The organism is Thioclava sp. (genome assembly GCF_048263065.1).
GTDB lineage: Bacteria > Pseudomonadota > Alphaproteobacteria > Rhodobacterales > Rhodobacteraceae > Thioclava.
Genome location: NZ_JBLXEM010000007.1, coordinates 147,709 through 188,709, shown reverse-complemented (window position 1 = coordinate 188,709; position 41,001 = coordinate 147,709). Strand labels below are relative to the sequence as shown.

Genomic DNA, 41,001 nt, shown 5'->3' with positions numbered 1-41,001 from the left:
TATCCCAACACCATGGCGATGCAGGCGTTGGATAAGCCAAGCTGCGACGAGGTTGTCGCGCTATTCCCCGAGCTGCATCCTTTGCACCATGAGGCGCCGGTTGCCGCCCGCAAGATCTTGCGCAAGCACGAGGCGCAACTGATTGCCCGCAAGCTTTCGCGCTCATCTTCAAGGTCATAATATCCAGAGGGGGTCCGACAAAACTGAACAGTTGAGTTAGGTCGATTTTCCACTCGGTTACGCCGCAACTATTTGGTGGAGTGCCCCCATCGGGTGGTCCAGTTTGAATGTTCGTGCATGATGGGCCTTTGGTCTATCGGAATTATGCTTTCTGGCGCCGGTGGACGCTAGCAACAAGAATGCGTCATGCGCCACGTCGGCTGACGAATTGAAGCTCCTCTCCGCGGCACAGGGCGAAGTTGCTGCGCGGCCACGAAGAAGCGGGGATCGTCGGAGGTGGCGCTTGTAGGGATTTCCGCAAGGAACGCATTCGCGCGTCATATTCGTGCGGCTGATCTTCCAGGCTCGCAAATCGCAAAGCGAGTTCGCGCTCGACGCTTTCACACGACAGATGGCCATAAGTTCTGCTCACCGTGTCGGTGCTCGAGTGGCCGAGTTGGCGTGCAACCATGGCTAGCGGCGCGCCGGCCTGCACGAGCTGACTTGCATATGTGTGCCTTAACCCGTGAAACACGAATTCACGCGGCAGGTGGGCTTTTTCAACAGCTGCTTTGAATAGATGCCGATGCCGCGTGCGCCAAATCTGGCCTGCGTCGGTGCGAAATAAAATGTCGTCTTCCGACTTCCCGGCGCACATCCCCAAGAAAAACCGCATCCCTTCCTCAGGCAAATACACATAACGTGGTCGCCAGCCCTTCGGAGATGAGACATAAATTCCAAAGATATCCTTGCCGATATCGCGAACGTGAAGCGACGATAATTCGGATACCCGGCATCCACTGTAAAGCGCTGCGCGAACCAAGTCAGCCAGATCGGGACGGCATGCGGCGATAAGGTCGCGACACTGTGCCCGTGTGAGGAAGATCTGGCGAGGGACTTCAAGATTTGGGACACGGTGGATGCAGCGCCAAGACCTTTCAGAGGCGGAGTGACCATTCTCCCACGCCATCTGCAGCGCTATTCTTAAAATCCCCAGAAGCGTATTCAGGGTCCCTTTCCTGCGGCGCAATGCATCGGAATCGAGGCTTTCAATCTTCACCTTTTCCCCAAGCGTTTGGTTCCCGCGCTTGGGAGGCGTCTCAAGGACGGCGCGGCAGAAATTGGTGATCGTGACTCCCTTGAGGTCGTCAAGCTGAACGGATCCGAGGCGCGGCAAGATGTGAAAGTTGATCAGTGCGACAAGTGTTTCGAAAGTGGTCTTTGTCGCTGCGATCCGTTTCCATTCCACATAGTCGATCAAGGCATCTCCGACAGTGAACCCGGTGATGCTCTTTGTATATTTAAGATGCTGTGTGGTTCCCACAGGATAGCTAGTAGAGGCAACGCCTTTGCGTTCCTCCTCTGCAAACCAGACGCGAGCGAGCTTGATCGCCGCTTCATAGGTGAAATCGTCTGAACTCATCGAGACTGTCAGTCCCAGTCGGCTCTGCTTGTATCGACCGTCTTTCTTGCGGATCCTTGCAACCCATTGAGGAAACTTATTCGATTTTTTCTCAACCCCGATGTGGCGACAATATTCCAGAATGTTCCAATATGGCGCCGCTCTTTCAGGAAGAGCTTGGATTGTTTCAAGGTTGTCGAGCTTCGATGCGTGCATGAGGTTCTTCCTCCTTACCAAGGATAAGGAAGTATCTTCGTGCCCTATCCGTTAAGCCATATCGCTCGATATAATCGAGCAAAACAACTTCTGCCCTGTCAGCTTTGGTCGGCTCTTTCATGTCCTTCTCCTCCCATGTGCGATCAAAGCTACCTTGCCACGCCAAAGGTAAACAGATCGTTAAGACGACGAAAAGCTGAGCCCTCCAGATTATTTGCCGTCATGATCCAGATGACCCGCGACATGTCGACAGGAATGCGCAGATAGACGTAGGTTTCGCAAAATCAGGTTCTCGAGGCGTGGAGAGTCGGCGCAACCGGGCATGACTTGCCTACCGATGAGGCATAAGCTTGCAAAAAATCGGAATTTCGTGCGAAACCTCTGTCAAGAGTTGTTTTGCTTCACGGGCAAAATTACGTTAACTCTTTAATAAGGCGGTGGATTCTTGGGGGGTGCGGATAAAGCATAAGCGTGCGCACCTAGCGATTAGCTCGACCACGAACCACCGGAAATACTTGGAAGGAACTCCGACCTCGCGTTGCGTCGATAGCATATGGGCGCTGGCCAATTGGATGGTGCTCCAGCCTCGCTCTCCGTCGGGGATCGGGCCGCCTTTCCCGCGGAGCGCGGTGATTTTCTCCCACCGGAATAAAGATAGGCCCTGCGAGATATTCATGCAGGTCGCTGCCGCAGATTGGAGACCTTCGAGATGGCAGACCTCCATGTCGCTGTCAAAAATGCGCTGCGCATGGGCGCAATCCGTTGGCCGATAGGCGATTGCTCGCAATCGCCGTAAGGCGGGTTTGACGCCGTCAAACACCTCGTCCTGTGTCAGGTCGAGAAGCGGCCTCCCAAGCTGGATCTAGACGTCTATCCCTATCTACCAAAGGCCAATGTCGGCACGACAACTGCGGTCAGCTACATGTCCCTGAGGGCTTTTTGTTGAGTGTTGTTGGATTGCGGTTGATTGAAGCCCCTCGGGAAATCACACCAAACGCATTGGCTTATCTCTAATTGGTTTCGGAGGAGGCTAAGGATTGAAATCTCAAGGATGAGAAGAGGTTTAAAGTGCTCCAGTCCATTCGGGCATCAGACCAAAGCGCCTGCAAAAACATCGAACTGCCTAAAACTCGCAGGAATTCAAGTCTGGGCAGGCGCGACGATAATCTCGGTGCTCCATTCGGCGCAGCGTTTCGCAAGCGCTTCCGGTAGCGGCCTGTCGATGAAGATTGGGGCGCAACGGCGGCGCGTGGAGCGCTTGCTAATCGGGTAGGCCCCGCACATCCGTCACTGCAAATCCTGCTTGATCGGATCGCCGCCGGAGTGCTGACCCCGCGCGAAACCGAGGTTATCGCCATGGTGCAGCGCGGCTATTCCACCACGGCGATCGGCGCGCATCTCTCGATCAGCGACGAGACCGTGAAGGTGCATCGCAAGAACGCCTATCGCAAATTGTCGATACCGTCTTAGACCCGACTTTTTTCGCTCTTTTTACGGGCCCTAGAACCATCTTGATGATTTAGCTGCCATGCCATCGGAATGTAGCCCTGGCGGTTCTTGGAAGTGAGGTGTTCCTAGATTTGTAGACGCTTTGCTTGGTAAATTTAGAACCAAGGAGAGACGGATTACAGATGAGTTCAAGCAGGACGCTGTAGCGCAGGTTTTAGAGCGTGGATACGCTGTCAGCGAGGTGGCTGAGCGGTTGGAGATCAGATCACTGCCCCATAGGTATCACGCCACCTTGTCAGTTTCGATTCCCGAGATTGCGGCTACGAGGTTGTCTTCGGTCACTTCATCGGTCGTGAACGTGCGCATTATCCGGCCATGAAACATTGCCGCAATCCGATCAGAAACATGCATCACCTCGGGCATTTCCGAGGAAATTACGATCACCGCATAACCTTCGCTTGCAAGTTTTCGGATCAGATCGTGGATTTCGGATTTCGAACCTACATCAATGCCGCGCGTCGGTTCGTCCACGATCAGAATGCGCGGATGCATCGCCAGCCATTTTCCGATAACGATTTTTTGCTGGTTGCCGCCTGACAGGTTACCCACCGCCTGACGCCAGCTTGGCGTCTTGATCTTGAGCGCATCATAGTAATGATCGAAAATCGCAATCTCCGCGCCGTCCGACACAAACGGCCCTGTGGTCAGATCCCCCACCTGCGGCAACGTGATGTTGTCACGACAATTCATACCCAGCACGAGGCCCTGTTCCTTGCGGCTTTCGGGCACCAGTGAGATGCCTTTCGTGATGGCATCGGCAGGTGATGAAATTTCGACCTCGGTGCCATCTATCAAAATGCGCCCTGCCGAGGGTTTGCGCAGACCAAACAGCGTTTCGGCGATCTCGGTGCGCCCGGCCCCTACCAGCCCATAAAAGCCCAGAACCTCGCCCTCGCGCAGCTCAAAGCTGACATCCTGAAATAGTTTTCCGCAACTAAGCCCCTCGACCTGTAGCGCCACCTCACCGATCTTTGCCGCCGCCACTGTTCGCCGCGTCAGATCAAGCGCGCGCCCGATCATCAGCTGGATCACCTCGTCCTCATTGGTCTCGAATTTGATCAACGTGCCTCGATAGCCGCCATCGCGCAGCACCGAAATCCGATCGGCCAGCGTAAAAATCTCGTCCATTCGGTGCGAGATATAGACGATCCCTGCCCCACGCGTTTTGAGATCATTGATGATATCGAACAGCACGACTTTTTCAGCATCTGTCAGCGAGGCTGTGGGCTCGTCAAACACAACCACCTTGGCATCGACCGTCAGGGCGCGCGCGATCTCGACCATCTGCTGATTGGCAATCGAGAGCGTGCCCACCTGCGTCTTGGAATCAAAGCTACACTTGAGGCGGTCGAGGATTGCTTGCGCATTGGTGTGAAGCGTTTTCCAATCGACCCGGCCCAAGGATTTGCGCGGCAGCTCGCCCAGATAGATATTCTCGGCAACCGACATTTCTTCGGCCAGGCTCAGCTCTTGGTGGATCAACACGACGCCGCGCGCTTTGGCCTCCAGCGGGCTGCGCATGGTGACTGCCTCGCCCTCGATATAGATGCTCCCCTCATCGGGTTGATACATACCCGCTAGCACCTTCATCAGGGTCGATTTGCCCGCACCGTTCTCGCCCAGCAACGCATGGACCTCGCCCGCGCGCACGTCGAAGCTGACGTCATCGAGCGCGCGCACGCCGGGAAAGGTTTTCACGATGCCCTCAAGGCGCAGCGCGGGGGTATCGGTTTGGGGGGTGTGCGATCCGCTCATAGCCGAAGCTCCTCTTTACCCTTGCGATTAAGCTGTTTGTCCAACAACAGCACGGCGATCAGGATCGAGCCCAAAATCACCAGCACGTAGAAGGCTGGCACCTGCATCAGGTTCATACCGTTGCGCAAAATACCGATCGCCAGAACCCCGCCCAGCGTGCCCATGATCGTGCCGGCACCACCCTGAAGTTTGGTGCCCCCAAGCACGACCGAGGTAATCACCCACAGCTCGTAATTGGTGCCAAGGTTGGGCGTGGCTGCCCCCATCTGGCTTGACAGCGTGACGCCCGCCAATGCGGCCAGAAAGCCCACGATCATGAAGTTGATCATCATATGCGGCCCGACGCGTATGCCCGCATTCACGGCTGCTGACCGATTACCGCCCACCGCATAGGTGTTGCGTCCATGCACGGTGCGCGAAAGCACGAAATGCACGATGGCAGTGCTAATCAGAAACAGCGCGGCCAAGGTCGGGATCGGGCCGATGCTGCTGGATCCGAAATCCGAAAACGAGAAGTTCGCCGCAAAAAAGGACTGCTCTTTGGTATAAACAAAGACCAACCCGCGCACGCCCAACATCGCGCCCAGCGTGACGATGAACGCATCCACCCCGGTTTTCCACACGATCAGCCCGTTTAGCGCGCCCAAGGCGGTGCCCGCCACAAGGGCGGCGACCACACCGGGCAATATCGCCCAGTTGCCCCAATCGGCAAACAGGCTCCAACCCTGAATATCGACACACAGACTGGCAGCCAGGGCGACAACGGCCCCGACGCTCAGATCGATATTGCCGTTGATCATCACCAACGTCATCCCCAGTGCGATCACCCCGATGGTCGAGGTCTGCACAAGGATATTCTGGAAATTTTGCAGAGCGAAGAAATACGGGTTGGCAAAGCTGAAGAAGATGAAGATCAGCGCGATGAAGCCCCAGATCGGGTTGCTAGCCAGCCAGCCCAGCGGAGATTTGAGAACCGATTGTGACATGATCCCCTCCTTATGCGATGGGCGAGAGCAGACGGCCGCGCTTGGCTGCGATATCGAGCCAGACGGCGAGGATGATGACGACCCATGTCACCAGCCACTGCACATAATATTCAAAGCCAAGCAGCAAGAGACCGTTCTGGATGAAGCCCAGGATCAGCACCCCGATCACCGATTTCCAGATCGTGCCCGAGCCACCCAAAAGCGAGGTGCCCCCTAAGATCACGCCCGCCAGAACTTGCAGTTCATAGCCTTGGCCGACATTGTTTTGCGACCCCATCACCCGGCTGCCCAGAATAATAGCCGCAATCGCCACCGTCAGCGCCGAGATCAGGTAGGTCAGAAACACCACGCGGCTGCGCCGGATGCCCGAAAACACTGCCGCCGTCGCATTGCCGCCCGTGGCGTAGATCCGGCGTCCGAACGGTGTGTAGGCCATCATTACATGCAGCACGATGGCGCAAACTGCGAAGATCACGATCGGGGTCGGGATATCGGCAATGTAGCCGCGCCCGAACACCTTAAACCAGGTGGCGTCTTGATGGACGATATCGACGTTCTTGCCACCGCTATAGATCAGGGTCAGGCCCTGAATGGCCGACAGCATCCCAAGTGTGACGATCAGCGAATTGAGCCGCGCGACCCCCACCAAAAGTCCGTTGATCGCGCCAAGACACAATGTGGCTGCTACCATCACAACAATCGCCGGACCCGGCCCGATCTTATCGTGAAGATCAACCACAAGAACCGTCGAGAATGACAGCATCGAGCCCACTGACAGATCCAGATTGCCGCCAATCACCACGACGGTGACGCCAAGCGCCATCACCCCGATGATCGCCGAGGACCGCACCACCGAAAAGATGTTTTCCGCCGATAAGAACCGATCGGAAAACACCGAAAATGCGATTAGAAACAACACGAAGGCTACAAGAATTCCCTGTCGTGCCATAAGTCCCGCAAAGGACTTCAACCCTGAATGGGCCATGCCTCCTCCGTTGTGTTTTCCGCCCGTATTTGGGCTGCTGTGACCTGCCCTTTTGGCGGGTGTCTCAAGGCGCGTATCCGCCATGTGCTCCTCCTTGATCTGGTGCCTGCATGCCTCCCGCATGCAAGCGCGCCAAAAGAGTTCAGACCAACGTCATACCGCCGTCGATCATGACAATCTGTCCCGTCATGTAATCGCTGTCGGGGGACGCCAGAAACGTCGTGGTTCCGATAATATCTGCGGGGCGCGCGACGCGCCCGCGCAAGATACCGGACGAAAACTCTTCCATTGCCTGGCCGGGCTTTTCAGCCGCGCCAATCTCCATCAGGTCGCGATCGACCTCATCCCACATCTCGGTAGCGACGACACCGGGCGCAAAGCCCGTGACGGTAATATTATGCTTAGCCAGATCGCGCGCGCCCGATTGCGTTAACGAGACCACGGCCCATTTTGACGCGCAATAGGGCGCGACATTGTCAAAGCCCTGCCGACTTGCGACTGAGGCGGTGTTGACGATCTTGCCGCCCCCGCCTTGCGCGATCATCTGCTTGGCCGCTTCTTGCATCCCAATCATTGTGCCTAGACCGTTAATATCCATAATGAAATGCCAGTTATCTTCGGTGACATCGAGAAAGTTCATGGGCCGATTGACGCCCGCATTGTTGAACATTACGTCGATCCGCCCGAATTGGGCCACAACCGCCGCGATCATTGCCCGCATCTCGTTGCGTTCGGTCACATTGACCTTTGCCGACATGACCCGACCTCCAGTGGCTGCGGCCCGTGCCTCATTGGCCTTGGCCACGTTTGCGGCTTGTGCGCCGTTGAGATCAGCGAAACACACATCCGCTCCTTCCTCTAACAACGCTTCGCCCATAGCGCGGCCAATGCCACGCGCAGCCCCGGTTATAAGACAAACTCGTCCCGATACGCGTCCCATGAACGCCTCCTATGCCGAAAAGAAAAGACGACATGGGCAGTCTCGAAAGACCACCCATGCCACCGGGGAGGAAGCCTCAGAACACCGGCTTTGAGAACTGCTTCATGTTCTCTTGCGTAATTTCAGGTGTTTTAAAGTAGTTCATTTTCGGAACTTCTTTACCTTGGATCACGTCGATCGCCGTTTTCAATGCGTTTTCCGCATCATCGACGGGCGACTGATAGACCGAGCCGTAATACTCGCCCTTCGCCATCGCCTCATAGCCCACGGCAAAGTTGGTGGCGCCGACGAACTTGATGTCCTTAGCGCGCCCTGCGGCTTTGGCGGCATTCAGTGCGCCAACACCCATGTTGTCATCAGCGGCATAGACTCCGTCAATCTTGGGATATTTAACCAGGAAATCTTCCATCACGCGCTGGGATTTCTCGCGGTTCCAGTCACCGGGCTGAGTGTCCATGATCTTGACCTCTGGGCAGACCTTGGCAAGTTGATCCTCAAAGCCCTTTTCACGCTCGATCGCGGTGGTGTAGCCCGGCTTGCCCGCAATCTGCACAATATCGCCCTTGTTGTTGAGCGCCTTGCACATCATGTCGGCAGCTTCTTGGCCCTGCTCGATATTGTTCGGACCAGAGAAGGCAGCGATATAGGGCATGCCCTCTTCTGCGATATTCGAGTTGGTGATGACAACCGGAATACCCGCGTCATGTGCCTTGCGCACAGCCGGAACCACGGCCTTACCATTAGTTGGCCAGATGATGATCGCCTGCACTTTTTGCTGCGTCAGATCCTGGATCTGAGCGATCTGACGGGCCACGTCCCCACCGGCATCCAGAACAACGACTTCGACATTTGGATCGGCCGCGGCTGCTGCTTTGAACGCCTTTTCATAGGTCGTCTGGTAGCTGTCGACGCCAACGTTGTTCTGCGTGATGCCGATCTTGATCTTTTCGGCCGAAGCCGCACCGGCAAACGCGATAGCCGCAGCTGCGGTCGTGCCCGTGATCAGCGCCTTCATAGTCGTTTTCATGTATCTTCCTCCCTTAGTCATTTTTGACAGCTCGTTACGAAAGACGCTCCTCCTGAACGTCAGATTCAAACCGAATCCGTCAGCGATACGCTAAGAGCATTCCCTCAGAGCGCACCGGATACCGCGTAAGTTTTATCCACAATGGATGTTTCCGTGTCCATTTTGGATATAATCGCACCAGCCACTCATTATCAATTCGGACATCTTGCAGGAGGCAACGCAATGCCACACCCGAAACTCACCCACGGATATACTGACATGCACATGCCAAATCCGAAAGATATCCAGACCGGACAATTTGGTATGCAACCGAATGCACGACCCAACACCCTGCGTGGTGACAGTGCGACGGCCATCATCGATTTCATGGACGCATTTGCAAGTGAGGTCGAGGAAACTCTGCCGCTTTCCGCGCCCAACCCTTACTTTACAATGGCCTCACATCTGGTGCGCAAGCATCTTGAGGGTAAGATCGTCACGCCATCCTCGCTCGTGGCAGCGTCGGGTGTGCCTTATGCGACAGCCATGCGCAAGCTGGCCGAAATGACGGAAGCGGGCATGATCGAGCAACGCCCGCGCACCAAATCAGGAAAGACCGTCTCACTGCATGCCAGTGCGCAGCTATTGGAAAGCTGGGGGCAGTTATCAGACCGTGTGCTGCGTCTTGCCAGTGCGCATTTGGGGGCAGCAAACGGGGCAGAGCGCGATTACTACTTTGGCGGGTCCTATCTGGCAGGCCACAGCATCAAGCCGCCCGCCGTTCTGCCCGAGCCGCTGGCCCTGTCCGGCGGCGTGCGCGTTCTGGTGCATGGCGATCCGACCTTCATGGTGATGGAAACACTCAAGCGTCAGTTCGAACAGATGATTGGCACGTCGATTTCGCAGCGGGCATTTTCGATCGACAGGCTGCACGAAGAGGTTTTGCGCAACGCGACCCATAGTGCCAGCCGTTACGACATCATCGCGATCGATCTTCCCTGGATTGGAGAGTTCGTCAGCAAGGGTGTGTTGCTACCCCTTGATGAGGTAATGGATATCGAGCGGCTCGATCCGAGCGATTTTCACACCGCAGGCTGGCGCGCAGCCCATTGGGCCGGCCGGCCTTACGGTGTGCCCAGTCAAACGACGCCTGAGTTATTCTTTTATCGCAAAGACTTGTTTGCCCAAGCCGGATTAGAGCCACCTGCGACCACCGACGATGTGCTAAAGGTCGCAGAGCACTTCCACGATCCCGTGCATGGGCGCTACGGCATTGCGTGGAATGCGGCGCGCGGCACCGCGCTTGGCCACACGTTTATGACGGCTTGCGCCGATTTCGGTCATCCAGTGCTGAATCTAGCGCCCATCGCAGGCGGGTTTGATGCCGATCATCTGGATCGCGACGATCTTCTGGCGCAGTTTGACAGCCCCGCCGCCGAGGCTGCGGCCGAATACCTACTGCAACTGTTGAAATTCTCGCCCCCCGATATCTTGTCGATGTCGTGGTATGAGCGGGTGCGTCCCTATGCGTCGGGTCGGGTCGCGATGGCCTATGGCTATACTTTGCTGGCCCCGTATTTTGAGTTGGATGCCGACTCGCCCGCACATGACACCACGGGTTATTTGCCCCATCCCGCCGGGCCAGGTGGTGCGCCTGTGGCCCCCGTGGGCGGCTATGTGCTGGGCATTCCCGCAAACCTCCCCCCAGAGCGGCGTGCTGATGCCGCTGAGGCGCTGATCGCGTTCACATCGCCTGCAGCGCAAAAGCTGTATGTGCTCAATGGCAGCCGCACCGCGCCGCGTTATTCGGTTGGGGCAGACCCCGAGGTGCAGCGCATCTCGACCATCTTTTCGGCGGTCGACGCGATGTCTTGGCGCGACGAATTACAATTCTGGCCGCGCCCTCCGGTGCCCCAGATCTGCAATCTGATCGAAATTTGCGGTCAGGAAATTCACGACATGCTGCGCGGCGTCACGACCCCGCGCGGGGCGCTGCAAGCGGTCCAACAAAGGGCCGAGGCCGCGTTGAGAACCAGACCAAGTTAGGGAGGAAAGAATGGATCCGAATAGACTCAAAGGGAAGAATGTGCTGATCACTGGCGGCGCGCAAGGAATGGGGGCGTGCAACGCCGAGCATTTCGCCGAACAAGGCGCGAATGTCTGCCTTGGCGACATCGATCTGGCGGCCGCGCAAGCGATGGCCGACAAGATCAACGCGCGCGGCAATGGCAAGGCAATTGCGGTGCGCATGGATGTGACCAAGCGCGAAGACAATGCCGCCGCCATCGCCGCCACCGTCGCGGCCTTTGGCAACATCAATGTCGGCGTCTTCAACGCAGGCCTCAACAAACCCCGGTTCTTCATGGATATCGATGAGGACAACTGGGATCACATCATGTCGGTGAACACCAAGGGCATGTGGCTGGGCATGCAGGAAACCGCAAAACAAATGATTGAGCAGGGCCCGCAAGAGCATGTCTATAAGCTGATCAATGTAGGCTCCGTCGCCTCGCGCAAGCCCCTTATCGACGTCACCGTCTATTGCACCTCGAAATATGGCTGCCTTGCGCTGACCCATTGCGGTGCGATCGCGCTTGCCAAACACAATATCACCGTCAATGGCTATGCACCGGGCGTGGTAAAAACACCGCTTTGGGAGCAACTCGACAAGGATCTGGTCGAGATCGGCTTCAAGGATCACGAAGGGCAGGCCTTTGACGATCTGGCCCAGATCCTCGCGCTTAAGAAGGTGTCCTATCCCGATGATATCAAGGGCACGGCGGCATTTCTTGTCAGCCATGACAGCGACTACATGACCGGCCAAATGATTCACATCGACGGCGGCTGGGTCATTCAGTGACGCACGGGGGCCCGAGCGCCCCTTCCCCCAAAAAGACACACACACGCCCGCGATGGGCGTCAGGAGATTTGCCATGAACACGAACGCCCTCAACCCGCGCATCCTGCAACCCGGTGACATTGACCCAAACTGGCGCTGGGACAAGCACATCCCCGCCTTTGGCCACACGGCCGTTGATTTTGAGCGTCGCGTCGATCACGACCGCCTACGCCGCTACCGGCTCAGCCGCACAAAGGACGCGCTGAAGAAATCCAATTGCGGCTCGCTGCTGACCTTTGATGTGAACAACATTCGCTACATTTCGGGGACCAAGATCGGCGAGTGGGAGCGTGACAAGATGTGTCGCTTTGCGCTGCTGTGTGGCGATGACGAACCCTATGTCTGGGATTTCGGCTCGGCCGCCGTTCACCACCGCGACTATTGCGACTGGCTCGACCCCGAGCGGATGCGCGCAGGCGTGGTCGGCATGCGCGGCACAATCCCGCCGAGCTTTGGCCTGATGAAACGCTACGCCGAGGAAATCGCCGCGCTAATCAAGAAGGCGGGGATGGCAGGCATGCCCGTTGGCGTCGATTACGCCGAAACGGCGATGTTCTTTGCGCTGCAAGAGGCAGGGCTCAACGTGGTTGACGGTCAGCAAATCATGCTGAGCGCGCGTGAGATCAAGAATATCGACGAAATCCAGCTGCTTAACCAAGCCGCAAGCATGGTGGATGGTGTCTATGACATGATCTGGCACGAGCTGCGCCCCGGCATCCGCGAAAACGATATCGTCGCGATGTCGAACAAGCTGCTCTACGAAATGGGTTCGGATGATGTCGAAGCGATCAACGCCATTTCGGGCGAGCGTTGCAACCCGCACCCGCATAACTTCACCGACCGGTTGTTCCGCCCCGGTGATCAGGCGTTCTTCGACATCCTACAAAGTTATCAGGGCTATCGGACCTGCTACTATCGCACCTTCAATATCGGGCGCGCGACGCCGTCGCAGAACGATGCCTATATCCGGTGCCGCGAATGGCTCGACAATGCCATCGCGCTGATCAAGCCGGGGGTGACGACCGACGTGGTCGCCAAAGCCTTCCCGAAATGTGAGGAATTCGGATTCCCCGACGAACTATCGGCCTTCGGTCTGCAATTTGGCCACGGGCTGGGGCTGGCGCTGCACGAACGCCCGATCATCAGCCGCGCGGTCAGTCTGGAAAACCCGATGGAGATTCAGACCGGCATGGTCTTTGCGCTGGAAACCTATTGCCCGGCCTCGGATGGCTACTCGGCCGCCCGGATCGAGGAAGAGGTCGTGGTGACCGATACCGGCTGCAAGGTGATCAGCCTGTTCCCCGCCGAAGAACTGCCGATCGCTAACCGCTACTGAGACACGCCCCCGCGCGGCTGCGCAAACCCGCCGCGCGGGGGGAACCGATCTCATGCCAGAACCAAGACAGGGAGCGCGTCATGGCCACCGCCAAAAACAAGCGCAAGACAAATACCGAGGACTATCTGCGCATGTATCGCCAGATGGTCCGCATCCGTAGTTTCGAAGACAATGCCAATCAGCTGTATCTGTCCGCCAAGATGCCGGGCCTGACCCATATGTATTCCGGTGAAGAAGCCGTGGCTGTGGGTATCTGCGAAGCGCTGACTGACGACGACAAGATCACCTCAACCCATCGTGGTCACGGTCATTGCGTAGCCAAGGGTGCTGAGTTCAAACAGATGTTTTGCGAATTGCTGGGCAAGGCCGAGGGCTATTGCCGGGGCAAGGGTGGTTCAATGCATATCGCCGATCAAAGCCACGGCAATCTAGGCGCCAACGCCATTGTCGGCGGCTCGATGGGGATCGCGACGGGCGCGGCCCTATCGGCCAAGTTGCAGGGGCGCGATGATGTGACCGTGTGCTTCTTTGGCGACGGCGCAACCGCTCAGGGCCTATGGTATGAGGTGATGAACATGGCGGCGCTGTGGAAGCTTCCCGTCATTTATGCCTGCGAAAACAATGGCTATTCCGAATACACAAAGACCGCAGAGATTGCTGCCGGCTCACTGACAGCGCGCGCCGAAGCCTTCGGAATTGAGGCGTTCCAAGTCGATGGACAAGACGTTCTGGCGGTCAACGAGTTGGCACAAACGCTGGTCGCACGGGCACGCAAGGGCGAGGGCCCGTTCTTTATTGAACTCAAGACCTATCGCTATCACGGCCACCATGTCGGCGACATCAATCGCGATTATTACCGCTCAAAGGAAGAGGAGACGATCTGGAAGGAACAACGCGACCCGATCATCAATTTTGGCAAATGGCTGACCAAGGAGGGCATCGTGAACGAAGACGAGCTGCAAGAGTTGCGCGATGCGGTCAAGGCTGATGCCGAAGCCGCCGTGACCTATGCGCTCGCCGCCGCCTATCCCGATATCAGCGAAGTCGACATGCACGTCTTTGCCCCCAATGACGCCGCCTGAGGAGGAAATCATGCGCGAGATTACCCTATCCAAGGCCGTCAATGAGGCCATCGCCGAAGAAATGCGCCGCGATCCCAGCATCTTCCTGATGGGCGAGGACGTGGCCGAAGCCGGAACGCCCTTCAAGGTTCTGTCCGGTCTGGTCGAGGAATTCGGCACCGAGAGGATCATCGACACCCCGATCTCTGAGCCCGGTTTTATGGGGCTTGCCGTGGGCGCTGCGATGACCGGATCACGTCCGATCGTGGACCTAATGTTTGGCGACTTCCTGTTTCTGGTGATGGACCAGCTGTGCAATCAGGCCGCAAAGACGTATTACATGTCGGGCGGCAAGCTGAGCGTGCCTTTGGTGTTGCGCACCAATATGGGCGCAACGCGGCGCTCTGCCGCGCAACACAGCCAGTCGCTGCACGCGCTGGTTGCCCATATTCCGGGGTTGAAAGTGGCGATGCCGTCTTCGGCATATGAGGCCAAGGGCCTGATGAAGACCGCGATCCGCGACAACAGCCCGGTCGTGATCTTCGAAGACAAGCTGATGTATAACGACAAGGCCCCCGTCCCCGAAGAAGAATACCTGATCCCCTTTGGGCAGGCCGCCGTGCTGCGCGAGGGCAGCGACATCACGCTGGTAGGCACGTCGTCCATGGTGCAGATCGCGCTGGCAGCGGCGGAAACGCTGGCCGCCGAGGGTATCTCAGCCGAGGTCATCGACCCGCGCACCATCGTGCCGCTCGACGAGGAAACAATCGTGAAAAGCGTGCGCAAGACCAGCCGCGCGATGGTGATCGACGAGGGTCACCAAAGCTATGGCGTCAGCGCCGAAATCGCCAGCCGGATCACCGAAAAGGCGTTTTATTATCTCGATGCGCCGGTGGTGCGCATGGGCGCGATGGACGTCCCCGTTCCGTTCTCGCCTGCGCTAGAGGATATCACCGTGCCCACCGCCAAGGGCGTGGCCGCGATGGCGCGCCGTCTGGTGCGCGGGGAGGTCAGTGATGTCGCATGATGTCATCATGCCCGCGCTTGGCATGGCGCAAGAAACCGGCCTGATCGTGGCTTGGCTCAAAGCGCCGGGCGACGCGGTCAAGACGGGCGAGCCGCTGATGGAGGTTGAGACCGACAAGGCCACGATGGAGGTCGAGGCGCAAGCCGATGGCTACTTGACCGGCATTCGTGCGCAAGCAGGCGAAAACGTCCCCGTGGGCGAGGTCGTGGCCGTGATCTCTGACACGCCCGAAGACACGGCCCCTGCTTCTGCGCCCAAGGTCGAGGCCGAAGCCGAAGACGCGCCAGAGACTGCGGACGCATCCGGCATACCAGAGGGAGCGCAGATCATCATGCCCGCGCTTGGCATGGCGCAGGACACGGGACACCTGACCGCGTGGCACAAGGCCCCCGGCGATGCGGTAAGCGCCGAGGATATCTTGCTGGAAGTGGAGACCGATAAAAGCGCGGTCGAGGTGCCCGCAGGGCAGTCGGGTTATATCGCGGCGCTTTTAGCAGCCTCTGGCGAGGACGTGCCGGTAGGGACCGTGATCGCTGTAATCTCAGCGCAAAAGCCAGATAATCCAATGATGCGCAGCGCGAAGGCAGCCACCGCCCCGACGCCCGTGCCCAAACCGGAGGCCGCGAAACCGGCCCCTGCCCCGGCAGCGCCCGCCAAAGCAGCCAAGCCGGCCCCCGCAGTCCCACGACCAGAGGGTCGCATCCTCGCCTCTCCCAAAATGCGCCGTCAGGCAACCCTTGAGGGGCTTGATCTGGGGCGGCTGGTTGAAGCCGGGGTGCCCCAGCCCTATCACATGGACGATCTGGACCAATTGCGCAGCCTCGCCACTACGGCCGCTAACGCACAGGCCATCCCGCAACAGGCCGCATCGCGGCATCTAACCGCCGAACTTTCCGCCGACGGCCTGACAGACTTCCTGAACTGGATCGAGACGGAAACAGGTGCGCCAGCGGATATATCAGCGGTTCTAGCGGGGCTTGCCGCAGGCGCGCTGGCAGACACCACCGTCGTGGCCGTCGAACGCTTTAGCCACATCCGCCGCTTTGCCGCCCCCGCGCAGTATCCGCTTGGCCGCGCGCTTGAAACCGAGGATTCCCCGACGCTGATCCTGCGCGATCTGCGTGGCAGCGCGCTGACAGGACTGCATCTGGGGGCCGAAGACGCCCCCGTGCTGACCCTGACGGGGCGTGCATCGCTCACCCTCACTCTCGAAGCGGGCAGCGCGCAGATGGCGCCTGCCGCAGCCCTTGACCTTATAACCGGATTTGCCGCGCGGCTGGAAATGCCGCTGCGCCATCTTCTCTGACCCCGGAGCCCCACATGGATTACACCGATCTCTACATCAATGGCGAATGGCGCAAAGGCGCCGCGGGCGTGCGTTTCGACGTTCTCAACCCTGCCACCGAAGAGGTGCTGACCTCTGTCGCCTCGGCCGAAATTGACGATGCCGCAGCCGCTCTTGACGCCGCAGAGGCAGCATTCGCAGACTGGGCCGGACGCACGCCGCGCGAACGCTCTGAAATCTTACGCAAAGCGTGGGAGTTGATGACCGCGCGCCTTGACGACTTCGCCCGGCTGATCACGCTTGAAAACGGCAAGGCGCGTGCGGACGCAATGGGTGAGGCCACGTATGCCGCCGAATTTTTCCGCTGGTTTGCCGAGGAAGCCGTGCGCGCCGATGGCATGATCACCCGCGCCCCCGCCTCGGGCGCGCGCATCGTCGTCCAGCACAAGCCAGCCGGCATTGCGGTGCTGGTCACGCCGTGGAATTACCCCGCCGCGATGGGCACGCGCAAGATCGCGCCCGCGCTCGCAGCAGGCTGCCCCGTGATCATCAAACCAGCCTCGGAAACGCCGTTGACGATGCTGGCACTGATGCCCCTTTTGGAAGAGGCCGGCGTGCCCAAGGGGCTGGTCAACGTGCTGCCCTCAAAAAACACCGGCCCGCTGGTTGATCATCTGCTGCACGATCCCCGCGTGCGCGTCGTCAGCTTTACTGGCTCAACCGGGGTTGGGCGCAAGCTGCTGCATGCGGCGGCCGATAATGTGCTCAAACCAGCGATGGAACTGGGGGGCAACGCGCCTTTCCTCGTGTTCGAGGATGCCGATATCGACGCAGCAGTCGAGGGCGCAATGCTAGCCAAGATGCGTAACCTCGGCGAGGCCTGCACCGCCGCCAACCGGATTTATGTCCACGAGGCCGTGGCAGAAGAGTTCACCACAAAATTCACCCAGCGGATGGGCGAGCTCAAGCTGGGCAACGGACTGGACGCGGGCGTCGATGTCGGTCCGTTGGTCAATGCCGCGACGCGCGATAAGGTGGCCGCCTTTGTCAGTGACGCCGTTTCAAAGGGCGCAGAGTTGCGCCTTGGAGGTCAGGTGCCAAATCGGCCAGGTTATTTCTACCCGCCGACGGTGCTGTTCAATGTGCCCTCCCATGCCGATTGCGTGCAAGACGAAATCTTCGGCCCCGTCGGCGCAATCCAGACCTTTGACGACGAAGATGACGTGATCACGCGTGCCAATGACACCGAATACGGCCTTGTCGCCTATGTCTTTACCGGCGAGATGGGACGCGGCATGCGGATTTGCGAACGCCTGGATTACGGGATGGTCGGGCTCAATCGCGGCTTGGTCAGCGACCCTGCCGCGCCCTTTGGCGGCACCAAGCAATCGGGTCTGGGACGTGAAGGCGGCCATGAGGGGATGCTCGAATTCATGGAAACTCAATATATTTCCGCAAGCTGGTGAGGAGAGAACAATGAGCTATGTTGCAAGCCCCTCGGTGCGCAGTTACGCCGCGCAAAAAGGCGTCGATCTGGACCAGCTCGCAGAGTCCTCGGGGCGCGAGACGCTGGCGCGCGAGGATGTCGATCAGGCCGCAGACAACTACACACCGATGGCTGCGATCGGGCGCGATCACAGCCGCTATTGGCAGGTGGATCACAGCGAATATGGCGGCGTCTCGCAAGAGCCGCTGTCACGTATTGCGCGGGTCGCGGCAGACAACCTGTCGGCGGCCAATGCGATGATCCCGCAAGTGACCCATCACGACACGGCCGATATGCGCGCGGTTGAGACCCTTCGCACATCGCTGCGCGAGGAAACAACGGCACGCGGGATCAAGCTGACGGCGCTGGCGTTTCACGTTAAGGCGCTGGCGCGTTGCCTGCGTGATTTCCCGCGTTTCAACGCCTCGCTTTCACCTGATACCAGCACGCTGACCCTCAAGGATTTCGTGCATATCGGGATCGCCGTGGACACACCGCATGGGCTTTTGGTGCCGGTGCTGCGCGATGCGGACCGCCTTGGTCTGTGGCAGGTTTCCGCACAGATCAGCGATCTGGCCAAACGCGCGCAGGCCCGCAAAATCCGCCCAGACGAGATGGGCGGGGCGTCGATGACAATTTCAAATCTCGGCGGGCTTGGCGGCAGTGCTTTCAGCCCGATCGTGAACCCGCCCGAAGTCGCCATTCTGGGTCTGACGCGCACGACACTTCACCCGGTCTGGGAGGGCGAATGGATGCCGGTTCCACTCTGCCCGCTTGATCTGAGCTATGATCATCGCGTGATCAACGGCGCCGACGCCGCAAGATTTTTAGCGCGCTACAGCCAGTTGATCGCGGATCCTCGCAGACTGATGATCTGACCGACCAACGATAGCGAGTTCTCAAGAGAGACACATGAAATATATCTGACCAAATTTGCGCCAGACCGCGTGTCTCTCTTTGGGCAATAGAAGGTTTGGGGCAGTTCGAATTTGGTGACCTTACTGCGAAATGAAAGCTTGATACACTATTTGATACACAAATCGACCGCAGAAAAAATTTAACATACTGTTAAATTCTATATTTTACAATTTTTGGTGTTGCGTGGCGCACTCTTGCTCCGCCATTATCCCCATTGCGAACCCGAAAACAGGTCGCTCGAGGGGCCTTTTTCTTTATTTGCCAAAGGGGTTTGCAGGGGCTATCCGCCCTGGCTCGGGACCGTGGTCAGGCGATGGCTGGCGAACAAGACCCGCCTTCGGATCTTCAACATGACCATGGCGGCTCTGTTGGTGGCCTCGCTTTATCCGGTCCCAGGCTTCACAGCCTCGATGGCCGGACGTGAGATCACGATCCACGCGGCACAGTGAATTGTCTGACTGCTCCACGGATAGACCCTGATCGCCAGTCCGCCGAAATCCAGTTTCGCGTCACCATCATGAGCCGCGTATCGGCCCTCGGCAGGGCCGAGATCGGATGTCACGTTCTTTTTCGTGATTGCGAGCGTCGAATTGAAGCTATGTCTCACCACTGCGAAGAAATCCGCACAGAAACCGCACAGAAACCCATGAACATTAGGGGAACTAGCGCGCTTCTAGGAATGGCTAATATCGCTATTTTCCACGGTTTTCCGTGTGAATCACTCCCTTGGTAAGGGAGAGGTCGAGAGTTCAATCCTCTCTCACAGCACCATCTTTCCCCGAAGATTCGATGGTTTTGACATTACCCGTGCAAACGTTGGCCACATGCGGGTATTTTCTTGAGTGCTCATTAACCTTCGCGCGGCATCGCAGGGTGGGGCGAACGATTGCTCGCCCCACTGCGAAATCCATTACCCGCTCACACGCCCTGTCGCGACAAAAGGCTGGCCGGACGGGCGCGCGCCAGAGAGGCAGTCAGCAAGCCCGCGATGATGGCCTTGGCGATGTCGCCGGGGATGAATGCCACGACGAGCAAGGTTGCCTCGCTGAGGGATTTATCAAGAACCACGGACATTCCGACGATCCCAAAGGCGTAGAGAACGCCAATTCCCCCAATGATCGAAGCCACGCTGGCCACAAGAGTCAGCGGCGCTTGGCGCCATTTTTGCACGATCAAGCCCGTGACGAAGGCCGCCACAACCCAGCCAAACAGGAAGCCTGAGGTTGGCCCGGCAAAAACCCCAAGACCGCCGCGCCCGCCCGACAACAGCGGCAAGCCAAGCGCGACGAGCAGCAGAAATACCATCACGGCCATCGCGCCGCGGCGCGCGCCCAGGATTGTGCCACATAGCATAACGCCGAGGCTTTGCGCGGTGATTGGCACACCAAAACCCAGCGTGATATTGGGCACCAGCCCCAAAACGGCGATCAGGGCGGCAAACAACGCCACGTTGGCGACGGTCTTTTCCATGCTCATTTCTCCTGCAAATCCATCAAGCCACCGCGGGCACGCAAAGCTTCAGCCACGCGGTCGGCATCATCAAGGGCGCAAACCGCAAGCGGCAGCACAATACGCCAGCGCGGCTTGCGCGTCGAGCGCGCACGCCAGCTTTGCGATAGCAACTGCCCTTTTTGCCCCAGAACGGGGATCATGCGGATCACAAGCGCGAGGCAAATCTCAAGCGCGCGCAGGTTCAACCCCAGCCGAGCGAAGGGAGAGGTCAGCTTGTGCACCACCTCCATCATATCGCTGAGCCGCGTGGTCATTGTCACCAGATTGGCAAGCGCCACAGCGCTGACCATACGCATGGTGATGACAAGCCCCTCTGCCATCGCGTCGATCACGAAATGCCAGATCAGTACGCCAACCACAAAAGGCCAAAGGATGAACAGTCGCCGGATTCCGACGCTGAAAAACAGCCTGCCGGGCAGGATATAAAGCCCCAGCACCGCCAGAAAAACCGCGCCATGAAACCACAGGTTCGAGATGCTGGCCAACACAACCGTCGCCACCAACAACGCCCCAAGTTTCAGCGCTGCAGGCAGATCATGGGCGCGCGTTCTAACGGGAGAGGTCAGAGATATCATCACCCGCTCCTAGCGTTTCCATCGCGTCGAGATACTGCGCCAAGACGCTTTGCGTGTCACCTGAACGCGCAATTTGACCCTTTTCCAGCCACAGCACGCTCTCGCAATCTTGCAGATCACTTGGATCATGCGAGATGTGGATCACGGCCCCGTCAAACAGGCGCAGATAGCGGCTTAGCTGCGCTTTTGTAGGGAAGTCCAAGCCGGCGAAAGGTTCGTCCAGCACCAGAACCTTTGGTGCCATCGCGACGATCGACATGAGGCACACAAGGTGCTTTTGCCCATGCGACAGCGTCGAGACCGACGATTGCGCCCAGTCCGATTTGCCAAACCGCGCAAGGATGGCTTGGGCATCGCGCTCGGCCTGCGCCTCTTTGCGGCCCAGTTGCGTCAGTCCGAACGCCACCTCTTCTAGGACGGTGGGAAAGATGATCTGATGATCGGGGTTTTGAAACAAGATCCCGACCTCGCGCAGCGCCGCGCGGCGGTCAGTGTACACATCAACGCCATTGAGTCGACAGGTTCCGTCAGTGGGCGCGATCAACCCTGCAAGAAGGCGCGCGAGTGTCGATTTGCCAGACCCGTTGCGCCCAACAACACCAAGACGGCGAAATGACAGATCAAGGCTGAGCGGCCCCAGAACGCACCGCTCGTCGATCTCTACGCTGGCATCGACAAGGGTCAGATGCGCCGAAAGAGCCTCTTGCGTTTGCTTGGCCGGTGTAGCGTCCAACGTCAGTCTCCCAAAGCGATCTTAAGCAGCCCGCACCCTCGCGGGCCACCTCATGTGATCTGCGCAAGGGTCATCCCATTTTGCGCGCCCAAAATAAAGAGCGTAGCGCAAATCAGCGCCGCTGCATCGCTAGGGGCTTGCGCAAATATTAAAGGGCTGGCCAATTGGCCAGCCCCTGCACGCGATCATCCTGAACGGATCATTCGGCCTTCTTAAGCGCCTTCTTTGCGGCTTTCAGCTTATCTTCCTGACGCGCCACTTTTTCCTTGCGCAGTTTGACTTCTTTTTTCAGCGACTTGATCTTGGCTTTCTTCGCCATGGGGATTCCTCCTGGAATTTAGGGTTATTGCCCGTCGGGGTGGTCTTCATGCTCTTTCAGAAAGCCACGAATAAAGCGTCGAATTTCACGCGCGGCACTGGTGTCGAGCGTGTCACATAGCGAGACAAAACGATCCCGCTCTGATCCGGCGATCCGGACAATCAATTGACTGTCTTTGATCGCCTTCTTCTTTGCTTTCTTCTGATCGGTCATGTCGCAACCTCACACTGGGCACAAATTTGTTATTGCATCCGATATCATTTGTATATGCATTTTTGCGCGAAAGTTGCCTTCACAAGAGCAAACGCGCGTAAAACCCAACTTCGCAACGCAGATCAAACAACGCGCGGTTCGCCAGTTGGGGCTAGAGGGGGATCAGAAAGGGCATGGTGGTCCCGGCGCGATTCGAACGCGCGACCTTTCGCTTCGGAGGCGAACACTCTATCCAGCTGAGCTACGGGACCATGTTTCTGTGCTATCTCTGGAAATCCCAGATTTCAAGCCAGATGACGTCTGTCTGAGCGCGGATATAGTCGAGCCATCGCCGCGCCGCAACGCAAAATCTTAGGCGCGCCGGGTGGCCAGTGCATCGTCTAAAACGCCCGCCAGCACATCGCGAGGCACATCTGAGCTGACGAAACTATCCCCTATCGCGCGTGCAAGAATAAAGCGCAGCTTGCCGTCTTCGACCTTTTTATCTTGTGCCATCAGCTCAATCAGTGCGTCGGTATCGGGCAGATCGCCTTCGATATCGCACAGATCGACCTTCATCCCCATGTTGCGTAGATGGGCGCGCACACGGCTGGGGGCCTCTTGCGAACACAGCCCCAAACGTTGCGACAGCTCAAACGCCAGCGCGCAGCCGATCGCCACGCCCTCGCCGTGCAACAGCCGTTCTCCGTAGCCCGTCGCCGCCTCTAGTGTGTGACAGAACGTGTGACCCAGATTGAGCAGCGCGCGATCCCCCTGCTCGGTTTCATCGCGCGCCACGATATCGGCCTTCATCTGCACCGAGCGTTTGACCGCATGCATCCGCCCCGCCATATCGCCCGCCGCCATCGCAGGCGCATTCGCCTCAAGCCAGTCGAAAAACGCGGCATCGCCCAACAGCCCGTATTTCACCACCTCGCCATAGCCCGCCAGAAAATCGCGCGGTTTCAGCGTGCCCAGAACCTCAAGATCCGCCAGAACGAGGCTGGGCTGATGAAACGCGCCGATCAGGTTCTTGCCTTGAGGCGCGTTAATGCCGGTCTTGCCCCCGACCGAGCTATCGACCTGCGCCAGCAGGCTGGTTGGGATCTGCACAAACCGCACGCCCCGGCGCAGCACGGCGGCGGCAAAGCCCACCAAATCGCCGATCACGCCACCGCCAAAGGCGATAACGATATCGCGCCGCTCGACCTTTTGCTCCAGCAGCCATTCGACGGTGCGGGTGAACTGCGGCCAGCTTTTCGTGCCCTCACCGGGTGGCAGGCGCAGCGCGACCATTTCGATATCGCCCAGACCCGCGCGTAACGCATCGAGATGCAGGTCGGCCACGGTTTCATCTACGACCACAGCAACCCGAGGGCGGCGCAACAGGGGCGCGATTTCGGCCCCCGCATTGGCCAACAGCCCGGTGCCGATGCGCACCTCATAAGACCGCTCACCCAAGCTGACTGGAACTATCTCACGCATCATCTTTCTCCACAAAAAGCCCGTCAACGGCTTGCAGTTCGCGCACGACCTTTTGCGCCATCGCGGTGATCGACAGCGAAGGCGCGGCCTCAACCACGACCTGCGCTTTGGAATAGAACGGCTCGCGCGCCTCAAGCAGGGCGGCAAGCGTGGCTTTGGGGTCAGCGGTGCGCAACAGAGGCCGCGTATTTTTGTGGCGCACCCGGTTCCACAGCAGGTTCAGATCGGCGCGCAGCCAGACCGAAACGCCAAGCCGTGCAATCAAGTCGCGGTTCCCCTCGGCGAGAAACGCCCCGCCCCCGGTCGAGATCACACCGGGCGGCCCCATCAGCAAGCGTTCCAGCACCTCTGATTCGCGGGCACGGAAAAACGCCTCGCCATCACGGACAAAAACCTCGGCGACGCTCATTTGGGCTGCGCGCTCGATTTCGTGATCACTATCGAGAAATGGCACATCCAGCAGCCGCGCAACCGCCGTGCCGACCGCCGTCTTGCCAGAGCCCATCATGCCCACAAGCACGATGGAGCGGCTTAGCGTGTTGTTCATGCCTTGCTGATCTGCCGCCACGGCCACTCCTTCGTGTCAATCCCATTTGGCCCGCACGCGGCGCCATAGGCGGAGCCTTGCACAATCGTGAAATGAGACCCCTTGAATGGCGTGAACTTCCCTGAAAAGCCATATATGATCAATGCGAAACCGCAACAAAGAACGGCGCGCCGCTTCGGGACGTGCCGCAATTCGGCTGAAAGTGAGAGTATGGGGCGCATCTTCAAGCTCGTCGTGATCCTTCTGGTGCTCGGCGCGATCGGGATCATCGGCTATGCCTATTTAGGCGACATGAAACCCGATGCGCAGCAGCAGCGTATTGAGGTCACCTTGCCGGGTGGCCTTGGCAGTAGCGGGGCCACGGGTGGGGATTAAGCGCAGCTTACCAGTCCTGACGGCGCTATTGATAAGCGGGGCGATGGTGGTCGCGCCCGCCTTCGGGCAATCGCGCGCCGCCCAAGGCAATGCTGCAAAACCGCTTTCGGCGATTGACTGGCTGTCGCGCTCGGTCGTGACGCCTGCAGCCGTGCGTCCAGATGGCACAGCCCATCCCCCCGTCTCCGGCGCGGGCGGGATCGAGTCCATTTCCGTGCTATCGCTTGATGCGCCTTCGGCGGATGCGCTGGGGCTGTTGTCGCTGGCGCGCACCGGGCTGCCTGCCGATCTGTGGGGGCGCACGCCTGCGCCGCAACTCGCCAGCGCGCTGCGCGATGCCCCCGATGACAACCTACCCGCGCTGCACGATCTGCTTTTGACGCTGCTTTTGGCAGAGCTGGACCCACCCCAGATCACCACGCCCTCGCAGCGCGACATGCTCTATCTCGCGCGGGTCGACCGGTTGCTGGACATGGGCGCGTTGCAGCAAGCGCATGCACTGCTGGAACTGGCCGATCCGACCAATCCGGCGGTCTTTCGGCGTCGCTTTGATGTGGCGTTACTGCTTGGCAATGAAACCGAGGCATGCCGCGTGATGGAGCGCACGCCCGGAATCGCGCCCTCGTATCCTGCACGCATCTTTTGTCTGGCGCGCACCGGCAACTGGGACACGGCCGAGCTGACCTATGGTACGGGCCGCGCGCTGGGGCAGATACCCGATGATCAGGCCGAGTTAATCGCGCAGTTTCTGGATCCGGCTTTGGCCGATGGCGCAGATGAGTTGGCCCCGCCCGATCCGGTGACACCGCTCAGTTACAAGATGATGGAGGCAATCGGGCAGCCGCTCGCAACCTCAATGCTGCCGCTGGCCTTCGCCCATGCCGATCTGACCGAAAATAACGGCTGGAAAGCGCAGCTTGAGGCGGCTGAACGGTTGGCGCGTGCTGGTGTGCTTGATCCGAACAGGTTGTTGGGGCTTTACACGGAACGCAAGGCTGCGGCCTCTGGATCGCTCTGGGATCGCGTCACGGCGATCACGGCGCTGGATAAGGCGATAAAGGCGCAAGACAGCGCTGAGGTCGCCAAGGCCCTGCCCCGCACGTGGCGTGAGATGTCGAGCCAAGAGCTGGAGCCAACGCTGGCCGCGCTTTACGGCACGCAACTTGCCGCGATGGGTCTGCAAGGCGAGGCCGGTCGCATCGCCCATGACTTGGGGCTTTTGACGCCCGATTACGAAACGATTGCAAGCGATGGCACTGATTTGGGGGCGAATGCGGCCCTGCTGGCCGGGTTTGCCAAAGGTCAATCTGCGGGCATTCCCGGCCAGAATGATTTGACCCGTGCGCTGAAACAGGTTTTTGACGCGGCCCCCGGTCACGGCCCCAACGCGGTGCCAACGCGTTACGCTGGGCTGCTGCCCGACCAGTTGGGGCTGGCGCTGTTGCATGCGATTGACGATGTGGCGCAGGGCGCGCGCGGGGATTATCCGCGCTTGGTCGATGGGTTGAAGCTGCTGCGTCTGGCGGGGCTGGAATCAACGGCACGGCGCGCGGCGATTGAGCTGATCGTGCTGGATCGGCGCGGATGAGTGACGCGCCCCCCGATCTGCGTTGGCTGCCCGCTTTCCTTGAGGCACAGGCCGCCGAGGCCGGGGCGGCGCGCAACACCATCGAAAGTTATGCGCGCGATCTGAAGGATTTTTGCGCCTTCGCGCTTGCAAAGTCCCTTTCGCTGGCGACCTTGCAACGCGGCGATATCGAAACCTACCTGATCCGGTGCGAAGCCGATGGTTTGGCGAAATCAACCCGCGCCCGCAGGCTTAGTGCGATCCGGCAAATGTTTCGCTTTGCCTATGAGGAAGGCTGGCGCAGCGACGACCCGGCAATCCGTATCGCGGGGCCAGGGCGCGCGCAGCGTTTGCCCAAAACGCTTAGCCTTGAAGAAGTCGAGGCGCTGCTAGAGGCCGCGCGCGATCAGGGCCGCTCGCTGCGCGATCAGATCCGCAACCGCGCCTTGATGGAGCTGCTTTACGCCACAGGCATGCGTGTGAGCGAACTGGTCGGCCTGCCCGTGGCCGCCGCGCGGGGCGATCCGCGGATGCTGCTGATTTCGGGAAAAGGTGGCAAGGAGCGCATGGTGCCGCTCTCGCCCCCGGCCCGCGAGGCTTTGGCCGATTGGCTGCGCGCACGCGACACCGCCGAGGAAGAGGCGCGCGTCAAACGCCGCATCACACCGTCGCGTTTTTTGTTTCCCTCAAACGGGAAAGAAGGCCATCTGACACGGCAAGGCTTTCACCGCTTGCTTAAGGATATCGCTGTCAACGCAGGCATTAGCCCCGCAAAGGTTACGCCCCATGTGTTGCGCCACGCTTTCGCGACTCATCTGCTACAAGGCGGGGCCGATCTACGCGCGATCCAGATGTTGCTGGGCCATGCCGATCTATCCACCACCGAGATTTACACCCATGTCTTGGACGAGCGTCTGAAAGACCTTGTGCTGGAACATCACCCGCTTGCCAAACACGATCGAGGTGCTTGAATAGCGCCTCGCTGCAGCCCATAACCTGATCCATGGAAAACTCACTCGACCTCGCCTTTTGGCTCACCGCTGGCGCCATTGTGCTGCTGCTGGCATTTTCAGCCTTCTTCTCGGGCTCGGAGACCGCGCTGACAGCGGCCAGCCGCGCCAAGCTGAAATCGCAAGCGGATCGCGGTGAAAAAGGCGCACAAACCGCGCTGGATGTGACCGAGGACAGCGAGCGGCTGATCGGTGCGATTTTGCTGGGCAATAACGTGGTCAATATCCTGTCCGCCTCTCTGGCGACAGCGCTGCTGACAAAGACGTTTGGCCAATCGGGCGTAGCGCTGGCGACGGTGGTGATGACGCTGTTGGTGTTAATCTTTTCCGAAGTTCTACCCAAGACCTACGCGATCACCCTGCCCGAAAAAGTTGCTGCCAAAGTGGCCGCTCCGATCAAGGTGTTCACCCGAATCCTAGCCCCGATCGTCGCCGTGGTGCGCATGATCGTGCGCGGAATTTTGTATGCCTTCGGGATGCGCACCGACAAAAATCAGCACATGTTTTCGCTCCAAGAGGAAATCGCCGGGGCGCTCGCGATTGGTCAGTCCGAAGGCCAAGTCGACAAGGAAGATCGCGACCGGTTGCTCGGCGCGCTTGATCTGGGCAACCGCACCGTCGAAGAGATCATGCTGCACCGCTCGCAAATCGAGATGCTCGATATCAGTGACGACCCTGACGCGATCTTGTCGGCGGTGCTGTCCTCATCGCATACGCGCCTTCCGCTCTATCGCGGCGAGCGCGAGAATGTGGTGGGCATTATCCATTCCAAAGACTTGCTGCGCGCTGTGGAAAAGGTCGTGCGGGGCGGTGATGGCAATCTTGAAAGCGTTGCCGATCTCGACATCGCGAAGGTGATGATGAAGCCCTATTTCATCCCCGAAACCACGCCGCTGGATGAGCAAATGCAGGAGTTCCTAAAACGGCGCACGCATTTCGCGCTGGTGGTGGATGAATATGGCGATCTGCGCGGATTGCTGACGCTGGAAGACATTCTTGAGGAAATCGTGGGTGAAATTACCGACGAATTCGACCCCAAGGCCGACCGCCGCCTCAAGCCCACAGAAAGTGGCGATTATATCGTTGAGGGTGCGATGACGATCCGCGATTTCAACCGCGAAACCGACTGGAACCTGCCCGACGATGAGGCCAACACCCTTGCCGGTTTGGTCATTCACGAGGCGCAAACCATCCCAACCGAGGGGCAGGTTTTTGCCTTTCACGGCTTCCGCTTTGAGGTCACCGGGCGCAAGGATAACCGGTTGACCCAGTTAAAAATTCGCCCGCTCGCGAACCTCAACTAGGCGTTTGCATCCAGTCGCCCGGCGAAGGCGGCGCTTAGCGCGACCATCACGCTTGCACAGCCCAGCACAAGCGGCAATCCGCCAAGCTGATAGGTCAGCCCCGAAAGCAGCGTGCCTATCAGCCGCCCGCCCGCATTCGCCATGTAGTAAAAACCGACATCCATCGTGACCCGCTCTGCCTTGGAGAAGGCGAGGATCAGGTAGGAATGCAGCGACGAGTTGATCGCAAAGATAGCGCCAAAGGCCAACAACCCCACGGTCAGCGTGACGCTGAACCACAGCGCCGTTTCAGGCGCAAACCATGCAGCTAACGTCAGCACAGCGGGCACAAAGAACAGCGCCAGCGCCCAGTGGCGCGCGGCCCCGATCAGTTCGGGTTCGGGGCGGCTGGCAGCGCGCAAAACGCGCGGTGCGGCGGCCTGAACCGCGCCGTAAAGGATGACCCACACCGCCATGAACGTGCCGATCAGGAAGAATGCCGCACGGTCTCCGGCCGGGGTGCCATCTGACAGCACCGCGTAGAAATAGATCGGGATACCGACCACGAACCAGACGTCACGCGCGCCAAACAGGAACACCCGCGCCGCTGAAAGCCAGTTCACATTGGCCGATTTTGAGAAGACTTCCGAGAATTTGGTCCCCTTGCGCCCTTTGGGCAGGCCCGGCGGCATCGCTAGCACGATCGCGACCAGGATCACCGCCAGAACCGCCGCCATGCCCAGCACTGCCCCGTCAAACCCGACGCCAGCAAGCAAACCCGCACCCAGCAGAAAGCCCACACCCTTTACCGCGTTCTTTGAACCCGTCAGCACCGCCACCCAACGAAACAACCCGCCATTTTCGCTTGGTGCCAGTAGCTTGACGGCGGATTTGGACGACATCTTGGCAAGATCCTTGGCCACCCCGCTCAGCCCCTGCACGACCATCACATAGGCGACCGAAAGCCCGATGGTCCAAGACGGATCAAGCTGCGACAGCGCCAGCAGCGCCACCACCTGCAAACCCAGCCCGGCATAAAGCGTCGCGCTCAACCCAAAGCGCGCTGCGATCCAGCCCGCTGACAGGTTCGTCACCATTCCCGCGATCTCGTAAAGGACGAACAGATAGGCCAGTTGCACCGGCGAGAACCCGAGCGTGTGGAAATGCAGCAGCACCAGCATACGCAACGCGCCATCGCTTAGCATGAACGCCCAGTAAGCCGCCGTGACAGCTATATAGGCCGACATGCCTTCGGGGCGCGCAGATCGGGGCGCGCTCACAGCGATTGCCCGACCATCAGCGCCACGTCGATAAGACGATGCGCGTAGCCCATCTCATTGTCATACCACGCATAAATCTTCACCTGCGTACCGTTCACAACCATCGTCGAGGGCGCGTCGATGATGGATGAGCGCGTGTCATTGGTATAATCTGCTGACACCAGCGGGCGGGTTTCGTAGCCCAAAATCCCCTTGAGCGGGCCTTCGGAGGCCGCTTTGAACAGCGCGTTAACCTCATCGGCGGTGGTGGCGCGTTCAACCTCGAAAACGCAATCGGTCAGTGAGGCGTTAAGCAGCGGCACCCGCACCGCATGGCCATTCAGCCGCCCTTCCAATTCGGGATAGATCAGCGTGATCGCCGTGGCCGAGCCGGTCGTGGTCGGGATCAGCGAGGTCAGCGCTGAGCGCGCGCGCCGCAAATCCTTGGCAGGGCGGTCCACGATGGTCTGGGTGTTGGTCACGTCATGGATCGTGGTGATCGCGCCGTGCTTGATGCCCAGCGCCTCGTGGATCACCTTGACCACAGGGGCGAGGCAATTCGTCGTGCAGCTTGCCGCAGTGATGATGGTATGCGCGGCGGGGTCATAAGTGGTTTCGTTCACACCATAAACGATATTGGCGGTTGGCCCGTCCTTGACCGGGGCGGACACCACGACTTTCTTGACGCCTGCCGCGAAATAGGGGGCCAAGGCGGCCTCGGATTTGAACACGCCGGTGCAATCAATCACCACATCGACTCCCGCGAACGGCAGGTCCTCGATCCGCTTGGTGCCGATGAATGGCAGCCGCGTGCCATCGACCGTGACGCTGTCTGCGTCATAAGAAAACGCAGCGTCCCAACGGCCATGCACGCTGTCAAATTCCAACAGATGCGCGTGCATTTCCGGAGCACCTACCGCATCGTTAATCCAGGCTATCTTCGCCCCCCGAGCGAGCAGCGGTTTCAGCGCAAGCTTGCCGATCCGGCCAAGACCGTTCAAAGCGTATGTCGTCATAGGATATATCCTTTAGCTAAGCCCGATATTATCGACGGCGGATTGCATAGCGATGCGATCAAGCGCCTCCAGCGGCAAGGCGGTGAACGCCTCGATCCGGCGGCGCATCGCACCATAGGTCTGCTGAAAGGCGAGGGCCTTCTCGGCGGCAGTGCCCTCGACTTTCACCGGGTCGGGCAAGCCCCAATGGCCGCTGATCGGCTGACCGGGCCAAGGCGGGCATTCTTCGTTCGCGGCCAGATCACAGACGGTGAAGACGAAGTCGAACTTGGGTGCGTCAGCGCCTTGAAACTCAGAGAGAGTCTTGGCGCGCAGCGGCGTAACATCATGATCCTTGTCGCGCAGCACTCGCACCGCGAACGGGTTGAGTTCGCAATGGGGATTCGTGCCTGCCGAGTGCGCGACAAAGCGATCCCCCGCGATCTCACGCAGGATGGTTTCGGCCATGATTGAGCGGGCCGAATTACCGGTGCAAATGAACAGCACCTTGAATTTGCGCTCTGTCATGGCGGACGCTCCGTTGAGGTCAGGGGTCGGATCGTGGGCGCAGATTTCGGGTCGACCACGGCAGCAATCGAGCAGGATATAGTCGAACGTCACGCGGACTTGCGCCATATCCACAGCGTAAAGCAGTGAGGTCCCCGCGCGCGTCTGCGTGATCAGCCCGACCTGCATCAGCGTGCCGAGATAGGTCGAAAGCGTGCTGGCCTTGACCCCAAGCACCAGCGCGATTTCACCCGCGGGCATACGGTCAGGATAGCGGCGCATTAACAACCGAAATAGGGCCAAGCGGTGGCGGTGGCCGAGGGCGGTCAGGCGGTCTGGGATCTCTTTTTCCATATTTCACGTATATTTGAAATATAAACCGGCGGACAGTGAATTTTTTGTAACAGCGCTAAGCGTGGGCGCCCTGATTCATCATCTGGAAAGGATGTCTGGAAAAAAACGTTCTGGGGAAAATCTTCCTTAAGAGTTCCGGCGCTAGCATGGCTGACACTTTCATACTGGCTCCGCGCCAGTTCCTGTCTCGGGGTTTACGACACATGGCCAAAGACAACCGGTCGCGCGAAATACCAAATGCCCTTAAGGAAACCTTTTGGGCGCTCTTCGGCGTGGCTGTGTTCAGCGCAACGATCAACTTCTTGATGCTCACTGGCCCGCTGTTCATGCTGCAGGTCTATGATCGGGTGCTTGGCAGTCGCTCGACCAGCACGCTGATCGTGCTGTTTGGCATGGTTGTTTTTGTCTTTATCACGATGGGAGTTCTTGATTTTTCGCGCGGTCGGGTTTTGGCGCGCATTGGCGCACATTTGCATGACCGCCTAGATGCACGCGTATTTCGCGCGGTCTTGCGCCAAGCCGAATTTCCCGGCGCGCGTGCCACACCAAGCTCTGCGCAACGCGATCTTGCACAGATCCAGGGGCTGCTTTCCTCCCCGGCCTTCAGCGCGATTTTCGACCTTCCTTGGACGCCGATCTATTTAGGCGTGTTATTTCTGTTTCACCCGCTGATGGGGTGGTTGGCGTTGGCGAGCACCCTTTTAATTCTGGCGTTGGCGGTTGCAAACCAAGTGCTAACCAAACACAGCCAAAGCGAAGCGCTACTCGCCATGGATGAGGCTGAAATGCGCGGCGCTTCCATGCGCAAAGAGATCGAGACCTTGCTGGGCTTGGGGATGCGACCCAACCTGATGATACGTCGAACTGCCGCAAATGAACGCGCGCTCGGCGCACGCATTCGTGCCTCCGACTATGGGGGCTTCATCGCGGCAGTGACCAAGGCGTTCCGCATATTGTTGCAATCCACGATGTTGGCACTGGGCGCGTGGCTGGTTCTGCAAAATGCGCTTTCGGCGGGGGCGATGATAGCAGGGTCAGTCTTGCTGGGGCGCTCGCTGGGGCCGGTTGAACAGACTGTGGCGCAATGGCCGCAAATTCAGCGGGCATGGAGTGCGCGCAAGTCGTTAACCGCATTGCTCACCGCGTTGCCGGAGCGACAGAAACCGATGGATCTGCCCGCCCCCCAAGCCCGCATTGCTCTGAACAATCTGGCCGTGGTGCCGCCCGGAGGGCGCGTCCCGACGTTGCAAGGCATCCGGCTCACGGCGAAAGCAGGCGATGCAATCGCCGTGATCGGCCCTTCGGCATGCGGGAAATCGACGCTCGCGCGCGCACTTGTGGGTTTATGGGTTCCGGCGCAAGGAGATATCCGGCTTGATGGGGCCGAATTGAAGCAATACGACCCCGATCAACTGGGGACATATCTTGGGTATCTGCCGCAAGATATCGTTCTTTTCGACGGAACGATCGCAGAAAATATCGCGCGATTTTCGAACCGGACCGACCCGCAAGCCGTTGTGGCTGCATCACAAGCGGCGGCGGCGCACGATCTTATTTTGGGACTGCCCGACGGCTATGACACCCGCGTCACCGATGGCGGCAAGGAACTGTCGGGCGGGCAACGTCAACGCATCGGGCTGGCGCGCGCCTTTTACGGCAATCCAATCATGCTGGTCTTGGATGAACCCAATTCTGCGCTGGACGACGAAGGAATTCGCGCTCTCAACCAAGCCATCGCGACGGCGCGCCGATTGGGAAAAATCACCTTTGTTATGTCTCATCGCCGCTCTGCATTGGCGCATTGTAATCTGGTGATGATGATTGATGGCGGCCATATGCGCGCCTTCGGGCAGCGAGATGAGGTGCTTGTGCAATTGATGAACGCCGCGTCTCCTGTCGTTACGTCACCAAAGAGGGCGCAGGCATGACGCGCACTTGGTCCCCCGCGCGATTTCTAATTCTCGGAATGCTGACTTGGGCGATCGGGCTTGGCGGTGCGATATGGTGGGCAATCGTCGCAGATATCAATGGCGCGGTTGTCACCACAGGGCGCATCGCCCTCAAGGCGCATACCCAAATCCTGCAACATCCTGATGGCGGGCTGGTCGCTGAAATCAACGCGCAAGCCGGTGAACACGTTGAGGCGGGCGTCCCCTTGATCCGCCTTGATGGCACAGAGCTGGAGGCCCAGCGCGCCTTGCTGCGCAATGATCTTTATAGCACGCTGGCCCAGATCGATCTGCGACGTGCCGAACTGAACGAGCATTCGACCTTGGTCTATCAACCCGAGTTGCTGAAAGTCGCAGATGAAAGCCCTATTATTTCTCGCATGCTCAAGGCAGAGCGCCACCAATTGACGACACGGCGCGAAACGCTGGAAAAGACGCGGGCGCAATGGCGTGAACGCAAAATCCAGACCGAAGCGCTTATCGATGGATATTCGCACCAGCTTGATGCGCGCAAACGCCAGGTTAATCTGATTTCACAAGAGCTTAGCGATCAGTTGTCGCTTTATGATCGCGGTTTGACGCAAGCCTCACGCATTCTAGCCCTGCGCCGAGAGGTTGCCAATCTTGAAGGCAGCATCGGTGAAATAGAGGCGGCTACAGCCAAAGCCAACAGTCTGATCGCGGAGTATGAGATCCAGCGCCTGCACGACGAAGCCCTGCGTCATCAGGAAATTGAAGAAGAGATGCGCGCCTTTGAACAGGACGAAAACCAGCTCCGAGAGAAGCTGCGCTTGATCGACACGAAACTCGGGCGCTTGGTTTTGCGCGCGCCAATGGCAGGACGCGTGCTGTCGCTTGATGTCCACACAATCGGCGGCGTCGTCGCCCCCGGGCGCGATGTGATTTCCATCGTGCCGCAAGGGCAGGCACTGCAATTTGAAGTCAGACTCGATCCGCGTAAAATTGACCGGATTCGCCCCGGTCTATCGGCGGCAGTTACATTTCCAAATTTCAACAAACGTACCACGCCCCGCTTTAGCGCGCATGTACAAAGCATTTCGGCAGACACGATTGCCGATGTGCAAACCGGCGCGCATTACTACACTGCCGAGCTGGTGCTTACGCAGGAAAGCAGCGCAGCGCTCCAGTCACTTGGCCCCAAACCAGGCATGCCATTCGAGGCCTTCATTGCAACAGGATCGCGCAACCTCGCCTCGATCCTGATCAAACCGTTTACAGATTATTTTTCCCGAGCGATGCGCGATGATTGAACCGGTCAGTAATGCGTCTCAGAAAATTGTTTTACTATGTGCCTTGCAGTAAAAAATCGCTAAGAAGCCTGCGCATCGGAGAGACCTCGGAGGAGTCGCAGAATTTGCATCAGAAGTTGCTCAAAAGCATTTTAGCCTTATCCTGCATTGTCGCTTTGGGTGCGTGCTCTCTGCCCCGTGGTATCGGCATGACCAACGAGATCATTGGACGTGACCAAGGCGAAAACGCCGACGCCCCCTTCGAGGTCGTCCGGGTGACGCGCGACAATGTCAAATCCCTTGATTCCTGGCCTGCAACAGGTTGGACGGGAACCTATAATTGGCTTCGCACCAGCCGTGGCTCCAATGCGCCTGTGATCAGCACCGGGGATATGGTGAGCCTGCAAATCTGGGACAATAGCGAGAACTCTCTGCTGACTGGCACGACGCAAAAAGAAGTCTCGATCAACAAGGTCCGCGTGTCACCGAATGGCACAATCTTTGTCCCCTATGCGGGAGACATTTTGATTCGGGGCATGTCTCCGACCTCGGCGCGCCGCAAAATCGAGTCTGCCTTGCAACCCTTTATCGCCTCGGCGCAGGTCCAGTTGAGCTATGAACCGGGCCAAGAAAGCTCGGTCGATCTTGTTTCCGGGGTGGCCAAACCTGGCACCTATCCGCTGCCCAATCGCAACAGCACGATCTTATCAGCGATCGCGCAGGGCGGCGGCGTTTCGGCCAATCTCAAGAACCCGCTTGTGCGGCTGATGCGGGGCGGCAAGACCTATGACATCCGCGCCGATAAACTGTTTTCGGATGCGTCCTACAACACGGTTTTGCGTGGTGGTGACAAGGTCGTCGTGCAGGAAGACCAACGCTATTTCACGGCCTTCGGGGCCAGCGGCACGGAAAATCTGATCCACTTTGAGCAAGAAAAGATCACCGCGCTCGAGGCGATGTCGCTGATCGGCGGGCTGGACGACACGCGGGCCAATCCCAAGGGCGTTCTGGTCTTGCGGGAATATAGCGCCAAGCAGGTGCGCACCGATGGCTCTGGCCCGTCACAGCGCGATGTCGCGTTCGTCTTTGATGTGACCAGTGGCGAGGGCTTGTTCGCCGCGCGCAAATTCCAAATCAACCCCAAAGATACGGTCATCGTCACCGAATCGCCGGTGGTCAGCGTGCGCACGGTCTTTGGCCTGCTCAATACTTTGTTGGTGACGGGGAACCGACTGTAGGCCGGATTGACGCCCCTTGACTTGGAAACGCAAAACGCGCCCGTCATGGTTTTGGCGGGCGCGCTTTTTTCAAACCGCTGGCGGGTGTCAGATCACACCATGCTTGGCAAACAGCTTTTTGACGTCGACCTCGGGGCGCGCGCCGAAATGGCCGATAACTTCGGCCGCCGCGATGCAGCCCATCCGACCCGCCGCCTCAAGGCTTTGCCCCGTCGCGTAGCCATACAGGAAGCCCGCCGCGAATTGATCGCCCGCCCCCGTGGCATCCACCGGCACCACGCGTTTGACGGGCACTTCGACGCGCTCATCACCGCGCAGCAACACGACATCCGACCCAGACCGCGTGCACACCACCAGCTCGCACTCAAGCGCTGCCTGTTTCAAGGCCGCGTCAAGATCGGTCTGATACAGCGACTGCCACTCGTGCTCGTTGCCGATCACATAATCCATCTGCTCGGCCACCAACCTGCGGAAATCGGCGCGATGGCGTTCGACGCAGAACGGGTCAGACAGCGCAATCCCCGCCTTGCCGCCGCCGCGATGGCAGCCCTGAGCCGCCTTGAGGAACGCCGCCTTGCCGTGATCCTTGTCGAAAAGATATCCTTCGAGGAACAGGATCGCGGTGTTTTCCACGACGTCTAGGCTGACATCCTCGGTCGATACTTCCGCAGAAATCCCAAGATAGGTGTTCATCGATCGCTCGCCATCAGGCGTCACAAAGATCATCGAGCGCGAGCTGGGCAATTCGCCTTCCTTAACCGGAACGTTCGGAAAATCGGTGCCCTCGCCATGCAGCGCGGCCTCGTAAAACCGGCCAAGCGCGTCGTCGCGAACCCGCCCGATAAAGGCGGTTTGCAGCCCCAGATTTCCCAGCCCCGCGATGGTATTGCCAACCGAGCCGCCGGGGGCCTGCGTGCGCTCTTTCATCGCCGCATACAGCGTTTCGGCACGCTCGCGCTCAATCAGCTGCATGATGCCTTTTTCGATGCCCATATGGGCCAGAAAGCTGTCATCGCATTGCGCGATCACATCGACCACGGCATTGCCGATACCGACGACTTGATAGGATGTCACAGAGTTTTCTCCTCGAACTGGCACAGATCCCGGATCGGACAGGCGCCACATTTGGGTTTGCGTGCCACGCAGATATAGCGCCCGTGCAGGATCAACCAGTGATGTGCATGACGTTGATATTCCACGGGGACATTGTCTTCGATTGCGCGCTCGACGGCGTCGACGTCTTTGCCCGGACAGATCCCGCTACGGTTTCCAACGCGGAAAATATGCGTATCGACCGCCTGTGCAGGATGGCCGAACCACATATTAAGCACAACATTGGCCGTCTTGCGCCCCACACCGGGAAGCGATTGCAGCGCCGCGCGCGAGGACGGTACCTCGCTATGAAACTGATCGACAAGGATCTGGCTTAGCTTGATGACATTCTTGGCTTTTTGGCGAAACAGCCCGATGGTTTTGATGTGTTCGGTCACGCCATCAAGGCCAAGCGCAAGCATCTTTTCCGGCGTGTCCGCGCGCGCAAATAGCCCCCGCGTCGCCTTGTTCACCCCCGCATCCGTCGCCTGCGCCGAAAGCGCAACCGCGACCACCAGCGTGTAGGCGTTCACATGCTCTAGTTCCCCCTTGGGATGGGGTTCTGAGGCCTCAAACCGGGCGAAGACCTCTTTCATATGGGCGTAGTCGAATTGCTTGATCATGCCTCTCTAATGCCTTTGAGCGCGCGCAAGGGCAAGTGCGGCGCGAAAGCCCCCGGTATTTTGCGCAAATTGGAAACAAGTTCGGCCCGGCTGTTGCTTGGGAATTAACCCGCTATTTGCCGATATGGCGCAAAACTGGCGAGGAAGGGACGTCAGAAAGGGGTTGAAATGGAATTCGGATATCCTGTGGGCAGCGTCGCGCATGACACGGCAACCAATAGCTGGCGGCTTGCGCCGGATTTCGACTATGCAACCGATTTATGGCAGGTCGCGCCAGTCGCTAAGGCTGAGGGTGTATGTGTTGCGCTTTATGACCCGGCAGGACGGGTCGTGACCCAAGGGGCCTTTAGTGCCGATTTACCCCTTTTTCTGGAGGGGCCTGAAACGGCAATCCGTCTTGATCGCGTAGAAATTGATGGCGAGCTGGTGCTGCTTGTCCCCTCTGCGCCGCTTGAGCCGGGGCATCGGTATGGCGTGTCATATCCCGACTGGCAAGCCGGAGCCTCTGCCACGCCCGAAGAAATCGCCACCCTTCCCGCACTTGGCGGCGGCACATTGATCGCCACGAATGAGGGCGAAATACCCATCGACTGGCTGCGACCGGGCGACAAGGTGTTGACGCGCGACAATGGCTACCAACCGCTTTTGTGGCTGGGCCAGCATATCGTGCCAAAGCGTGCACCACATGAACTGCGCCCCCTCACGCTGGGACGCGATCAATTTGGCAAAGATCAGCCCGCTCACCAGCTTGTCATCACGCCCGGATGTCCGGTTCTTCTGGCCGGGGCCGAACTTGACCTATGGTTTGGCGAAAGCGAGATGTTTGCACACGCAAGTGATTTGATTGGTGAGCCACCCCGCGCGCCGGGTCGACAGGCGGTTTATACATTGCTCTTTGATGCCCCAGAAGTCGTTCTGGCAGGCGGGCTGTGGGTGGGAACCGTGCATGCCGATGCTGCCTATCTATCGTTGCTTCCAACAGGGATGCGCGCCGTAGTAGCCCCCTATTTGCTGGGCTTGCATCAGCAGCCCGCACGCGCATGCCTTGCGCAGTGGGAGGTGGAGATGTTCACGCGCGAGAGTACCAGAAAGAAAGGTACAGTGACCGCCTGAATGCGCAGCTTTCGGGTCGCGGGATTGGGGCGCAAGGGCTAAGCTGGCGGGCAATGGAAAGGGCTCGCCGATGACCGATCAAACCGCGCTTGACGATCACTATCACTACCGCCTGATTGCGCGCGCTCTGCGCGAGATTGATGCGGCCGAAGATGCGGGCGAAATGCTTTCATTGCAGGTTTTGGCAGATCGTCTTGCGATGAGCCCCGCGCATTTCCAGCGCCTTTTTTCTGCTTGGGTCGGTGTGTCTCCCAAGCGCTATCAGCAATATCTGCGTCTTGATCTGGCACGCGATTTGCTGGCGGCGCGTCAGCCGCTTGACGTGGTGGCTGATCGCGCCGGTCTTTCGGGCACGGGGCGGTTGCATGATCTTATCTTGCGGTGGGAGGCCATGACGCCGGGGGAATTCGCGCGCGCGGGCGCGGATATAAGAATCCACTGGGGCCGGTTTGACAGCGCCTTCGGCCCGCTTATCGCGATGGGCACATCGCAAGGGCTGTGCGGCATAGGGTTTTGCGCTGAGATGGGCGAGAGCGAGGCATTCGACGACCTTGCCCGACGCTGGCCCGCCGCGCATTTCGTGCATGACCCCGCGCCATTGCAAGCGTGGGTCAATTCGGCACTGATCGGTAGGGGCGAAGCGCGCATGACGCTGATTGGCGCTCCGTTTCAGATCAAGGTTTGGGAGGCGCTTTTAGCGATACCTTCGGGCCAAGTTACCACCTATTCTGATATTGCGACTGCCATTGGGCGCCCAAAAGCGACTCGTGCAGTGGGAACGGCCGTGGGACGCAATCCGATTTCGTATCTCATCCCGTGCCACCGCGCGTTACGCAAATCCGGGGGTTTGGGGGGATATCACTGGGGGCTGGGTGTCAAGCGTGCAATGCTTGGCTGGGAGGCCGCGCGCGCCGACGCTGCCGAGTGATCGCTCAGTTGCGATATCGGCAGCGCCTAGCCGTTATCGCAACTGTGATGGGCGGAAATCTGCCCGCGTTGAAATCTCGATGGAACCCGACTGCGCTTTCTGCGTTAAATCATGGTCAAGCCCTGCACCATGGGGCGCAAGACAAGGCAGACGAGCAACATGATCACATATCTTAAGACCAAGACCATTCTGTTAGGCGCAGGCGCAGCGATCTCATTGGCGGCCTGTGTGCCCAGCGGTTACCCTGACGCGAACAGCTACGATCAAAACCCGAACGTTAATCGCAACACGGGTGCAGTCACGGGCGCATTGATTGGCGGCGCTATCGGAGCGACCAGCCGTGGCGACGAAAAGCTCACGAAGGCTGCCGCTGGCGCAGTCGTTGGAGGACTCATTGGCGGGGCCATCGGCAATCAGATGGATCGGCAAGCGCAAGAATTGCGCCGCGACCTCACCACCAATGGCGTTAGCGTCGTGCGGTCGGGGAATCAGCTGATCGTGACAATGCCGCAAGACGTGCTGTTCGCGACTGACAGCTCGAGCCTGCGCCCCGATCTGCAGCGCGATCTTTACACGCTTGCAGGCAGCCTCAACCGCTACCCCGACACCACTGTCGAAGTCGTCGGGCATACCGACAATACCGGCGATGCGGCCTACAACATGAACCTTTCGCGGCAGCGCGCGCGTTCGGTCGCGTCTGTCCTTGAAGCGGGCGGAGTGCCCAATTACCGCATCATTACCAGCGGGCGCGGTGAGAGTGATCCGATCGCTTCCAACCTCACTGCCGAGGGGCGTCAGGCCAACCGTCGGGTCGAGTTTATCATTCGCCCGAACAACTGATTGCTGCGTAAGCGCTTGATGAGGCCGGGGAGACCCGGCCTTTTTACGTTGTCTGGCCCGAGACGCGGTCATATATCTTGACCAGTCGGGAGGAGCCATGCCGTTTCAAAAGATTGAATCTGAGAAGCTTGCGAGTGCCGTTGTGCGCCAGATCGAGGATCTTATCTTGCAGGGGATTTTGCGCCCCGGCGAGCGGCTGCCCTCTGAGCGTGAATTATCCGAGCGCCTTGGCGTCTCGCGCCCCAGCCTGCGAGAGGCTGTCGCCGAGTTGCAGGGCGCCGGGCT

General features: G+C 59.0%; 39 protein-coding genes, 1 tRNA gene and 2 pseudogenes (1 of these 42 only partly in view). 23 read left to right on the top strand and 19 right to left on the bottom strand.

Annotated features, from left to right (window positions below; genetic code table 11):
* Positions 1-180 (top strand): annotated as a pseudogene (locus ACN0SD_RS12305) (hypothetical protein); the annotation flags it as partial.
* Between the two features lie 184 nt (positions 181-364).
* Here the strand turns inward: ACN0SD_RS12305 and ACN0SD_RS12300 are convergent.
* Entirely contained in the window at positions 365-1,777 is a 1,413-nt protein-coding gene (locus ACN0SD_RS12300; RefSeq protein ID WP_417808533.1) for a tyrosine-type recombinase/integrase, read from the bottom strand.
* Positions 1,749-1,898, bottom strand: coding sequence for a hypothetical protein (locus ACN0SD_RS12295; RefSeq protein ID WP_417808532.1), 150 nt, complete (start codon positions 1,896-1,898; stop codon positions 1,749-1,751). The genes ACN0SD_RS12300 and ACN0SD_RS12295 overlap by 29 nt, the downstream gene beginning before the upstream one ends.
* A gap of 567 nt (positions 1,899-2,465) precedes the next feature.
* On the opposite strand from ACN0SD_RS12295, the pseudogene ACN0SD_RS12290 reads away from it, so the two are divergent.
* From ACN0SD_RS12290 to ACN0SD_RS12280, 3 genes and pseudogenes are all read left to right on the top strand, one after another.
* Positions 2,466-2,723 (top strand): annotated as a pseudogene (locus ACN0SD_RS12290) (hypothetical protein); the annotation flags it as partial.
* 377 nt (positions 2,724-3,100) lie between these two features.
* On the top strand, positions 3,101-3,247 hold the full coding sequence (locus tag ACN0SD_RS12285) for a response regulator transcription factor (RefSeq protein ID WP_417808531.1): 147 nt from the start codon (positions 3,101-3,103) through the stop codon (positions 3,245-3,247).
* 121 nt (positions 3,248-3,368) lie between these two features.
* Entirely contained in the window at positions 3,369-3,605 is a 237-nt protein-coding gene (locus ACN0SD_RS12280; protein ID WP_417808530.1) for a transposase, read from the top strand.
* Here the strand turns inward: ACN0SD_RS12280 and ACN0SD_RS12275 are convergent.
* The 5 genes from ACN0SD_RS12275 to ACN0SD_RS12255 form a co-directional block, all read right to left on the bottom strand.
* Entirely contained in the window at positions 3,509-5,041 is a 1,533-nt protein-coding gene (locus tag ACN0SD_RS12275) for a sugar ABC transporter ATP-binding protein (RefSeq protein WP_417808529.1), read from the bottom strand. The two genes, ACN0SD_RS12280 and ACN0SD_RS12275, sit on opposite strands and share 97 nt — an antisense overlap.
* Entirely contained in the window at positions 5,038-6,027 is a 990-nt protein-coding gene (locus ACN0SD_RS12270) for an ABC transporter permease (RefSeq protein WP_417808528.1), read from the bottom strand. Before ACN0SD_RS12270 ends, ACN0SD_RS12275 begins: the two co-directional genes overlap by 4 nt.
* 10 nt (positions 6,028-6,037) lie before the next feature.
* Complete coding sequence (locus ACN0SD_RS12265) at positions 6,038-7,012, bottom strand: ABC transporter permease (protein WP_368393125.1); 975 nt, start codon at positions 7,010-7,012, stop codon at positions 6,038-6,040.
* Positions 7,013-7,154: 142 nt separating this feature from the next.
* Entirely contained in the window at positions 7,155-7,952 is a 798-nt protein-coding gene (locus ACN0SD_RS12260; protein ID WP_417808527.1) for an SDR family NAD(P)-dependent oxidoreductase, read from the bottom strand.
* 76 nt (positions 7,953-8,028) lie between these two features.
* Positions 8,029-8,979 (bottom strand): sugar ABC transporter substrate-binding protein, encoded by a 951-nt coding sequence (locus ACN0SD_RS12255; RefSeq protein WP_417808526.1) that lies wholly within the window; start codon positions 8,977-8,979, stop codon positions 8,029-8,031.
* A 222-nt stretch (positions 8,980-9,201) separates the two neighbouring features.
* On the opposite strand from ACN0SD_RS12255, the gene ACN0SD_RS12250 reads away from it, so the two are divergent.
* From ACN0SD_RS12250 to ACN0SD_RS12215, 8 genes are all read left to right on the top strand, one after another.
* Complete coding sequence (locus ACN0SD_RS12250; protein WP_417808525.1) at positions 9,202-11,004, top strand: ABC transporter substrate-binding protein; 1,803 nt, start codon at positions 9,202-9,204, stop codon at positions 11,002-11,004.
* Between the two features lie 10 nt (positions 11,005-11,014).
* Positions 11,015-11,818 carry an SDR family NAD(P)-dependent oxidoreductase gene (locus tag ACN0SD_RS12245; protein WP_417808524.1) on the top strand — a complete coding sequence of 268 codons (804 nt, stop codon included), beginning with the start codon at positions 11,015-11,017 and terminating at the stop codon, positions 11,816-11,818.
* 73 nt (positions 11,819-11,891) lie between these two features.
* Complete coding sequence (locus tag ACN0SD_RS12240) at positions 11,892-13,193, top strand: M24 family metallopeptidase (RefSeq protein ID WP_368393121.1); 1,302 nt, start codon at positions 11,892-11,894, stop codon at positions 13,191-13,193.
* Positions 13,194-13,273: 80 nt separating this feature from the next.
* Complete coding sequence (locus ACN0SD_RS12235) at positions 13,274-14,275, top strand: thiamine pyrophosphate-dependent dehydrogenase E1 component subunit alpha (protein WP_417808523.1); 1,002 nt, start codon at positions 13,274-13,276, stop codon at positions 14,273-14,275.
* A 10-nt stretch (positions 14,276-14,285) separates the two neighbouring features.
* Complete coding sequence (locus tag ACN0SD_RS12230) at positions 14,286-15,281, top strand: alpha-ketoacid dehydrogenase subunit beta (protein ID WP_417808522.1); 996 nt, start codon at positions 14,286-14,288, stop codon at positions 15,279-15,281.
* Entirely contained in the window at positions 15,271-16,587 is a 1,317-nt protein-coding gene (locus tag ACN0SD_RS12225; RefSeq protein WP_417808521.1) for a biotin/lipoyl-containing protein, read from the top strand. The genes ACN0SD_RS12230 and ACN0SD_RS12225 overlap by 11 nt, the downstream gene beginning before the upstream one ends.
* A 14-nt stretch (positions 16,588-16,601) precedes the next feature.
* On the top strand, positions 16,602-18,032 hold the full coding sequence (locus ACN0SD_RS12220; protein ID WP_417808520.1) for an NAD-dependent succinate-semialdehyde dehydrogenase: 1,431 nt from the start codon (positions 16,602-16,604) through the stop codon (positions 18,030-18,032).
* Between the two features lie 10 nt (positions 18,033-18,042).
* The gene (locus ACN0SD_RS12215; RefSeq protein ID WP_417808519.1) at positions 18,043-18,930 is read left to right on the top strand and encodes a 2-oxo acid dehydrogenase subunit E2; all 888 of its coding nucleotides are present in this window, start codon (positions 18,043-18,045) and stop codon (positions 18,928-18,930) included.
* Between the two features lie 958 nt (positions 18,931-19,888).
* On the opposite strand, the gene ACN0SD_RS12210 is transcribed toward ACN0SD_RS12215, so the two are convergent.
* From ACN0SD_RS12210 to ACN0SD_RS12180, 7 genes are all read right to left on the bottom strand, one after another.
* Entirely contained in the window at positions 19,889-20,440 is a 552-nt protein-coding gene (locus ACN0SD_RS12210; RefSeq protein WP_417808518.1) for a biotin transporter BioY, read from the bottom strand.
* A 2-nt stretch (positions 20,441-20,442) separates the two neighbouring features.
* Entirely contained in the window at positions 20,443-21,057 is a 615-nt protein-coding gene (locus ACN0SD_RS12205) for an energy-coupling factor transporter transmembrane component T family protein (protein WP_417808517.1), read from the bottom strand.
* A complete protein-coding gene (locus ACN0SD_RS12200; RefSeq protein WP_417808516.1) occupies positions 21,032-21,790 on the bottom strand; it encodes an energy-coupling factor ABC transporter ATP-binding protein in 759 nt (252 codons plus the stop codon). Before ACN0SD_RS12200 ends, ACN0SD_RS12205 begins: the two co-directional genes overlap by 26 nt.
* A gap of 343 nt (positions 21,791-22,133) precedes the next feature.
* On the bottom strand, positions 22,134-22,322 hold the full coding sequence (locus ACN0SD_RS12195) for a hypothetical protein (protein ID WP_417808515.1): 189 nt from the start codon (positions 22,320-22,322) through the stop codon (positions 22,134-22,136).
* A 174-nt stretch (positions 22,323-22,496) separates the two neighbouring features.
* Positions 22,497-22,573: transfer RNA gene (locus ACN0SD_RS12190), tRNA-Arg, on the bottom strand.
* Between the two features lie 100 nt (positions 22,574-22,673).
* On the bottom strand, positions 22,674-23,786 hold the full coding sequence (gene aroB / locus ACN0SD_RS12185; protein ID WP_417808514.1) for a 3-dehydroquinate synthase: 1,113 nt from the start codon (positions 23,784-23,786) through the stop codon (positions 22,674-22,676).
* Positions 23,779-24,333, bottom strand: coding sequence for a shikimate kinase (locus ACN0SD_RS12180; protein ID WP_417808539.1), 555 nt, complete (start codon positions 24,331-24,333; stop codon positions 23,779-23,781). The genes aroB and ACN0SD_RS12180 overlap by 8 nt, the downstream gene beginning before the upstream one ends.
* A gap of 102 nt (positions 24,334-24,435) precedes the next feature.
* On the opposite strand from ACN0SD_RS12180, the gene ACN0SD_RS12175 reads away from it, so the two are divergent.
* The 4 genes from ACN0SD_RS12175 to ACN0SD_RS12160 are packed head-to-tail and all read left to right on the top strand — an operon-like array spanning position 24,436 to position 28,589.
* Positions 24,436-24,708 (top strand): hypothetical protein, encoded by a 273-nt coding sequence (locus ACN0SD_RS12175; RefSeq protein WP_417808513.1) that lies wholly within the window; start codon positions 24,436-24,438, stop codon positions 24,706-24,708.
* A 43-nt stretch (positions 24,709-24,751) separates the two neighbouring features.
* Positions 24,752-26,296, top strand: coding sequence for a hypothetical protein (locus ACN0SD_RS12170; RefSeq protein ID WP_417808512.1), 1,545 nt, complete (start codon positions 24,752-24,754; stop codon positions 26,294-26,296).
* Entirely contained in the window at positions 26,293-27,246 is a 954-nt protein-coding gene (locus tag ACN0SD_RS12165; RefSeq protein ID WP_417808511.1) for a site-specific tyrosine recombinase XerD, read from the top strand. The genes ACN0SD_RS12170 and ACN0SD_RS12165 overlap by 4 nt, the downstream gene beginning before the upstream one ends.
* Positions 27,247-27,278: 32 nt before the next feature.
* The gene (locus ACN0SD_RS12160) at positions 27,279-28,589 is read left to right on the top strand and encodes an HlyC/CorC family transporter (protein ID WP_417808510.1); all 1,311 of its coding nucleotides are present in this window, start codon (positions 27,279-27,281) and stop codon (positions 28,587-28,589) included.
* On the opposite strand, the gene arsJ is transcribed toward ACN0SD_RS12160, so the two are convergent.
* The 3 genes from arsJ to ACN0SD_RS12145 are packed head-to-tail and all read right to left on the bottom strand — an operon-like array spanning position 28,586 to position 31,683.
* Complete coding sequence (gene arsJ / locus ACN0SD_RS12155; RefSeq protein ID WP_417808538.1) at positions 28,586-29,815, bottom strand: organoarsenical effux MFS transporter ArsJ; 1,230 nt, start codon at positions 29,813-29,815, stop codon at positions 28,586-28,588. The two genes, ACN0SD_RS12160 and arsJ, sit on opposite strands and share 4 nt — an antisense overlap.
* A gap of 29 nt (positions 29,816-29,844) precedes the next feature.
* Positions 29,845-30,843, bottom strand: a complete 999-nt coding sequence (locus ACN0SD_RS12150) for an ArsJ-associated glyceraldehyde-3-phosphate dehydrogenase (RefSeq protein ID WP_417808509.1) — start codon at positions 30,841-30,843, stop codon at positions 29,845-29,847.
* A 12-nt stretch (positions 30,844-30,855) separates the two neighbouring features.
* Positions 30,856-31,683, bottom strand: coding sequence for an ArsR family transcriptional regulator (locus ACN0SD_RS12145; protein WP_417808508.1), 828 nt, complete (start codon positions 31,681-31,683; stop codon positions 30,856-30,858).
* Between the two features lie 146 nt (positions 31,684-31,829).
* Between ACN0SD_RS12145 and ACN0SD_RS12140 the strand changes: the two genes are divergently transcribed.
* The 3 genes from ACN0SD_RS12140 to ACN0SD_RS12130 all read left to right on the top strand — a co-directional run bounded on the left by ACN0SD_RS12140 (position 31,830) and on the right by ACN0SD_RS12130 (position 36,120).
* Positions 31,830-33,611, top strand: coding sequence for a type I secretion system permease/ATPase (locus tag ACN0SD_RS12140; RefSeq protein WP_417808507.1), 1,782 nt, complete (start codon positions 31,830-31,832; stop codon positions 33,609-33,611).
* Positions 33,608-34,903 carry an HlyD family type I secretion periplasmic adaptor subunit gene (locus tag ACN0SD_RS12135; protein ID WP_417808506.1) on the top strand — a complete coding sequence of 432 codons (1,296 nt, stop codon included), beginning with the start codon at positions 33,608-33,610 and terminating at the stop codon, positions 34,901-34,903. Before ACN0SD_RS12140 ends, ACN0SD_RS12135 begins: the two co-directional genes overlap by 4 nt.
* Before the next feature lie 188 nt (positions 34,904-35,091).
* Positions 35,092-36,120 (top strand): polysaccharide biosynthesis/export family protein, encoded by a 1,029-nt coding sequence (locus ACN0SD_RS12130; protein WP_417808505.1) that lies wholly within the window; start codon positions 35,092-35,094, stop codon positions 36,118-36,120.
* 87 nt (positions 36,121-36,207) lie between these two features.
* Here the strand turns inward: ACN0SD_RS12130 and ACN0SD_RS12125 are convergent, their stop codons facing one another.
* Positions 36,208-37,194: an adenosine kinase gene (locus tag ACN0SD_RS12125; protein ID WP_417808504.1), complete on the bottom strand. Its 987-nt coding sequence runs from the start codon at positions 37,192-37,194 to the stop codon at positions 36,208-36,210.
* Positions 37,191-37,835 carry an endonuclease III gene (gene nth / locus ACN0SD_RS12120; protein ID WP_417808503.1) on the bottom strand — a complete coding sequence of 215 codons (645 nt, stop codon included), beginning with the start codon at positions 37,833-37,835 and terminating at the stop codon, positions 37,191-37,193. The genes ACN0SD_RS12125 and nth overlap by 4 nt, the downstream gene beginning before the upstream one ends.
* A gap of 168 nt (positions 37,836-38,003) precedes the next feature.
* Here nth and ACN0SD_RS12115 point away from each other — a divergent pair, with 168 nt between their 5' ends.
* The 4 genes from ACN0SD_RS12115 to ACN0SD_RS12100 all read left to right on the top strand — a co-directional run.
* Complete coding sequence (locus tag ACN0SD_RS12115) at positions 38,004-38,948, top strand: Hint domain-containing protein (RefSeq protein WP_417808502.1); 945 nt, start codon at positions 38,004-38,006, stop codon at positions 38,946-38,948.
* 70 nt (positions 38,949-39,018) lie between these two features.
* The gene (locus ACN0SD_RS12110; RefSeq protein ID WP_417808501.1) at positions 39,019-39,876 is read left to right on the top strand and encodes a methylated-DNA--[protein]-cysteine S-methyltransferase; all 858 of its coding nucleotides are present in this window, start codon (positions 39,019-39,021) and stop codon (positions 39,874-39,876) included.
* A gap of 159 nt (positions 39,877-40,035) precedes the next feature.
* Positions 40,036-40,716, top strand: a complete 681-nt coding sequence (locus ACN0SD_RS12105) for an OmpA family protein (protein WP_417808500.1) — start codon at positions 40,036-40,038, stop codon at positions 40,714-40,716.
* A 97-nt stretch (positions 40,717-40,813) separates the two neighbouring features.
* Positions 40,814-41,001 carry the 5' end (the start) of a FadR/GntR family transcriptional regulator gene (locus tag ACN0SD_RS12100; protein WP_417808499.1) on the top strand. The gene runs 580 nt beyond the window's last position, so 188 of the gene's 768 nt are visible here — the first part of the coding sequence; its start codon is at positions 40,814-40,816; its stop codon lies beyond the right edge, outside the window.

What these genes read in the sequence shown, in the direction of transcription:
- ACN0SD_RS12300 (WP_417808533.1), bottom strand. Translation starts at nt 1,777, where the DNA reads ATGCACGCATCGAAGCTCGACAACCTTGAAACAATCCAAGCTCTTCCT.
- ACN0SD_RS12295 (WP_417808532.1), bottom strand. Translation starts at nt 1,898, where the DNA reads ATGAAAGAGCCGACCAAAGCTGACAGGGCAGAAGTTGTTTTGCTCGAT.
- ACN0SD_RS12275 (WP_417808529.1), bottom strand. Translation starts at nt 5,041, where the DNA reads ATGAGCGGATCGCACACCCCCCAAACCGATACCCCCGCGCTGCGCCTT.
- ACN0SD_RS12270 (WP_417808528.1), bottom strand. Translation starts at nt 6,027, where the DNA reads ATGTCACAATCGGTTCTCAAATCTCCGCTGGGCTGGCTGGCTAGCAAC.
- ACN0SD_RS12265 (WP_368393125.1), bottom strand. Translation starts at nt 7,012, where the DNA reads ATGGCCCATTCAGGGTTGAAGTCCTTTGCGGGACTTATGGCACGACAG.
- ACN0SD_RS12260 (WP_417808527.1), bottom strand. Translation starts at nt 7,952, where the DNA reads ATGGGACGCGTATCGGGACGAGTTTGTCTTATAACCGGGGCTGCGCGT.
- ACN0SD_RS12255 (WP_417808526.1), bottom strand. Translation starts at nt 8,979, where the DNA reads ATGAAAACGACTATGAAGGCGCTGATCACGGGCACGACCGCAGCTGCG.
- ACN0SD_RS12250 (WP_417808525.1), top strand. Translation starts at nt 9,202, where the DNA reads ATGCCACACCCGAAACTCACCCACGGATATACTGACATGCACATGCCA.
- ACN0SD_RS12245 (WP_417808524.1), top strand. Translation starts at nt 11,015, where the DNA reads ATGGATCCGAATAGACTCAAAGGGAAGAATGTGCTGATCACTGGCGGC.
- ACN0SD_RS12240 (WP_368393121.1), top strand. Translation starts at nt 11,892, where the DNA reads ATGAACACGAACGCCCTCAACCCGCGCATCCTGCAACCCGGTGACATT.
- ACN0SD_RS12235 (WP_417808523.1), top strand. Translation starts at nt 13,274, where the DNA reads ATGGCCACCGCCAAAAACAAGCGCAAGACAAATACCGAGGACTATCTG.
- ACN0SD_RS12230 (WP_417808522.1), top strand. Translation starts at nt 14,286, where the DNA reads ATGCGCGAGATTACCCTATCCAAGGCCGTCAATGAGGCCATCGCCGAA.
- ACN0SD_RS12225 (WP_417808521.1), top strand. Translation starts at nt 15,271, where the DNA reads ATGTCGCATGATGTCATCATGCCCGCGCTTGGCATGGCGCAAGAAACC.
- ACN0SD_RS12220 (WP_417808520.1), top strand. Translation starts at nt 16,602, where the DNA reads ATGGATTACACCGATCTCTACATCAATGGCGAATGGCGCAAAGGCGCC.
- ACN0SD_RS12215 (WP_417808519.1), top strand. Translation starts at nt 18,043, where the DNA reads ATGAGCTATGTTGCAAGCCCCTCGGTGCGCAGTTACGCCGCGCAAAAA.
- ACN0SD_RS12210 (WP_417808518.1), bottom strand. Translation starts at nt 20,440, where the DNA reads ATGGAAAAGACCGTCGCCAACGTGGCGTTGTTTGCCGCCCTGATCGCC.
- ACN0SD_RS12205 (WP_417808517.1), bottom strand. Translation starts at nt 21,057, where the DNA reads ATGATATCTCTGACCTCTCCCGTTAGAACGCGCGCCCATGATCTGCCT.
- ACN0SD_RS12195 (WP_417808515.1), bottom strand. Translation starts at nt 22,322, where the DNA reads ATGACCGATCAGAAGAAAGCAAAGAAGAAGGCGATCAAAGACAGTCAA.
- aroB (WP_417808514.1), bottom strand. Translation starts at nt 23,786, where the DNA reads ATGCGTGAGATAGTTCCAGTCAGCTTGGGTGAGCGGTCTTATGAGGTG.
- ACN0SD_RS12180 (WP_417808539.1), bottom strand. Translation starts at nt 24,333, where the DNA reads ATGAACAACACGCTAAGCCGCTCCATCGTGCTTGTGGGCATGATGGGC.
- ACN0SD_RS12170 (WP_417808512.1), top strand. Translation starts at nt 24,752, where the DNA reads ATGGTGGTCGCGCCCGCCTTCGGGCAATCGCGCGCCGCCCAAGGCAAT.
- ACN0SD_RS12165 (WP_417808511.1), top strand. Translation starts at nt 26,293, where the DNA reads ATGAGTGACGCGCCCCCCGATCTGCGTTGGCTGCCCGCTTTCCTTGAG.
- ACN0SD_RS12160 (WP_417808510.1), top strand. Translation starts at nt 27,279, where the DNA reads ATGGAAAACTCACTCGACCTCGCCTTTTGGCTCACCGCTGGCGCCATT.
- arsJ (WP_417808538.1), bottom strand. Translation starts at nt 29,815, where the DNA reads ATGTCGGCCTATATAGCTGTCACGGCGGCTTACTGGGCGTTCATGCTA.
- ACN0SD_RS12150 (WP_417808509.1), bottom strand. Translation starts at nt 30,843, where the DNA reads ATGACGACATACGCTTTGAACGGTCTTGGCCGGATCGGCAAGCTTGCG.
- ACN0SD_RS12145 (WP_417808508.1), bottom strand. Translation starts at nt 31,683, where the DNA reads ATGGAAAAAGAGATCCCAGACCGCCTGACCGCCCTCGGCCACCGCCAC.
- ACN0SD_RS12140 (WP_417808507.1), top strand. Translation starts at nt 31,830, where the DNA reads ATGGCTGACACTTTCATACTGGCTCCGCGCCAGTTCCTGTCTCGGGGT.
- ACN0SD_RS12135 (WP_417808506.1), top strand. Translation starts at nt 33,608, where the DNA reads ATGACGCGCACTTGGTCCCCCGCGCGATTTCTAATTCTCGGAATGCTG.
- ACN0SD_RS12130 (WP_417808505.1), top strand. Translation starts at nt 35,092, where the DNA reads ATGACCAACGAGATCATTGGACGTGACCAAGGCGAAAACGCCGACGCC.
- nth (WP_417808503.1), bottom strand. Translation starts at nt 37,835, where the DNA reads ATGATCAAGCAATTCGACTACGCCCATATGAAAGAGGTCTTCGCCCGG.
- ACN0SD_RS12115 (WP_417808502.1), top strand. Translation starts at nt 38,004, where the DNA reads ATGGAATTCGGATATCCTGTGGGCAGCGTCGCGCATGACACGGCAACC.
- ACN0SD_RS12110 (WP_417808501.1), top strand. Translation starts at nt 39,019, where the DNA reads ATGACCGATCAAACCGCGCTTGACGATCACTATCACTACCGCCTGATT.
- ACN0SD_RS12105 (WP_417808500.1), top strand. Translation starts at nt 40,036, where the DNA reads ATGATCACATATCTTAAGACCAAGACCATTCTGTTAGGCGCAGGCGCA.